The sequence below is a fragment of the Clostridium tanneri genome (assembly GCF_033659955.1).
Lineage (GTDB): Bacteria > Bacillota > Clostridia > Clostridiales > Clostridiaceae > Clostridium_AM > Clostridium_AM tanneri.
On the sequence record NZ_JARUJP010000010.1, the window covers coordinates 1 to 57,671 of the forward strand.

Annotated in this window: 51 protein-coding genes, 2 other RNA genes and 1 pseudogene (1 of these 54 running past the window's edge); 41 read left to right on the top strand and 13 right to left on the bottom strand. The window is 33.2% G+C overall.

Features of this window, described 5'->3' with window-relative positions; all coding sequences use genetic code 11:
* A partial coding sequence (locus P8V03_RS09875) for a transposase domain-containing protein (RefSeq protein WP_318798042.1) occupies nt 1-257 on the top strand: 257 nt, incomplete at its 5' end.
* 83 nt (nt 258-340) lie between these two features.
* On the top strand, nt 341-544 hold the full coding sequence (locus P8V03_RS19195) for an HNH endonuclease family protein (RefSeq protein WP_428978974.1): 204 nt from the start codon (nt 341-343) through the stop codon (nt 542-544).
* Between the two features lie 305 nt (nt 545-849).
* On the opposite strand, the gene P8V03_RS09880 is transcribed toward P8V03_RS19195, so the two are convergent.
* From P8V03_RS09880 to dndB, 5 genes are all read right to left on the bottom strand, one after another.
* The gene (locus tag P8V03_RS09880) at nt 850-2,049 is read right to left on the bottom strand and encodes a cysteine desulfurase family protein (protein ID WP_318798043.1); all 1,200 of its coding nucleotides are present in this window, start codon (nt 2,047-2,049) and stop codon (nt 850-852) included.
* Nucleotides 2,046-2,432 carry a DndE family protein gene (locus P8V03_RS09885; protein WP_318798044.1) on the bottom strand — a complete coding sequence of 129 codons (387 nt, stop codon included), beginning with the start codon at nt 2,430-2,432 and terminating at the stop codon, nt 2,046-2,048. Before P8V03_RS09885 ends, P8V03_RS09880 begins: the two co-directional genes overlap by 4 nt.
* Nucleotides 2,433-2,434: 2 nt before the next feature.
* The gene (locus P8V03_RS09890) at nt 2,435-4,597 is read right to left on the bottom strand and encodes an AAA family ATPase (RefSeq protein WP_318798045.1); all 2,163 of its coding nucleotides are present in this window, start codon (nt 4,595-4,597) and stop codon (nt 2,435-2,437) included.
* Nucleotides 4,587-6,266 (bottom strand): DNA phosphorothioation system sulfurtransferase DndC, encoded by a 1,680-nt coding sequence (gene dndC / locus P8V03_RS09895; protein WP_318798046.1) that lies wholly within the window; start codon nt 6,264-6,266, stop codon nt 4,587-4,589. Before dndC ends, P8V03_RS09890 begins: the two co-directional genes overlap by 11 nt.
* 61 nt (nt 6,267-6,327) lie before the next feature.
* Nucleotides 6,328-7,404, bottom strand: a complete 1,077-nt coding sequence (gene dndB / locus P8V03_RS09900; RefSeq protein ID WP_318798047.1) for a DNA sulfur modification protein DndB — start codon at nt 7,402-7,404, stop codon at nt 6,328-6,330.
* A gap of 386 nt (nt 7,405-7,790) precedes the next feature.
* Between dndB and P8V03_RS09905 the strand changes: the two genes are divergently transcribed.
* The 4 genes from P8V03_RS09905 to P8V03_RS09920 all read left to right on the top strand — a co-directional run bounded on the left by P8V03_RS09905 (nt 7,791) and on the right by P8V03_RS09920 (nt 10,439).
* Nucleotides 7,791-9,281, top strand: a complete 1,491-nt coding sequence (locus P8V03_RS09905; RefSeq protein WP_318798048.1) for a caspase family protein — start codon at nt 7,791-7,793, stop codon at nt 9,279-9,281.
* A gap of 241 nt (nt 9,282-9,522) precedes the next feature.
* Complete coding sequence (locus P8V03_RS09910) at nt 9,523-9,747, top strand: DUF1659 domain-containing protein (protein ID WP_318798049.1); 225 nt, start codon at nt 9,523-9,525, stop codon at nt 9,745-9,747.
* Between the two features lie 164 nt (nt 9,748-9,911).
* Complete coding sequence (locus P8V03_RS09915; protein ID WP_261672638.1) at nt 9,912-10,130, top strand: DUF2922 domain-containing protein; 219 nt, start codon at nt 9,912-9,914, stop codon at nt 10,128-10,130.
* Between the two features lie 165 nt (nt 10,131-10,295).
* Nucleotides 10,296-10,439 carry a YvrJ family protein gene (locus P8V03_RS09920; protein WP_261672639.1) on the top strand — a complete coding sequence of 48 codons (144 nt, stop codon included), beginning with the start codon at nt 10,296-10,298 and terminating at the stop codon, nt 10,437-10,439.
* A 50-nt stretch (nt 10,440-10,489) separates the two neighbouring features.
* Here P8V03_RS09920 and P8V03_RS09925 read toward each other — a convergent pair whose 3' ends face one another.
* The gene (locus P8V03_RS09925; protein WP_318798050.1) at nt 10,490-11,131 is read right to left on the bottom strand and encodes a helix-turn-helix domain-containing protein; all 642 of its coding nucleotides are present in this window, start codon (nt 11,129-11,131) and stop codon (nt 10,490-10,492) included.
* A gap of 352 nt (nt 11,132-11,483) precedes the next feature.
* Here P8V03_RS09925 and P8V03_RS09930 point away from each other — a divergent pair, with 352 nt between their 5' ends.
* The 7 genes and pseudogenes from P8V03_RS09930 (at nt 11,484) to P8V03_RS09960 (ending at nt 16,187) form a co-directional block, all read left to right on the top strand.
* Nucleotides 11,484-11,954 (top strand): hypothetical protein, encoded by a 471-nt coding sequence (locus tag P8V03_RS09930; protein WP_318798051.1) that lies wholly within the window; start codon nt 11,484-11,486, stop codon nt 11,952-11,954.
* Nucleotides 11,955-12,311: 357 nt separating this feature from the next.
* Nucleotides 12,312-12,872, top strand: a complete 561-nt coding sequence (locus P8V03_RS09935; RefSeq protein ID WP_318798052.1) for a sigma-70 family RNA polymerase sigma factor — start codon at nt 12,312-12,314, stop codon at nt 12,870-12,872.
* Between the two features lie 68 nt (nt 12,873-12,940).
* A complete protein-coding gene (locus tag P8V03_RS09940; RefSeq protein ID WP_318798053.1) occupies nt 12,941-13,894 on the top strand; it encodes a DnaD domain-containing protein in 954 nt (317 codons plus the stop codon).
* The gene (locus P8V03_RS09945; protein ID WP_428978973.1) at nt 13,875-14,600 is read left to right on the top strand and encodes an ATP-binding protein; all 726 of its coding nucleotides are present in this window, start codon (nt 13,875-13,877) and stop codon (nt 14,598-14,600) included. The genes P8V03_RS09940 and P8V03_RS09945 overlap by 20 nt, the downstream gene beginning before the upstream one ends.
* A 9-nt stretch (nt 14,601-14,609) precedes the next feature.
* Nucleotides 14,610-14,858 (top strand): annotated as a pseudogene (locus P8V03_RS09950) (WYL domain-containing protein); the annotation flags it as partial.
* Between the two features lie 133 nt (nt 14,859-14,991).
* Nucleotides 14,992-15,543: a Uma2 family endonuclease gene (locus tag P8V03_RS09955; protein WP_318798054.1), complete on the top strand. Its 552-nt coding sequence runs from the start codon at nt 14,992-14,994 to the stop codon at nt 15,541-15,543.
* Between the two features lie 122 nt (nt 15,544-15,665).
* Nucleotides 15,666-16,187, top strand: a complete 522-nt coding sequence (locus tag P8V03_RS09960) for a GNAT family N-acetyltransferase (protein ID WP_318798055.1) — start codon at nt 15,666-15,668, stop codon at nt 16,185-16,187.
* Between the two features lie 94 nt (nt 16,188-16,281).
* Here P8V03_RS09960 and ssrS read toward each other — a convergent pair.
* Nucleotides 16,282-16,473, bottom strand: a non-coding RNA gene (gene ssrS, locus P8V03_RS09965) — 6S RNA.
* A 13-nt stretch (nt 16,474-16,486) separates the two neighbouring features.
* Nucleotides 16,487-16,751, bottom strand: an RNA gene (gene ffs / locus P8V03_RS09970) — signal recognition particle sRNA large type.
* A gap of 143 nt (nt 16,752-16,894) precedes the next feature.
* Here ffs and P8V03_RS09975 point away from each other — a divergent pair.
* A complete protein-coding gene (locus P8V03_RS09975) occupies nt 16,895-17,641 on the top strand; it encodes a DUF166 domain-containing protein (RefSeq protein WP_318798056.1) in 747 nt (248 codons plus the stop codon).
* Nucleotides 17,642-17,791: 150 nt separating this feature from the next.
* Nucleotides 17,792-19,672, top strand: coding sequence for a nuclease-related domain-containing DEAD/DEAH box helicase (locus tag P8V03_RS09980; RefSeq protein WP_318798057.1), 1,881 nt, complete (start codon nt 17,792-17,794; stop codon nt 19,670-19,672).
* Between the two features lie 138 nt (nt 19,673-19,810).
* Here P8V03_RS09980 and P8V03_RS09985 read toward each other — a convergent pair whose 3' ends face one another.
* On the bottom strand, nt 19,811-20,260 hold the full coding sequence (locus P8V03_RS09985; protein WP_318798058.1) for an LbetaH domain-containing protein: 450 nt from the start codon (nt 20,258-20,260) through the stop codon (nt 19,811-19,813).
* 666 nt (nt 20,261-20,926) lie between these two features.
* Here P8V03_RS09985 and P8V03_RS09990 point away from each other — a divergent pair.
* From P8V03_RS09990 to P8V03_RS10010, 5 genes are all read left to right on the top strand, one after another.
* A complete protein-coding gene (locus tag P8V03_RS09990; protein ID WP_318798059.1) occupies nt 20,927-21,682 on the top strand; it encodes a LamB/YcsF family protein in 756 nt (251 codons plus the stop codon).
* A 78-nt stretch (nt 21,683-21,760) separates the two neighbouring features.
* Entirely contained in the window at nt 21,761-22,471 is a 711-nt protein-coding gene (locus P8V03_RS09995; protein ID WP_318798060.1) for a DUF969 domain-containing protein, read from the top strand.
* Nucleotide 22,472: 1 nt separating this feature from the next.
* Nucleotides 22,473-23,426: a DUF979 domain-containing protein gene (locus P8V03_RS10000; RefSeq protein ID WP_261672654.1), complete on the top strand. Its 954-nt coding sequence runs from the start codon at nt 22,473-22,475 to the stop codon at nt 23,424-23,426.
* Nucleotides 23,427-23,511: 85 nt separating this feature from the next.
* Nucleotides 23,512-24,249 (top strand): 5-oxoprolinase subunit PxpB, encoded by a 738-nt coding sequence (gene pxpB / locus P8V03_RS10005; protein WP_318798061.1) that lies wholly within the window; start codon nt 23,512-23,514, stop codon nt 24,247-24,249.
* The gene (locus P8V03_RS10010; protein WP_318798062.1) at nt 24,246-25,247 is read left to right on the top strand and encodes a 5-oxoprolinase subunit C family protein; all 1,002 of its coding nucleotides are present in this window, start codon (nt 24,246-24,248) and stop codon (nt 25,245-25,247) included. The genes pxpB and P8V03_RS10010 overlap by 4 nt, the downstream gene beginning before the upstream one ends.
* 155 nt (nt 25,248-25,402) lie before the next feature.
* Here P8V03_RS10010 and P8V03_RS10015 read toward each other — a convergent pair whose 3' ends face one another.
* Nucleotides 25,403-25,582, bottom strand: a complete 180-nt coding sequence (locus P8V03_RS10015; RefSeq protein WP_261672656.1) for an H-type small acid-soluble spore protein — start codon at nt 25,580-25,582, stop codon at nt 25,403-25,405.
* A 72-nt stretch (nt 25,583-25,654) separates the two neighbouring features.
* Nucleotides 25,655-26,194 (bottom strand): TetR/AcrR family transcriptional regulator, encoded by a 540-nt coding sequence (locus P8V03_RS10020; protein ID WP_318798063.1) that lies wholly within the window; start codon nt 26,192-26,194, stop codon nt 25,655-25,657.
* Between the two features lie 201 nt (nt 26,195-26,395).
* Between P8V03_RS10020 and ftsH the strand changes: the two genes are divergently transcribed.
* The 7 genes from ftsH to P8V03_RS10055 all read left to right on the top strand — a co-directional run bounded on the left by ftsH (nt 26,396) and on the right by P8V03_RS10055 (nt 36,222).
* Complete coding sequence (ftsH, locus tag P8V03_RS10025; RefSeq protein WP_318798064.1) at nt 26,396-28,219, top strand: ATP-dependent zinc metalloprotease FtsH; 1,824 nt, start codon at nt 26,396-26,398, stop codon at nt 28,217-28,219.
* A 148-nt stretch (nt 28,220-28,367) separates the two neighbouring features.
* On the top strand, nt 28,368-29,057 hold the full coding sequence (locus P8V03_RS10030; RefSeq protein ID WP_318798065.1) for a LysM peptidoglycan-binding domain-containing protein: 690 nt from the start codon (nt 28,368-28,370) through the stop codon (nt 29,055-29,057).
* A 379-nt stretch (nt 29,058-29,436) separates the two neighbouring features.
* Nucleotides 29,437-30,045 (top strand): TetR/AcrR family transcriptional regulator, encoded by a 609-nt coding sequence (locus tag P8V03_RS10035; RefSeq protein WP_318798066.1) that lies wholly within the window; start codon nt 29,437-29,439, stop codon nt 30,043-30,045.
* Between the two features lie 2 nt (nt 30,046-30,047).
* Nucleotides 30,048-32,672: a phosphoenolpyruvate synthase gene (ppsA, locus tag P8V03_RS10040; RefSeq protein ID WP_318798067.1), complete on the top strand. Its 2,625-nt coding sequence runs from the start codon at nt 30,048-30,050 to the stop codon at nt 32,670-32,672.
* 84 nt (nt 32,673-32,756) lie between these two features.
* Nucleotides 32,757-34,013, top strand: coding sequence for an MFS transporter (locus P8V03_RS10045; RefSeq protein WP_318798068.1), 1,257 nt, complete (start codon nt 32,757-32,759; stop codon nt 34,011-34,013).
* A gap of 428 nt (nt 34,014-34,441) precedes the next feature.
* Nucleotides 34,442-35,263 carry a methyltransferase domain-containing protein gene (locus P8V03_RS10050; RefSeq protein ID WP_318798069.1) on the top strand — a complete coding sequence of 274 codons (822 nt, stop codon included), beginning with the start codon at nt 34,442-34,444 and terminating at the stop codon, nt 35,261-35,263.
* 149 nt (nt 35,264-35,412) lie between these two features.
* On the top strand, nt 35,413-36,222 hold the full coding sequence (locus P8V03_RS10055) for an oxalate:formate antiporter (protein ID WP_318798070.1): 810 nt from the start codon (nt 35,413-35,415) through the stop codon (nt 36,220-36,222).
* A gap of 105 nt (nt 36,223-36,327) precedes the next feature.
* On the opposite strand, the gene P8V03_RS10060 is transcribed toward P8V03_RS10055, so the two are convergent.
* The gene (locus P8V03_RS10060; protein ID WP_318798071.1) at nt 36,328-37,041 is read right to left on the bottom strand and encodes a YjgB family protein; all 714 of its coding nucleotides are present in this window, start codon (nt 37,039-37,041) and stop codon (nt 36,328-36,330) included.
* A 221-nt stretch (nt 37,042-37,262) separates the two neighbouring features.
* Between P8V03_RS10060 and P8V03_RS10065 the strand changes: the two genes are divergently transcribed.
* The 7 genes from P8V03_RS10065 to rarD all read left to right on the top strand — a co-directional run bounded on the left by P8V03_RS10065 (nt 37,263) and on the right by rarD (nt 47,203).
* Nucleotides 37,263-37,838 carry a hypothetical protein gene (locus P8V03_RS10065; RefSeq protein ID WP_318798072.1) on the top strand — a complete coding sequence of 192 codons (576 nt, stop codon included), beginning with the start codon at nt 37,263-37,265 and terminating at the stop codon, nt 37,836-37,838.
* Between the two features lie 176 nt (nt 37,839-38,014).
* Nucleotides 38,015-40,486 carry a GxGYxYP domain-containing protein gene (locus tag P8V03_RS10070; protein WP_396125141.1) on the top strand — a complete coding sequence of 824 codons (2,472 nt, stop codon included), beginning with the start codon at nt 38,015-38,017 and terminating at the stop codon, nt 40,484-40,486.
* Between the two features lie 287 nt (nt 40,487-40,773).
* Nucleotides 40,774-41,619, top strand: a complete 846-nt coding sequence (locus P8V03_RS10075; RefSeq protein ID WP_315903174.1) for a methyl-accepting chemotaxis protein — start codon at nt 40,774-40,776, stop codon at nt 41,617-41,619.
* Between the two features lie 335 nt (nt 41,620-41,954).
* Nucleotides 41,955-44,096 (top strand): catalase, encoded by a 2,142-nt coding sequence (locus P8V03_RS10080; RefSeq protein ID WP_318798073.1) that lies wholly within the window; start codon nt 41,955-41,957, stop codon nt 44,094-44,096.
* 156 nt (nt 44,097-44,252) lie between these two features.
* Nucleotides 44,253-45,353, top strand: a complete 1,101-nt coding sequence (locus P8V03_RS10085) for a PQQ-dependent sugar dehydrogenase (RefSeq protein WP_318798074.1) — start codon at nt 44,253-44,255, stop codon at nt 45,351-45,353.
* Nucleotides 45,354-45,527: 174 nt separating this feature from the next.
* On the top strand, nt 45,528-45,866 hold the full coding sequence (locus P8V03_RS10090) for a CGGC domain-containing protein (RefSeq protein WP_261672665.1): 339 nt from the start codon (nt 45,528-45,530) through the stop codon (nt 45,864-45,866).
* 434 nt (nt 45,867-46,300) lie between these two features.
* Nucleotides 46,301-47,203: an EamA family transporter RarD gene (gene rarD, locus P8V03_RS10095; protein ID WP_318798075.1), complete on the top strand. Its 903-nt coding sequence runs from the start codon at nt 46,301-46,303 to the stop codon at nt 47,201-47,203.
* Nucleotides 47,204-47,317: 114 nt separating this feature from the next.
* Here the strand turns inward: rarD and P8V03_RS10100 are convergent, their stop codons facing one another.
* The gene (locus P8V03_RS10100; protein ID WP_318798076.1) at nt 47,318-49,156 is read right to left on the bottom strand and encodes a cell wall-binding repeat-containing protein; all 1,839 of its coding nucleotides are present in this window, start codon (nt 49,154-49,156) and stop codon (nt 47,318-47,320) included.
* 277 nt (nt 49,157-49,433) lie between these two features.
* Between P8V03_RS10100 and P8V03_RS10105 the strand changes: the two genes are divergently transcribed.
* The 7 genes from P8V03_RS10105 to mtnA form a co-directional block, all read left to right on the top strand.
* On the top strand, nt 49,434-51,365 hold the full coding sequence (locus P8V03_RS10105; RefSeq protein ID WP_318798077.1) for a cell wall-binding repeat-containing protein: 1,932 nt from the start codon (nt 49,434-49,436) through the stop codon (nt 51,363-51,365).
* A gap of 58 nt (nt 51,366-51,423) precedes the next feature.
* A complete protein-coding gene (locus P8V03_RS10110) occupies nt 51,424-52,089 on the top strand; it encodes a class II aldolase/adducin family protein (RefSeq protein ID WP_318798078.1) in 666 nt (221 codons plus the stop codon).
* Between the two features lie 177 nt (nt 52,090-52,266).
* Nucleotides 52,267-53,412 (top strand): sugar ABC transporter substrate-binding protein, encoded by a 1,146-nt coding sequence (locus tag P8V03_RS10115; protein ID WP_261672669.1) that lies wholly within the window; start codon nt 52,267-52,269, stop codon nt 53,410-53,412.
* A gap of 49 nt (nt 53,413-53,461) precedes the next feature.
* Entirely contained in the window at nt 53,462-54,997 is a 1,536-nt protein-coding gene (locus P8V03_RS10120) for a sugar ABC transporter ATP-binding protein (RefSeq protein WP_318798079.1), read from the top strand.
* A complete protein-coding gene (locus P8V03_RS10125; protein WP_261672671.1) occupies nt 54,978-55,994 on the top strand; it encodes an ABC transporter permease in 1,017 nt (338 codons plus the stop codon). The genes P8V03_RS10120 and P8V03_RS10125 overlap by 20 nt, the downstream gene beginning before the upstream one ends.
* 41 nt (nt 55,995-56,035) lie before the next feature.
* Nucleotides 56,036-57,262: an S-methyl-5-thioribose kinase gene (gene mtnK, locus P8V03_RS10130; protein ID WP_318798080.1), complete on the top strand. Its 1,227-nt coding sequence runs from the start codon at nt 56,036-56,038 to the stop codon at nt 57,260-57,262.
* A gap of 42 nt (nt 57,263-57,304) precedes the next feature.
* On the top strand, nt 57,305-57,671 hold the start of the coding sequence (gene mtnA, locus P8V03_RS10135; RefSeq protein WP_318798081.1) for an S-methyl-5-thioribose-1-phosphate isomerase. Its footprint extends 719 nt past the window's final position; only the first 367 of its 1,086 coding nucleotides appear in the window; its start codon is at nt 57,305-57,307; its stop codon lies beyond the right edge, outside the window.

The window sequence follows — 57,671 nt, forward strand, 5'->3', positions numbered from 1 at the left end:
CGGAAAACAGCATACGCCCTTTTACTATTGGTCGTAAGAACTGGCTCTTCAATGGAAGTCCAAAAGGAGCTAGCGCAAGTGCAACAGTCTACAGTATAATTGAGACTTCAAAGGCCAACGGCTTGGATCCGTATAGTTACCTTCAGTTTTTGTTTAAACAACTTCCAGGGGTTCAGTTCGAAGCAAATCCAGAATTCTTAGAGGAATTCCTGCCTTGGGATTCATGGGTACAGGATTCCTGTAAAAAGAATAATTAAATCGAAAAATACGGCCACCTTATCGGATGGCCGTTTCTATTTAGCCCTACACTAGGTAATTTATCGCTTACGAAGAATATACAATAGAACACATATTGCCAGAATCACCTAATGATCAATGGAAAAGTATTTTCAATAATGATTGTGATTATTATAAATATCGGATAGTAAACTATACATTACTAGAGAAGCAAATCAATAATGAGGTAGGAAATGAAACTTTTAATAGTAAGATAGAAGCTTATAGAAGCAGTTCATTCAGGATGACAAAAAAATTAGTGGTTTAAATGAATGGAATATAGCACCAATTGAAAAAAGACAGAAAAGTATGGCGAGTGCAATTGGAAACATATGGAACCTATAATTTGAGAATGTAATGTATTCCAAAAGAATTAAGATTTAGAAGAAATTAATTAATATAATAACACATAAATATTTATGTGTTATTATATTATAAGTTTACTAATGTTAAATATTGATTGTTTAAATATTGGATTAATTGTAGAAATTTTTATTTATTACAACACTTAAAAACATGATTTAGTTATCGGAAAGGTTTGATAATTCATTGTAACACAAACAGTAACTTTAGCTATAACAAATCTATAATATTGCAGATTTCTTTAGAAGATATTTCAGCATTTAAAGATATTCTGATAAAATTATTAGAAAAAATCTTTTTCCCAATAGCCTCAATGACATAAGAAGGTTCCCCAATACTACAAGCAGAACCAGAAGAAATAGCTACATCATTACTTAATTTTTCAATAAGCATTTCATTTATAATCTCAGGAAGTATAACAGGTATCACCCCAGGTATATGATTTTTAGGGTCTCCCAAGAATTCTACATTAGGAAACTTTGCTTTTAACAGCTTTCTTGTTTCTAGCTCAAGTTCAATAATTTTGCTATTATATTCTTTCATCTCACGCTTTGCTATTTCAGCAGCCTTTCCGAAACCAACAATATTATGTACAGCATGAGTTCCAGCTCTATAACCGCCTTCTTGTAATCCGCCGTGAATCAAAGCAGTCATATCTATATTTGGAGTATCTTTCATCTTATTTCTTATATAACATGCTCCAATTCCTTTAGGTCCATAAATTTTATGTGCTGAAAAGGAGAGAAAGTCTACAGGAACTTGCTTAACATCTATGTGTATTTTGCCTAACACTTGTGTGGCATCAGAATGAAAGCGAATATTTTTTTCTCTTGTCAGACTTGAAAGAGATTTTATATCATTTAAGCTTCCTACCTCATTATTGCCCCACATAATAGAAACAAGTATAGTAGTATCTTTTATAGCCTCATCTAAAGACTTATTCTCAACTTGACCGTATTCATTTACATCAAGAAAGGTAACGTCATAACCTCTATCAACTTTTACACTTTTAACTTTTCGTGGCACATATGACTTAGGTTTGTTTTTTTCTTTATTAAGATAAACCTCACCGCTTAAAAATTTACAAGTTTGAAGGATAGATTTGTGTTCAACTTTAGAGGTTATTATATGATTCCCACTATTTTCGTAGTATTTTTTGTAGTCAGCCACACCTTTTATTACAAAATTATTGCTTTCAGATGCACCACTAGTAAATATAAGCTCATCAGGCTTTGAATTAATAAGGGAAGCAAGATTTTCTCTTGCTTCTTCTACAGCTCTTTCAGCATTTTTAGCTAGTGTATAATGTCTGCTAGAAGGGTTTCCAAACTCTTCTTTTAGATAAGGCATCATTGCATCTAAAACCTCTGGATCAATGGGTGTGGTTGCACTGTTATCTAAATATATCATAGAGAAACATCTCCTTTATTAATCAACTTATTTAGGAACTTTTCTAGATTGCCTCCTGCGTACTCATAATTTGAAGCTAGTAATTTTGCACCGCGGTCTATATGTTTTTTTGTATGATTAGGAAAATACTCATCATCGGATAAATGTTTTTCAGCATAGGATTCCATTAAACATTTATAAAGAGCATCCAAATCACCAGTTACAGTAGCGCGTTGAAGTTCCATACCGTTATTGTCACTTTTAAATTCATCAATATCTCCATTTTCTTGTAAGGACAAGGATATAGCAATCTTACATAAAGCAAAAGGCTTTAAGTTACTACTTCCACCTATTTCATCAAATATATCTTTTGTTTTTTTAGAAGTTTTAAGTCTAAATCCCATGTTTACACCTCAAAAAAGTATCCGTCATGTACTTTTGTTTTTCTTTCTTTATCTAAAAATTGTAATAAATATTCATTACATATATAGTTCCTCATTGTAGAATACAATTTCTTATCAATTTCTTCATTAGTAGATAATATAATTACTTGATTACTTACCTTTGGTAAATATTTTGTAGTTAACAAGTCTCTATGAGTTTCATCAATTCTTGCATAAGGAGTGTCTATAACAAAAGGTATTTGAACTCCAGATGATTTGATAAGTGCCCATACAAGACAAAGAATGTAAATTTGCTTTTCACCCTTTGAAAAATCATTTATATTAAACTTGGTTCTTAAAATCAATAATTCAAATCTAAATTTATTTTCAACATTATACAATAACTCTTTTTTATTTTCAGAAGGATAGAATTGTTTTAAGTCTTCAAGGAATCTACTACCATATTTTTTTTCAACATCATCAATACCTAAGTTCTTAAGAAGATTTAGTACTTCTATTGAACTGTATTCTTTGTTAATGTATAGAGTAGTATCAAAGTTAGTTTGTATTTCAATACTATCAATATAGTTATCTTTCCTTATCAATTCCTTAAAAATATAAATAAAGTTATCTTCTATTTCATGTATTTTTTCTTTAGTTAACTCAAATATTATTTCATCTAAAGTTTCTACTAGGTTATTCGTCAGTTTTAATGTTTCACTTCCTTGCAGAGAATGAAGGTAAGCATTTTTAGCTCTTTTCAATTTATATTCAGATGAATTTATCTCTTCTTTTAAATTTTCGATTTCTGATGTTATCTTTTGAATTTGAGACTTTATTTGGCTTATTTTTTCATTTAGTTTTAAATTAGCATCAAGATATTCTTTCAATACATTCTCACTAACGGAAGAACTAATTTTCTCCCTAATAACTTTTAGTTCTTCAGTAATTTCATTTGATCTAGAATATTTCTCATTAATTATATTGCTTAAAGATTTTTTATTATTTAATATATCATCTATTTTTGATAGCACACTTTGTTTATCATCATTTGATAGGTTATGTATAGTTTTAACATTATTCAATCTTCCTGTGTTAAACAATTTGCTAAGTATCAACGATGGTACATTAGATAAATCTAAAGTAGGATCTTTAATAACGTCAGCTTCAATTAGTGAAGATCTTATTATATTTTCATCCAATCTGTTTTTAAAGCTTTTGTAGGTATGAAGAGAATCTTCATCTAAAATTTGATTCTTAATTTTAACTAGTAATTTTTCACTTAAAAGTAAGGGTAGAGTGTCATTACAAAAATCCCTAATAAATTGATATATATTTGTTCTCTCATTTTCTAATGAATTTTGTTTAGAAACCAGTAAATCTCTTTCGCTCTCAAGTAATCCTCCCGAATTTCTAAAGTCTTCATCCAGTTTTGACTTTTGTAAAGTTGTATTTTCTAGATCAGCTTTTGCTTCTTCAAGGTTAAACTCTAAGGATTTAAGTGTACTTTTATTATTAGAAAGTTCTTCATTTGCTAAATTATATTCCATTTCTAAGTCCTTTAGTTTTTCAGAGCTAAGAGATGTACTTCTTTGATATTGTAGCAAATGTCTTTTTAGTATATCTAAAGTATCATAATTACTTAATTTAAGTATTGATTCTTTAAGATGGCTACTAGCACTTCTTCCAATAAAAGCATCAGATAAGTCTTCACCATCAAAAAAGAAGAAGTCAAATAAATTTGGTGGTATAAGCGAAGTTAAGTAATTTTCAAAGTAGTTCTCAGCTTCACCAGTTAATACATTACCATTTTTCTTTACTTCATATGTTTCAACAAGTCTTTTATCTTTAAGGGTCCAATGCCTTATTAGTTCATAAACATTCTCATTAGTTCCTTCAGTTAAAATTATAGTTATACCAACATAAGCGTTCATTGTAGCTTCTTTATAAGCGTTATGATTTATATTGGATTTGATTTTTGCAATGTAGTTTGAATTGTGTCCTTGGTAGCCATAGGTTATGGGGCCATAAATACATAATTTAATAGCTTCAAATAAAGTAGATTTTCCAGCTCCATTTTCGCCACCAATTAGCACAATATTTTTTTCTCCAGAAGGGGAAAATACAAATTTAGTTTCATCTTCATAGGATCTAAAATTCTTAAGTTTAACTTCTTTAATTATCATATTCTACCGCCTCATATATATCTTTATATAAATGTTTTTGATTTAATGTTTTATCAATAGCCTTAATTAAATTTGATTTGTTTGAATAGAATTTTTGCTTATCTGTCTCAACTAATAACTTTACTAATAGATCCTTTGAAATTCCTTTACGTTCACAGATACTATTTATCTTATCTATAGCAACTTCCTCTAAAAGTGGTTTTTTGAAATCATGCCAAGGAAGTTTCTCACTATAAACATCAAAATAAATTTTTGTTAATGTATTTCTTGATAGGTCTTCTTCATCTTCCCATATATCATCAATTGCTTTAAGTTCTTCTTTTGTAATTAGGTCAAATTCAATTCCCTCTTGTTCTTTCATTTCTTTTTCAAGTTCTAGTAATCTTCTTAGAATTATTTGCCTAGCTTGAAAAGTAAAAGGACCATAACCTAGAACATTCACGTATTCACCTTTATCATCTTTAAGAATTTTATTAGTATCTAGCTTATTTAAACCAGGTTCAAGTGGTAATAATTCTAAATATAATTTAAATTTTTCTTTATCTACGAATCTGCCATTTTCATCAAAATATAAACTATCACTTAATATAGGGAAATTTGGGTCTTTATATTTAAAGTTAATAAACTTTTTATTGTCGTTATCAGTATAGATGCTTTCTTGAATAATATTTTTTCTCTCATCAACAGGAATATTGTCTAGATAAACTTTTCTATAATAATGATTTCCATCTCTTCTATATTGAGCTCTATATTCATGTCTATTTCTAATGTTTAAAAGCCATTCTTTAAAATTTAAAAGAGGTTGTAACCAAGTTTCACCTGATTCAATAAATCCAGTTAAAGATTTATCTTTTTGTACAACAGTACAAATCCAGCACCCAAATCGAGAGTTTCCGCAAGAAGGAGTATCAATTTCTCCTTTATTTGATGTTACTGTGAATGGACATTCTCCGCCATCAGAGCCCATATATAGGCTAAATAACTCGTTGTTATTGCCACCCCAAGGACTGACTCCATTATTACGAAGCAGTATACTCCACACTTCATCAGTTGATAAATCTACAATTGGATTATATACATAGGTATTATTAATCGTTGCATGAGGAGTTAACAAGTATCCATCTATTTGTCTGTTTTCTATCCTTATTCTTCTAGCAATACTTTCTGCTTTGCGAACTCCTAGAAGTACGATAACTTCTCCGTTTTCATCTACTTTTTCTTCTATAAATTTATTAGAAGGTTTAATTTTTAATTTTTCAGTACACCATCTAAACCTAATAGAAGTTGGAGTAGGTAGTCCTTTTCCAATAATATTTGCCCAAAAGGAGTTATCATAGTCTGGATGTACCATTTGAGCTTTTATCCTAAGGTTTAAATGTTCTTCGCCGCCCATTTTCGTTATTGAATCAGAATTCATTTTCAAAAATCCTAACATTATTGGATTTTCTATTAAGGTGTCTGATGAAACAACATACACATCTTTATTTATTTGATCTTTAGGTAACCTTTGTAACATCATAAATGCAAGTTGAACAACAGCAGTACTGTCCTTACCACCACTATAGCCTATAACCCAAGGGCGTTTATCATTTTTATATACCATTTCCATCTCATCTAGAATGAGCTGAACTTTTTCATCTAAAGTTAACTTTTCTTCATTATTATTCATAGATTATTTCTCTCTTTCAGTAAATTTGCTACAAAAAATACAAAAAACAATTTAAAAATCGCTATTTAAATTCTAACTCTAATTTCTCTTCATCTTTACTCAATGGAAGGCCAATTTGGGTTTTTATGAGATTGCTAGTTAGCCTTACTCCACGAGAACTCTTAATTATACGTCCACTTTTGCCTATAACACGGTCTTCCCAGTTTTTTAGATTAGATCTGTTCCAGTCAATATCATTAAGCTTTATTAAGTAATTTTCCCAATCGATGATATTGTTTTTTAATAGATAGTTTCCTACAATTCCAAGAGCTTCTAATACTACACCGTTAGAACTGACATAAGTATTTCTGAAAATGTGAGGACTGATTTCCTTATTAAAAACAAATTGCCAGTCTTTCAGATTTTCGCATAGAAAGTTCCAAAAATCATAAACAAAATTTTTATTATTCTCATCATTTGCATTTAACTTAGATAATAGTTTTTTATTCGTTTCGTTCACACTGCTAAGTATAAAAAGTTTAGGGGAGAATTTGGGCAAAGATGTATTCTCCATATCAGTATAATTTTTCAATAAAGCATTAGATTCTATCAAATGTTTTGTAATTAATGCTATTGGATCTCTGGAATCATAAAGGACGCCAAGAGATTTAGAAACATTAATTGCATGTTTATTTAAATCAGCAAAAATTTGTTGACTTCTTTTTAAGTTTTCATCAATAAATAGAACAACTGATATTGTCTCATCACCAAGTTCGGGAGCAGCCTTTAGGGCTTCTTCGATTGCTGCCCTCCTGTGTTGACCGTCATTTATCAACAGCTTACTATCCATAGATATTTTAAGAATACCAATTTCCTTAGTTTTATCATCAGGAAAAGGAGTAAATTCGAAGTTTCCATCTACAGATGAAGTCAGAGATGAAAAAACATAATCTTTTGGGTTACTGATTACATAATTAGCAATTTCTGGAATCCTGCTTCTATTTAGTGTTCTCTGAGCCCTATATTCTGCAGGGAGTTCTTCTTCGTTAAATATAAACAATTTTGAAAGTACACCTAAAGGGCACATTATAACAAAATAATCCCTTTGAGCCTGTTTCCCTTTAATAGCAGGAAAGGTGTAATAAAAGTTTTTTTTCATATGTATCATCCTTACGTGTGTAAAATATAGTTTTATTATATCATTTTACGTGCGTATATACAATGATAAGGGCAGAAACCCAATTAGTATTATAGCATAATAGAACACAAATTCGCAGATGATCTGAAATTTAATTTTATTATTTGTGTTTTATGGATAAATTCTACAGTTAACGAATAATTTGAGAAAATAGTATTTACATTACGCACGTAATGATGTATGATTTGAGTATAACCTATTACGTACGTAATTATTCACTTGTATTAGATAGATATATTATAAATGTCTATAATTATGTATTAAGCATAATAAAGTTATGTTTACTAACTAGAAGCATAAAACAAAAGTTAAATAAATTCGAACGAAGTTAAAAATATAGGCAGGCGGTGATTATTATTTATAAAGCACTTTTAATTGGCATAAATAAATATTTAGACAAAGGAATTAAACCTTTAAACAATGTTGTTAACGATGTTCTAGGAATAGGTAGGGTATTGGGAGTTTCATCAGTAGATTATGGTCAAAGTAATTTAATTGGAACTCAAGCTACAAAGGTCAATGTTATAAAATCATTAAAAGATTTCTTTGGGAATTGTAGCAAAGATGATACTCTTTTTCTTTACTGGGCAGGGCACGGTTCTACAAGCGGAAACGGATGTTTTATAACTTATGATACTAAAATTTATAACATACTTAATACTTCTATTGAAATGGATTATGTAAAAGAACTTATTGAAAATACTAATGCGAAAGCTGTAGTCGTAATGTTTGATTGTTGTTATAGTGGTAACGTTGCTAGAGAGGCTTCAGCCGTTAGGGATACAATGGAAAGAGCATTAAAGGTTAGCGGTAAGGGGAAAGTAGTAATTGCAGCTTGTGATTACTATCAAAAAGCTTATGAACTTGATAAAGAAGCTCATGGAAGATTTACATATCATGTTTTACAGGGACTTGAAGGAAAAGCAGCTGATGAAAAAGGTAATGTTGATATATTTAATCTCTATAAATATATATCAATTGAAATGGAAAAGTATGAAGATGTACAAACTCCAGTTTTTAACGGTATTGTTACATCACCGATTATTTTGAATGTTATTGAAGAGAGAGACTCTGAAAAAACTCATAATATAAATAACTATAAGGAAAATTTAACAGGTGAAGAAGTAATTCAAGATAGTGGAAAGTGGTGTTTATTTAATATTGAAGCCATAAAATATGACAAAGTTATTGAGAAGGATGATTTAATAGAAGTAAGCATAGTAAATCCATTACCAGGGCAAGTTGCTATAATAAGAAATCTCGACACTGTAAATCCCTGGGGCAATAATAATATTAGTTTTACCTTTAAAGAATTGTGTGAGTATGTTAAGGTAGAAAACATTGAGATAAATCATGATAATGATGAGATATATACTATAAAATTGAGAAAAAATAAAAAAGGTTCAAGTTATGGAACCGAATTATCTGTTGGTTTAGGAGGATTTGGAAAATCTATTAGTGCAAAAGAATTAGCAGAGTTAAGAGCAAGACGAATTTTGCTTGGAGAAGAAAAAAATCCAGAGTTTTCCCGTTCTGAATGGAATATGATAAATATGTTTGTATCAAAGAATGGATCAACAGGATTTGAAATTAGCAAACCAATTCTAAGAGACGTTATTAATAAATTCTTAAATAAATCAGTTGAAGATTGGAAACTTATAAGACTATATATGATTTATTATCTTATAATGTCCTATACAGTAGAGTATATTGAAGATTTAAAGCTTTTTGTTTATAGTGGTATCATTAGTAAAGTTGAATTTACAGGTATTAGACACAGAATATATTCAAATGTTGATCCCGAAAAGGTTATAGTAAATGACAGAACTGTCTTCTAGGACAAGTTACTATTGATCACTTATTATTTCCAGTATTCTATCCCTTAAAAGTTTATTATAAATCTTCATCATAAACAATTCCTAATCGCATGTTGTGGTAAACTTCATTTGTTTTGTAATTAATGCTATTTACCCTAATAATAGTATAGCATTTATAACTTTTAGAAGCAAAAATTTATTAATTAATTTTGCCTATATCACCCCTAACTGTATATATACTAAGTGAAAGGGGTTGATAAATATGGCTGCAACAGCAACAAAGCTACAGACTACACTAATAGTAAAATATATAGATGGTGTAGATCCAAAGGGAAAGGAAATAATTAAAAGTCAGAGGTTTTCAAAGGTGAAAACCAATGCTACAGAACAGGCCATTTTCGATGTGGCAAAAGAGGTAGAAAAGCTTATAGGAAAAACCTTAGATGAAATAATAAGGGAAGATGAAAGCGGCATCACAAATGTCTAAGGTTAAAGAGCAGAAAAGGTAGGGAACTGAAATTACAGGACTTCTTCTACTTTAGAAGGAGTCCAAGCTAGGAAACTAAATTATTTTCACGAACTATTCCACCTACAAAGAAGTGAGAGGGTTTATGTCTATTACTATAAATTTTATTAAAAGGGGGAAAAACTATGGCTAAAACACTAGTTATGAATTTTTTAAATGAAGAGGGAAAGAAAACTGCTATAAGAGTTAACAACATAAGAGAAGATATCACAGATCTTGAGGTAAGTGCTGCTATGGACGTAATAATTCAAAAGAACATTTTTTCATCCACTGGTGGAGACTTAAAGTTTAAGGACTCTGCATCAATTACAGACAAAACTTCTTCAGAGTTATCTGTAAAATAGCGGTGAACTACACTACTTATATAAGTTGGTGGTGATCCGGTAAATACTCAAAATTAGAAAGTTAAAGAATGATAAGGCACAGGCTAATTTACAAAAACTGGAATTGGTTTTAAGTAAACTACTGTGCTTTTTTTATACACTACATTAGTAAAGAAGGTGGGTTAAATGAGTAGTGAGTTGTTAAATCTTATAGCAAATGTTGGTTTTCCCATAGCGGTATCTATATATTTGCTAGTTAGGTTGGAAGCAAAGCTGGAAGTTTTAACAGTGAGTATAAATAATTTATCTAACGCTATTAAAAGTAATTAGATGAGAAAAAAATAGAGTTTCTTTGACTTTAAAAAAGAGGAAGTAATATGCTAATTTTCGCAGAGAACTTCCTCTTTTATTATTTCAAGGCTATTTAAATCAATTAACATTACATAAAGATTAGCATTAAGAGATTTAGGTTTATTATTAAGTACCACATTATATTCTTTTTGTGAAGTAACAACAACTGTTATTTTCTCATTTGTTTTAAAAGAATTAAGGGTAAGATGTCCTAAAAAATTCAAAAAAATGTTTTTATTGACTGCCTCCATAAATGCTACATACCATCTGCGGTATGAACCATCCTTAAAATCAACTATTAAGGTGAAAAGGCCTAAGTTCTTACCAGGAGGAGTAATTGACTTTACATTTTCTAGTGAAAATAAATAGGGAGTAAGGGTTTGATGAAACTTTTTTTCTATACTTAGGTTTTTATTGCTGATCTGATCTTTGTTTTCTATGTCATTAATATGGCCAGCAGCTATCATAAAATCCTTATAGGTTACACCATTATGGGCTAGTTGAGATAATTTAGCTATAGTAGCTGGTGAAGGAGGGGTATCTAGTAATTTACGTAATAATCGAGATATGTGGGCAGGACTTAAGCCAACTTCAGAAGCATATCTTGTTATTGACCTATCACCTCTTGCCTTTTCTAATAAATCTGCAAACTCTTGTTTATTAAAAGTCATATTACCACCTTACCTTTATTCCTTATATAAAAAGTTGTCAATTACATTACTATAATTAAATATCTACAATTATCTATAATTATCTATAATTGTAGATAATTATAATTTATTATATCAAGTACATTGCCTGTAGTCAAAGAATGTTCAAATTATAACCTAACAAAAAGTCATTTATAATGAAACTATTTATAATATGGTATTGTTTTGCTAAAAACAGATTGCGTTACATATAGTCAACAAAAACTTGATAAATAAGAAATAATAATATTGACTAAAATTAATAAAAATAATATAATGTTATTGTAATAATATGACATATTTAATCTAATATGGGAGATACGGGAGGGAGTCAATGGAAATGAGAGAGTATATCATATATTTACTGGAGAACTATAATAAAATTTCTTGCGACATAAAACAATTGCAATTCGAGCTAGAAACCTTTCAGAATTTACTTCCAGAAGAAATGATTGAGTCAATGAGCTTTTCATCAAATTTTGAGAGAAAAGCTCATTCCTGTTCATTATCAGATAAAACCAGTACAATTGCTATCATATATGAAAAATTATCTCAAAGAGTAAATAAAGAAGCTGAGGAAGAAATCATAAAAAAAATAAAAGCCTCTAAGTATGAACTAGGAAAACTTGATTACTGTATTGATAGATTAGATCCTAAAATCAAAGATGTTATAAAAGGGTATTACTTAGATAAAAAATCCTGGGGACACTTAAAAGGTGAGTTGTTTATGAGTGATAGTGTACTAAATAGAAATAGAAAAAAAGGTATAGATAAACTTGCAGAGATGTACAGCATAGGGATTTAATTTGCCTGGTAAATATAGTGTTAAAAGTTATCAGGGAACTATTATACATAAGGTTTCGCTAGGGGTGGTACATCTACTCCTTTTTTTAAGTTAAAGGTGAGTAGAAAGGTAGTAAAAGGTTAGTAAGTAGATAGAATTTTAGTTGAAAATTGGTAGTACAACAGGAAAAAAACTATGTTATAATTAAAATGTAAATAGTTTACATAAATTTCAAATAAAGTAATAAATGGTTAGTAAAAACTTAAATATTATCTATAGCTTCTCAAAAATTTTGAGGGCTTTTTTTATTTTTAAGTTTTAGAAAGAGTTTTAGTTAATAAAATTGCTGAATAGATGGGGGGTTTTACAATTAGTGAAATGAGGCTCATAGAAAAAATTCTTTTAGCTAAAACAGGAGACAAAAAAGCTATGGAAGAGATAATAAAAAGCTATACTCCTTTTGTTGTAAAGTCTGCAAGATGTACCTTTGTGAAAGGGTATGATATAGAAGACTTAATTCAAATTGGACAAGTAGCCATAATTAAAGCTGTGAATATGTTTGATGTGACAAAAAGTAGTGCCTTTACTGGATATGTTACCAATGCTATTGCTAGAAGCTTCTACGGTTTAATAAGGGACAACATAAAGGAAAACAGCTGCTGTAGCCTAAATAGTGCAAATGAGGATGGTAACCAATTTATAGTTGCTATACCTGCAGAGGAAAATATAGAAGAGGAACTTTTAAAAAAAGAAGAAAAGCTGCTGCTAGGAAAGGCTTTAGATAAGTTGCCAAAAGAGGATTTAGAGTTAATTAATTGGTTTTATTATGAAAATAAGACTTTGGAAAAGTATGCACAGTTTAAAGGTATATGTTACAGAACTGCTATAAATAGAAAAAGAAAAGTATTAAAAAGACTAAGGTTGAGTTTTAAAGATTAAAAGCTACTATAATTATTAATTTTTACAACAAAACCAATGTGATTGAAATAGTTTTGGGGGGATAAGTATTGAACAGATCGCTTGTAGAGGACAATACGGTAATAATTTTCAATCCTAAATTAGCAAAGCTTATAGGGATGAATGAAGCTATAATCTTAAGCCAAATAAATTATTGGTTAGAAAAAAGTACCAATCTTATTGAAGGCAGAAGGTGGGTATATAATACTTATGAAAATTGGCAGGAACAAATTTATGTTTTATCAGTAAGTAGTATAAGGAAGGCAATAAAAAATCTTGAGTCTATGGGTATTGTGATTTCAGGTAACTTTAATAAGTGCAAGATGGATAAAACAAAGTGGTATACTATAGATTTTGCTTTGATTCAGCAGTTGTATCATAAAGCTTATGGTAATTGTAATAACTCCAGTGTTACAAAAGAGCAGAAGGACTGCTTAAATTTAGTACAGGAAGAGTTAAGTTCTAACAAAGCAATACCAGAGATTACTACAGATAGTATAGAAGAAGAGGAAGAAGGGGTTAAGCAGCCTGAGAAAGTCAGGCCTAGAGGGGAAGATGAAAACAGAATCTTATGTGAAGGCAGAAAAGAGAACTCAGAAGCCTTTAAAAAAGTAGTTGACTACTACAGTGCTAATATAAGGTTTCCTGGTTCTTATGATTTAGAAAAAATACAGTTTCTCTGTGATGAGTTTAAGAATCCAGAGCTTATTATTCTTGCCATAAAGGAATCAGTGGAAAGCAACGTAAGAAATTTAAGGTATGTAGAAAAGATATTATATAACTGGCAGGATAAGGGGGTAAAAACTTTGAGGGAGGCGGAATTAGTTATTAACAACTATAAAAAGAGAAAGGGGGATAAGAAAAATGAAGGACTTAAAGGAATCAATGGGGAAAATAGAGGGGGTAATTCAAAGAGTCCGAAAACAAATAAGGGAAAATGGACAGGCTATAAACCACCAGAACCAAGAATCTTATCAGACACAAATGAAGATGAGCTTATCTAATCATTCTGATATTAACAAAGAGGAATGTCCAGCTTGTGGGGGAGCAGGTTTTGTTATAAAGAAAAGTTCCAAGTATCAAGATACTATAGTTTTTTGCCAGTGTAGAGAAATGGACAAAGCTCTTCTGATATGGAAAAATTCCGGGCTTCAAATGGAGAAAAATACATTGACCTTTGCTAATTATAAGCCCTATAATGAAGTCACAAAAAAAGCAAAAAACACTGCTATTGAGTACTTTAAGCAGTTTAATAGCATTAGAAACACTAGAAAAAACAGCATAGCTTTTCTAGGACAAGTTGGAAGTGGTAAATCCCACTTGACTGTGGCCTTAGGGGTAAATCTCTTATCGAAGGGAATTAAGGTTGTTTATATGTCCTATAGAGATGAAATTTTAAAAATAAAACAAAATATCCTAGATGAAGATTACTATGCCCGTTTTATAGGAAGATACAAAAACTGTGAGGTACTATTGATTGATGATTTGTATAAGGGAAAAATAAATGAGTCAGATATTAACATAATCTTTGAAATAATTAATTATAGGTATATGAATAAATTGCCTATTATTATATCATCGGAATTTAATGCAGAAAGTCTTTTATCCTTTGATGAAGGCGTAGGCAGCAGAATTATTGAGATGTGTAAGAATTATATTGTGCAGATTGAGGGAAAGGAAAATAATTATAGAATATCAAGCTCCATGTGAAAATTATATTGGATTGGCAATAAGAATTTGCAACCCAACCTTGAAAAAATTAAAAAAGCACTGAATGATAGGAAACTTCTATCTTTTAATTATTCTAACCGTGGTGGGCAAAAAAGTAGTCGGAAGGTTGAACCCTATCGGCTGGTGTTAAAAGAATCACACTGGTATTTACAAGGCTACTGCGTTTCCAAGCAGGATTATCGTGTCTTTAAACTTTCTCGTATTTCAACCTTTGAAATTCTTGATGAAATATTTATCCTTGGAGAATTGATAAATATTAGTAATTCATTGCAACACAAAGTCTACTTGTTTGATACCTGATAAAGAGTGATTTCCTTTATTGTATGTATTTTGTTATAATTACGGTAAAGGTAAAGAAAGGTGAATCGGTATGTATGCTAAGAATATACACTACGCAGAAGAAGATTTTGAAAATATTCAGGCTAATTATAATGGTAAAGCTGAATATAGTAACGGATATATTGTATTATCAGCTAATACTTCCATTCAACATAATAAAATAATATCAAGGCTAAATTTTAAACTAATGACGTTTCTTGATAAAAGTAAGTGTGATGTATACACGGAATCTATTGAAGTGATTTTTAGAAATAATGAAGAAGTGTATAAGTTTAAGCCAGATGTATTTGTAATGTGTGAAAAATCTGCTAGGCAAGGTGAAAGTTTCACATCAGCTCCAAAGATTGTATTTGAAGTTATTTCAAAAAGTACCGCAACTCATGACTATATAACAAAGTTAGATGTTTATCAAAGATTTGGTGTCCTTGAATGTAATCTGGTTGAACAAGAAGGGTATATAGTACAATATTCATTAATAGATAATCAATATAAAATAACAAATGTTTTTAAGAACAATGATAACTATATCAGCACGGTTTTTCCAGATATGTCTATAAACCTAGAAGATATATTTAAGTTCTAGGATTGCCTCTTCGCTATAAAATAGGAAGTTGATTCGCTATTTTCCAAGGGTAAAAGATATTTTGTGAAAGATTATAAGGATAAGCTATTTGATATGGAGTATTAAATGGAAGGAGCATAAAAATGAATATAGTTATAAGACAAGAACAAGAAAAAGACATAAGCACTATTTACAGTGTAGTAAAATTAGCCTTTGAAAAGGTAGAACATTCTGACGGTGACGAGCAAAACCTGGTTAACCGTCTCAGAAACAGTGAAGCGTTCATTCCGGAACTTTCACTTGTGGCAGAGTTGGATGGCGAAATTGTGGGGCATATACTCTTTACAAAAATTAAAATTTGTGAAAATATTTCTCTGGCTCTTGGGCCTTTGTCTGTTGTTCCTGAGTTGCATGGCAAAGGGATTGGAGGCAAGCTTATTATAAAGGGACATGAAATTGCAAAAAACTTGGGGTTTGGTTCTGTAATTGTACTTGGACACCCGGCTTATTATCCTCGTTTTGGATATGTCCCTGCAAGTAATTGGGGCATAAAGGCTCCCTTTGAAGTGCCGGATGAGTGTTTTATGGCGATGGAGCTGATCGAGGGGAGTTTAAAAAGTGTAAGTGGTATAGTTCAATATGCTAAAGAATTTTTTGAGAGGTAATCAGGAAAGTGTATTTTTTCTAATGATAATTATGTAAAAATAATCTAAAAGCCAATGCTTAATAATACTAAGCATTGGCTGAAAATTTCTAAATATAAACTCCAAAATACCGGTGCTCCAATTTTGACACCTATCTCTCGATAGGTGGGTGTCCTCACAGATGTCTCAATCGCCTTCAATGCCATAAAAGGACTCACAAGAAGGTACATTTCCTCATCTAAATATTGGACTCCCGAAGTTTAAATGTAGGTTCAAAATAGGAGCTTAGCGAATATTTCAGAAAAAATAATCTATGTACATCGTGCACCCACCGTTGACAATTAATCTACTAGCGTTACTAATCCAGTTAGCTCAAATCAGGTTTATCCACGGCACTCAGAAGTGATCACTTACCGCTGCTTCCTTCCGGACCTGACGGACTTCATGAGCTTCTGCTGCATGGGACCCAATTCTCAATACCACTTAGATCAGTCGACCCAACAGATTAAAGTCTAAAGTGGGAATTCAATCCTGCTGTAGCGGATTGCAGGTTACAGGGCACCGCTGACTCCCCATCTAGCACGAATTCTATCTTTAATTAAGTTGTTTCCTCGTTGCTAGATTATAATAACATAACTAAAGTTCTTATTCAAGGGATATATGTTTGGTAATTTAAACCTAATATTTATATATTTTTATAACAGCTTTAATTGAAAGGAGAGTTTCCAATGAAGATTCTTATTATTTGTTCTAAAACTGGAAGTAAGTTTTTACAAACTGAAAATTCTATAAAAACAGATGGATTAATTGCAAATGAGAGGATTATTCCACTGTTAAAGGAGCTTGGATACATGGATAACGTAGTTCAGATATTAGAACTTCCTAATACTTATCCAATCCTTATAGATGACCCCTTGGAGTATCTGCCAGACAAATTAGAAAAACATGATATAGCTATTGCCATAGGTATACATGAAGATATATTAATGGAGCTGCCTAGACTTATAAGTTTAAGCGAAGGAAAGGCGCTTTTGGTACCATTAGAAAGTAAGGACTGGCTGTCAAAGTGGGTGAGAGATAAAACCATAGAAGAATGCAAAAAGTATAAGCTTGAGTATGCCTTCCCTAAGCCTTTTTGCGCCCTTGAATATGGCGAATTTAAAGTAATAAACCGGTTTATAGAAAAGTTTAAGATAGGTAAGCCAAAGTACAGGCTGTATGTTGACAAAAACAACAAAATAACAAAGGCAGAGATTCTGATTACCACTCCCTGTGGAAATCTGTATAATATAGCAAAGAAACTAGAAGGTAGTATAATAGATACAGAATCTAAGGATATAGCAGCTAGGTACTGGCATGGTTTTTCTTGTCTTGGAGATGTTTATAGGGACGCTGAATTAGGTGATACTGTAGTGCATGTAGCAGGACACATACATTATAATGCTATAGATGAGGCTGAAATAGTAGAAGAGTAGCAAGAATAGGTTTGTAGAAAGATACTATGAGCCATTAGGTAATCTAAAAGAGATTTTAAATATATGAAATCTAGTAATTAATGCCTATATTTTAGTTTATATATAGTATAGAGTTATAAAATAAAATTGTATATATTTGAGGTGAGAAATATGCCAGGGGAAATCTTTGAGGGGTTTAATCCTAATGATCCAAGAACAGATGGTGAAACATATTTATTAAATGTATTTAGGAGCAGTCCACGTTTTCATGGGTGGGGAATATTTGAGCAGCCCCATATAAATTCCATGAAGCCAGATTTCATTTTACTTCATCCTGAACGTGGAATTATTATTATAGAGGTTAAGGACTGGAATTTGAATTTAGATGTTTATGAAAATGGTGGATATATTCGGGGAACAGATGGACAAGCACATAAAAAGAATCCAATCAATCAAGTAGAAAACTATAAAAAAAGTATTCTAAAAGCAGAATTGAATAATAGTGTTTATCTTGCTGAGAACTTTGAAAATTACTATGGTTGTATAGAAACTGTAGTATATTTTCATAGAGCATCTAAAGCACAGGTATTAGCTTTCTGTGGGTATGGAAATAAGTATACAAAAATTTGGACAATGGAAGATATTGAATACATTAAAAATGCACAAAACAAATTAACAGCAATAAAACATACCTATGCATTGGCTATGGAGCATTCAAAATATAATAATAATGGTTTATTGCAGCATTTAGTAGAAGAGTTAGCCAAGCATTTACAGTATTCAGACTATAATCATGAGCGTAAGCAACCGTATATTTTAAAGGGAGCACAAAAAGATTTGGCGGATCTTAATCCCGGAACTATTCGTAGATGGAGCGGCGTAGCAGGATCAGGAAAATCATTGATTTTAGCAGAAAAAGGTGTAAAAGCATTAAAGGAAAATAACCGTGTACTTATTTTAACCTTTAATATTACTTTACGTCACTATTTAAGAGATTTATGCAGCCAGCAATTTGGAACAGAGAAATATGATGGAGAACGGAAAAAATTACGAAGAGATTTGACCATTATACATTTCCATGAATTATTGAAAGTCATAATGACAGAACATGAAATTGAAGTAGACTTTGATGATAATAGAAAAGAGTTCACAGAAAGATGGATGGGTGCTATTAATGAATATTTAGCTAAAAATCCTAAAAAGGATCAGTTTAATTACGATTATATACTAATTGATGAGGGACAAGACTTTAAAGGGGAATGGATTCGATTTCTAAAACAATTTTTCACTGGGAAAGGGGAACTCTTTATTGTTTACGACAAAGCTCAAGATTTATTTGAGCACGGCGTGTGGATTGAGGACTCTGAGCAGATTAAGAATATTGGATTTAAGGGGAGACCGGGCAATTTAAAATATACATATCGTTTACCACAGGGGATTGTCCAAAAAATACATGTAGTTCGTCAGCAATTACATATTGATGGAGAAGATATTTTAGTACCACGTGATAAACAACAGATTTCTTTATTACAAACAGCCTTCTGGTTTAATTATAGGGCCAATTATAATGTTGAAAAATTGTATCAGCTTGAGCATCATATAAAAGCTTTATGCCAAAGCAATGATTGGGAAGATATTACGATTCTCACAACTAATGAAAATACAGGTGCAGAAATTGTAGAGTATTTTGAGAATAAAGGTATTCGTACATCTCATGTATATGATTTACAGAGACATAGAGATATTGAACGCCGCCGCTCTGAAAAGTGGAGATTTCGTGGAGGTACTGGAAGGCTTAAAGTTAGTTCTTATCACAGCTATAAAGGATGGCAAACACCTAATGTTGTATTAGTTTTAGATTCACCTTCTACAAGGTATGTAAATGGGGAAATTTACTGCGATGTACCAAATTCTCAATCAATAAAAGATGCGGTATTTATTAGTATGTCCCGTGTTAAAGAAAAAGCAACAACAGGAGAGTACTCCTTTATTTGCCTTAATTACTTGCCAGAATATGACCACTTAATGTCATCCTTTGATAATCTATTCTAAAAGATATTCATACAAATAAGGGAGAGGTGTTCATCTTGAAAAAACAATTTCAATGACTAGCTTAGAATAGGCACCTTATATAACTTAAAAAAGACAAGTTAGTTAATGTAATTTTACATCTAACCGACTTGTCTTTTTCTATACATCCTTCAGTAAGTTATTAAAAGTACTACGATCACAACAAAGACCACAAATACATCTGATATCACCAAATTTTAGAGAGTATGCTTGTGAAAGTTCCGTATTTGATTTAACTACATTTTTAGCAAAATCCTCATCAGCTTCTGATACCTTATTTAGAGCATTAGCTTTCTCTTGAGTATCTATTACAGCTCCAACTGGAACGTAACTCTTAGCAGGGATTCGTACTCCATTTGTTACTATAGCTCCCAAATCAATGTAACAGCCATCTTCCACAATAGAATTAAAAACAATAGCATTAAATCCCACAAAAGTATTACTTCCAACAATACATGGACCGTGAATTAGAGCTCCATGAGCAACACTAACTTCATTTCCTATATAGATAGAATATTGTTTGTTATTTATTGTAAATTTTATGTTTTTTAAGCTATGAAAAATTACCACATCTTATATCTCCTAACATTTTATTACTCTATGTAATATTGTAAAGTCAGGTTATCAATATTCTTATTGGTTAAATAGCACTAATGTATTCTATGAAAAAATATTGATTATGTTACAGAATTTATCCGGTGACTAACCACTCTAATACTTCCTTGCACGGTGTGAAAGTGATTCACACAAAATCAAAGATTTTGGTTCTCTACTTTTCTCCAAGGGAAACATTAAAGCAGTTCCGTCCCTGGAATTGTGAAAGATTGACTGTATATGGAAGTGGACACTTGGTGCCAACCATACCGAGTCCATTTTTAACTTGGATTAGTCCATTGTTATAAAATCAACTTTTATAGATATTGTTGGTATCACAGTGGTTTTGTAATATTAATTATAAAAATCAAAAAAGTATAAATAAACCAAAATTGACTGAATAGAGTGGATAATGAAATTTATTATTTATATCTTGAATTTATTGTAATTATTTATTTAAATATGATAAATAAAAGCATTATTATACTAATAATACGTTAATTATTTTAATAAACTATTGATTTTTTACCATAAAAGTGAATATAATGAATTTATGATTATATAGAATTGGAATGGTGAGAAATGAAATTGGAACGGTAGATGAAAGAAAAGTTATTTTCATAGGAAAGAGAGAGGGTTAAAGTGTATAAGGTAGATTTAAACTGTGATTTGGGAGAGAGTTTTGGTCCCTATAAAATAGGAATGGACGAGGATATATTGAAATTTATTACCTCTGCAAACATTGCCTGTGGATTTCATGCAGGAGATCCAGCTGTGATGAGGAAAACTGTAAAGCTTGCTCTGGAAAATAAAGCTGCAATAGGGGCACATCCAGGACTGCCTGATTTAGTTGGTTTTGGAAGAAGAAACATGAGTGTTTCGCCCCAGGATGTTTATGATATGGTAGTTTATCAAGTTGGTGCTTTAAGTGCATTTGTCAAAGCAGAAGGGGGAAAAATGCAGCATGTAAAGCCTCACGGAGCGCTATATAATATGGCCGCTAAGGATCAAGGATTATCTCAGGCAATAGCTAAGGCTATTTACAAGGTAGATTCACAGCTAATATTATTTGGTCTTTCAGGCAGTGAACTTATAAAGGCAGGGGAAGATATGGGGCTTCGTACCGCTAGTGAAGTTTTTGCAGATAGAACTTACCAAAAGGATGGTTCTCTCACCCCAAGAACTAGAGAAGATGCTCTTATTACAAATAGCGAAGCTGCTATTTCACAGGTAATAAAGATGGTTATAGAAGGAAAAGTACATTGTCAGCAAGGTTTTGATATTCCAATAAAAGCAGATACTATTTGTATTCATGGAGATGGTGTACATGCTTTAACTTTTGCTCAAGAAATTAATAAGCAGTTAAAAGCCTATAATATTGACGTTAAAAACTTTTAAGAAAGTTAGTAAAGTAATTAATTTTAAATTTACATACAGTTATCAGAATATAATTTATTGTTTGAAAGGAGAAAAAATATGTTTACGTTAATTGGTGTTGTAATTGTTGTTGTTGGTTTCGCACTGCGCTTTAATCCTCTTTTAGTTGTAACTGTTGCTGGGGTTGCTACAGGATTTGCAGGGAACCTTCCTATAGCAAAGATTCTCACAATTTTTGGAGAATCTTTTGTGAAAAATAGATATCTATCATTATTCATCCTTACCCTACCTGTAATTGGATTGTTGGAAAGAAGTGGTTTAAAGGAACAGTCCCAGATACTAATTGGCAAGATAAAAGCAGCTACTTCTGGACGTATTTTGCTTTTGTATCTTTTTATAAGGGAGGCAACAGCTGCTTTAGGGCTGACAAGTTTTGGTGGACATGCACAAATGGTACGTCCTTTAGTGTCTCCAATGGCTGAAGCTGCAGCGGAAAACAAATTTGGTCAGTTGCCAGAGAAAACTCGTAATAAAATTAAGGCCTTTGCTGCATCTGCGGATAATGTTGGTGTATTCTTTGGAGAAGACATATTTATAGCTTTTGGGGCTATTTTACTTATAAAAGGTTTCTATGATCAAAATGGTATTAATTTAGAGCCTATACATATAGCACTTTGGGGTATTCCAACTGCAATTGCTGCCTTCTTAATTCATGGTACTAGGCTTATATTACTAGATAGAAAAATTAAAAAAGAAATAGAGGTCTATGAGCTTGAGAATGAAAATAAGGAAGTAAAGGAGTTGAGCTAGCATGATTATAAGTCTTGAGTACATTTATTACATAGCAGGAATTTTCCTAGCTTTAATTACTGTTTTAACACTAAAGGATAAAAAGAATCCTAAACGAATTAGTTCTGCTACATTTTGGGGGCTCTATTCATTGACTTTCCTATTTGGAAAGGTTATTCCACCAATGTACATGGGAGTTATTGTAATATTAATAGCTGTTATTGCAGGAGCTAACGGCGTTGGAATAGGTTCTTTTAAAGAGTCAACTGAAAAACAGCGAAAAGAATCTGCTAGAAAACTTGGAAATTCATTATTTTTACCTGCACTTTTAATTCCTATTGTTACAATAGTAGGAACTTTGTGGGTAAAAAATATAAAAATAGGTGGATTATTTTTATTAGATAATAGTAACGTTACTATTGTTAGTTTAGGATTGGCTTGCTTAGCTGCTTTATTTGTAGCTTTGATATTAACAAAAGAAAAGGGAATGCAGGCTATTAAAGAGAGTAGAAGATTAATAGATACTATAGGCTGGGCTGCTATTCTTCCTCAAATGTTAGCTGCATTAGGCGGACTTTTTACAGTAGCTGGAGTTGGTACAGCTGTTACGAAGCTAGTTAGTGGTGCTATTCCAGTGGATAACAAATTTTTAGTTGTGGTGGCTTATGCAGTGGGTATGGCTTTATTTACAATGGTTATGGGAAACGCCTTTGCAGCATTTCCTGTTATTACAGGAGGTATAGGTCTACCTTTAGTGGTACATATGCATGGAGGTAATCCAGCTGTCCTTGCTGCAATTGGAATGTTCTCTGGTTATTGTGGAACACTGATGACACCTATGGCCGCTAATTATAATATTGTACCGGCAGCATTACTAGATCTACCAGATAAGAATGGTGTTATTAAAGCACAAGTACCAACGGCTTTATTGTTATTAACAGTAAATATATTTTTAATGTACTTTCTTGTTTATTAAGAATTCTACTAAAGATTTTCATAGTGGTTAACAGCAAAAAGTCATGTTCATATGCCTGTTACCACTAATACATAGAGGTGACAAGATGATGAAAAATGAACTAAGAGCTGAGATGTTTCCACTTGGTGAATCAGGAATCCTCATTGAATTTGGAAAAGAGATTCATCCTGATATACATAGAAAAATAAAAACATTAGCAAAGTACCTTGATGAATATCCCTTTACGGGAATGACAGAATATGTGCTATCCTTTACAAGTATTACAGTGTTTTACAATCCAATTGAAGTTAGAAAGATAAAAAGAGATTCTGAAAAAGGTAAGCTTTCCTATGAAATTGTTGAAGGTATTTTAGAGGGAATTTTATCTAAACTTAATGATTCTGGAAATACTAGAGCTAGAGTGGTGGAGATACCAGTTTGTTATGGAGGGGACTTTGGACCGGATTTAGAATATGTGGCAGAATATAATAAAATTACTGTAGATGAGGTAATCAAGATACATTCAAGTGCTGAATACCTTGTTTATATGATAGGTTTTGCTCCTGGCTTTCCTTATTTAGGTGGAATGTCTGAAAAAATTGAAACGCCCAGAAGAAAGACTCCCCGTACTTTGATACCACCGGGAACTGTAGGAATTGCAGGTATGCAGACAGGCGTTTATCCTATAGGCACTCCAGGCGGTTGGCAGCTTATTGGAAGCACACCCTTAGAGTTATTTAGACCTAATGAATGTCCTCCAAGCCTTCTTCAATCAGGGGATATTATAAGGTTTTGTCCAATTTCTTTCAGTGAATATGAGCAGTATAGGAGGGAGCAACAGTGAGCATAAGAGTTATTAGTCCAGGTCTTCTTACAACAGTTCAAGACTTAGGAAGATATGGGTATCAGAAATATGGAGTTATAGTTAGTGGGGCTATGGATTCTTATTCTCTTAGAGCAGCGAATATTCTAGTAGGAAATAAAGAGGATGAAGGGGCACTGGAAATTACATTAATGGGTCCTTCTTTAAGCATAGATAAAGGCACTCTTTTTTCTATTACAGGTGGGGATTTATCACCAACCATTAATGGAGAACCTGTTCCTATGTGGAGACCAGTTTACTTGAAAGAAAACAGTGTGCTGAAATTTGGAGCTTGTAAGTCTGGCTGTCGTGCATATTTGGCTGTGGCAGGCGGTTTTAATCTTCCGGAAGTTATGGGAAGCAAAAGTACTTATCAAAGGGCAGAAATCGGTGGTTATAAAGGAAGGATGCTAAAAAAGGATGATGTACTACAGTTTGGTTATCCTTCAGAGGAAGCTTCTGATATTATAAAAAAGCTAATAGAAAAAAGTTACTCTAATTCTTTTGCAGCAGCGAACTGGTATTTAGAAGGGGAACTTATAAAGAAGAATTTTGATTATATCACTGTTAGAGTTATGCAGGGCAGGGAATTTGATAAATTTACCTTAGACAGTAAAAATAAATTTTTTAATTCTGAGTTTAGTATTACAGCTCAGTCGGATAGAATGGGCTATCGTTTGTCTGGAACAACTTTAAATTTAGAAAAGCCTTTAGAAATGATTTCTGAAGCTGTTTCTCTTGGAACAATTCAGGTGCCACCAGATGGGAATCCAATTATACTTTTAGCAGATAGACAAACTACTGGAGGATATCCTAAGATCGGACAGGTAGCTTCTGTAGACATTTCAAGGATTGCACAGCTTAAGCCAGGAGATAAGATTATGTTTAAAGAAATCTCCCTAGGGGAAGCGGAAGAACTGTATATTGAAAGAGAAAAATATATTACAAGTTTGAAAATAGGGATTAACTTAAGGATATGAATAAAAACTCCTTCACAATAAAATTAGTAGTAAATTTGCTGCACTCATTGGGCAAATAAATTCTTTGAAATTTGTTTTGATGTGGATAAAGTATATATTACAATAGATGGCAAGCCTTATGCTAAAGGATTAGAATAAGGCTTGCCATTTATTGTTTAGTATTCTACTAGAGAATCTACAGGCACCTCTTGTAGTTTATCAGGCTGGTTAAGAGGATATATATAAGCCATTTTTTTGCCTTGGTTTACGTTTTGAATGTAAACTGGCGCTCCGTCATAAGTTACATTAGCCATATCTGGTGAAGAAACGATTTCATTTGCACGTTCTATATCCATATTAACAATCTCCTTTAGTGTTTTTTTATCAAGTATATCTTTTACACTAAATTAGTGAAATATTCTTTATTATTAATAACATTCCTTTGATAAATCAATGAGCTTTTCCATAAGTTTAACTTTTGTCTCTTCTGGGAACACTTCTAAGCCTAAAAGATTAGAAAACGCTATGCCGTCACAGGCAAAACTTATTACTAGTGCCATAGTAGGATCTTTACATTCATTGATTTTTTCAAACCACTCTTTACGTTTTTCCAGTACAGGATGAAGAAGATTTTGATTTGAGGCAACTGCAGCAAGGATACCGTACATAATGTTTATGTCAAGTTTGCACTGATTGAACTGTTCATAAATAAAAGGCATCAGCCGATTACAGGGAGAAGTATCGGATAGGGTTTTTTCTCTTTCAGAAACCTTAGATTGAAAGAAGTCAATATAATTCTCCACAAGTCCTTTGATTAATTTATCCTTGCTTGGATAATGATGGAGGAGTCCTCCTTTACTTACCCCAGCTTCTTTTGCAACTTCATCTAAGGTGAAACAATTTAGACCTTTTTCCCCAATAACTTTATTTGCTGCATCAAGAATTCTTTCTTTAGTTGAACTGTTCATAATATTAACCTCTCCTTTCAAAAAAATTAACAATTTCCCGTCTTTAATAAGGCTATAATTTATGTTATATTATAATCATTAACTAATACCGTCTGGACGGTATGTTAATCTTATCAAACTAAAAAATCCTTGTCAAGGAAGTTAGTGAGATAAAGTGGATAAGATGGATAAAAGCAACAAATGAGTTTTAAGGAGGAAAGTATGTTTAAAAATAAAAAGCAATTAGCAAGTTTTTTTGTAGTCACTTTAATTATTACGTTAATGATAAATATGGCAATAACTTGGTACTCTAGATCTGCTTCAAAAGAAATAGACTATGGTACGTTTCTTACTATGATTCAAAATAAGAAGGTAGAATCAGTAAAGATTGAAAATAATAGACTTTTAATAACTCCAAAAATTGATGAGAAATCTTCAGTTAGTGATAAGAAAATTTACTACACAGGGGCTTTAAATGATCCTGAGCTTGTAAACAGGCTTCAGGCTGCTGGAGTAAAATTCTCAACACCAGTTAAAGATGTACAGTCACCTATTATGACCTTTATACTTTCATGGATATTACCTTTTGCTATGTTCTATTTCCTAGGAACACTGATAACAAAATCTTTAGGCAAAAAAATGGGTGGCGGCGGTGCTATGTCCTTTGGAAAAAGTAATGCAAAGGTATATATTGAGAAAAAGACTGGTGTTACTTTTAATGATGTAGCTGGACAAGAAGAAGCAAAGGAATCACTAAATGAAATAGTGGATTTTCTTCATAAACCATCAAAATATACTGAGATTGGAGCAAAGCTGCCTAAAGGAGCATTACTAGTGGGTCCACCAGGTACCGGTAAGACATTGCTTGCCAAAGCAGTAGCAGGAGAAGCCAATGTACCATTCTTTTCTTTATCCGGTTCAGGTTTTGTAGAGATGTTTGTAGGGGTTGGTGCTTCTAGAGTCAGAGATCTATTTCAACAAGCGGAGAAAAATGCTCCTTGTATCGTCTTCATCGATGAAATTGACGCAATAGGAAAAAGTCGTGATAGTCAGCTTGGTGGAAATGATGAACGTGAACAAACCTTAAATCAGCTTTTAGCGGAAATGGATGGATTTGATTCTTCAAAAGGTGTTGTAATACTTGCCGCAACTAATAGACCGGAGATACTAGATAAAGCTCTTTTAAGACCGGGAAGGTTTGATAGAAGAGTTATTGTGGATAAGCCTGACCTTAAAGGCAGAGAAGAAATACTTAAGGTTCACGGAAAGAATGTTAAGCTTGACAATAGAGTGAATTTAGGAGAAATAGCATTAGCTACAGCAGGTGCTGTAGGAGCAGATCTTGCTAATATGGTAAACGAAGCGGCTTTAAGGGCTGTAAGAATGGGTAGAGATGAGGTTAGGCAAGATGACCTATTCGAAGCTGTGGAGACTGTTATTGCTGGTAAGGAAAAGAAAGACAGGATTATGACAGAGGAAGAAAAAAGCTTAGTTGCTTTCCATGAAGTAGGACACGCACTTGCAGCAGCACTACAAAAGGAAACACAACCGGTGCACAAGATTACCATCATTCCTAGGACAATGGGAGCGCTAGGTTATACAATGCAGATGCCAGATAAGGAAAAGTTTCTTCACTCTAAGGATGAGCTAGTGGAGCAAATAGTAGTTCTTTTAGCTGGTAGAGCGGCGGAGGAAGTTGTCTTTAACAAAATAACTACAGGAGCTTCAAATGATATTGAAAGAGCTACAGACCTTGCAAGAAAGATGGTAACTATGTATGGTATGTCAGACAAATTTGGTATGATGGGACTAGAATCTATTCAAAATACTTATCTAGATGGAAGAGCAGTTCAGACTTGTTCTACTGAAACTTCCACAGAAGTTGATAGAGAGGTTCTTCAAATTATAGGTAGTTGTTATGAAAAGGCAGTAAATCTTTTAAAAGCTAACATGGAGGCACTTTGTAAGATTTCAGCTTATCTTATTCATAAAGAAACTATAATGGGTGATGAGTTTACGAATATATTAAAATCCATACCTAGATAAATATAAGAGGCCTCACAGAATGCACATGTATGCATCTTGTGAGGCCTCTTTTTCTTCTTTGGATAAATTAGTGATGGCTTTATTACAATGCTTCTGAAATATGGTAACAACAGCTGATTTTATAACATAGGATGTATATAGAGAAATAATGAAAGGAAAAATTCACATGCTATATAATTATTATAGGCAATGTCCTGCAAATCATTATCCTTACATCATACAACCGGGTGATACTTTAAATATTATTGCATACAGACTGGAAGTTAGCGTTTCAAGAATAATCGCTGCAAATCCTGGAATAAATCCATATAATCTAAGAATAGGACAAATTCTATGCATACCGGCCTGTCCACCAAATCATGTTCCCAAAATAATTCAACCAGGGGATACCCTATATAAAATTGCACAAACATATAATGTTACAATTGATAGTATTTTAGAAGCAAATCCTGGTATTGATCCTAATTATCTTAGAGTAGGTCAGCGTATATGCATACCGTCAGCTTGTGCTTTAGAGTCTTCAAATTATAAGGAAACTATAGCAGCTATGCAGGCAGACATTAATATGTTGAAGGAGGATAGTAGTGTTCAGAAAGCTGAGGAATCAAATTATGGAAGCTCAACGAGAACGACCCGTGCATTAAAAGTAACAGATGGAGAACTTCAGTTTGACGCTGCACCTGTAACTTTTTCTGAGAATTATAAAGGACACTATACAGTTGGAAAAAACTATCCTTATTATACTGATGCAGCAATGGGAGGTCAAAGAGGTATAACTGTGAAAGATAATTTCGGAGTATGGCATACTTTCGGGTACCGTGTGACTTTACCTGAGTAAAATATCGTGGATATATCGAGGGTTATATAAAAGTATAGTTTTACCATAGTTGCAGGTACCAACCACTGTACGAAATTGGAAAACTATAAATAAGCTTGGTGAATTAGCGAAAGCTATAGGAAATCTGTAGTATAGGATGATTAGCAATAAGATAAAATAATTTTATTGCAAGTCGTCCTATGTTTTTTGAAGTAACTATCTAAAAAGCTCTATCCAATATCTTTGAACTATTTCGCCATTTCTTAATATATCTTTTCATTTCCATCAACTTTGAGGGTTAAAATTATTATTAAAAATGCTATTGACCGAATCGGTTTATAGGAATATAATTAAATCAACATAAACCGATTCGGTTTACAAAACTTAAGAGGTGAGTTTTATGGAAAAATTTTTTAATTTACCTGAAGATAAACAAAAGACAATTATTGATGCTGCACTTAAGTCCTTTGGTACAAATGGATATAAAAAGACCTCAGTAAGCGATATTGCTGCTGAGGCGGGAATTTCAAAGGCAATGGTGTTTCATTACTTTGGTACAAAAAAAGCGCTATATCTTTATTTAATTGAGCTATGCGGCGACATTATTATGAAGGAAGTTTATGAAAAGTTTGATTATACCGTTACTGACTTCTTTGAAAGAATTAGGCTTTCATCCAATATTGAAATTTCAATTATGAAGCAGCATCCTGCCATGAGATCTTTTTTAATAAGTGTATATTTTGAAAGTGATGAGGAAGTAAAAGAAGACATAAAAACTCTTTTAGCAAAAGGAGAAGGCTTTAGAAATAAAATTGCTTTTGACGGAATGGACTACTCAAAATTTAAGGAAGGTATTGATCCAAAGCTGGTTATGAAAATGCTTCTTTGGCTTACTGATGGGTATATGAATCAAATGTCAAGAGAAACAGAAGTTGACTATGAGGCCTTTTTCAAGGAATTTGAGGAATGCATGGACTTACTTAGAAACAATTTCTATAGGGAGGAATAATTATGAGTTCATATGTGTTAGGCTTTCAACAGATTGATAAATCAAAGCTTCCAGTAGTAGGTGGTAAAGGTGCTAACCTTGGGGAACTATCTAAAATTGAGGGGATATCTGTTCCAGAGGGCTTTTGCATAACTACTGAAGCATATAAAAGAATTGTTGAGAGCAATGAAGAATTTAATACATTAGTTGATAAATTATCTCTCTTAAAGGTGGATGATAGAGAAACCGTTGCTGAACTTAGTAAAAAAATTCGTGAAAACATCGAAGAAATATCCATTTCAAAGGATATTGTAGAAGAAGTATCGAAATATGTTTCAAAGCTTGGTGAAAAAAATGCCTATGCCGTACGTTCAAGTGCTACAGCAGAGGATTTGCCACTGGCTTCCTTTGCAGGACAGCAGGATACCTATCTAAATATTATGGGAAAGGATGAGATACTCAAGCATATTAGAAAATGCTGGGCGTCACTGTACACAGACAGAGCAGTAATTTACCGAATACAGAATAAATTTGACCATCATAAGGTCTATTTATCTGTGGTAATACAAAAGATGGTTTTCCCAGAGGCTTCAGGAATAATGTTTACTGCTGATCCTATTACTTCAAACAGAAAGGTTACATCCATCGATGCCAGCTTTGGTCTTGGTGAAGCTCTTGTATCTGGTTTAGTTAACCCGGATATCTATAAAGTCAGAGAAGGCAGGATAATAGACAAAAAGATATCAACTAAAAAACTAGCCATCTATGCACTGGAGAAGGGCGGTACAGAAGAAAGGGAGATTGAGGCTGGAAAACAGAATAAACAGACCCTTTTGGATGAGAAAATTATACAGTTAGCTGGCATGGGCAGAAAGATTGAAGCCTACTTTGGTTGTCCACAAGACATAGAATGGTGCCTTTATGAAGATAACTTTTATATTGTTCAGAGCAGACCTATCACTACACTTTATCCTATACCACCAGAAACTAAAGATGGAAAGAATCATGTGTATATATCCTTTGGACACAGACAGATGATGACTGAGGCTATGAAACCATTAGGAATGTCCTTCTTCCAGACTTTATTCAAAGAGATGGTAAGCTCTACCATGAGTGAGATGGGTGGAAGGTTGTATATAGATGCATCTAGTGACATTTCTTCGCCTTTTGGAAGAATAACTTTTATAAAAGGTCTTGATACGGTAGATGTTCTAATGAAGAATGCCCTAATTAATCTTACAAAACAAAAAGATTTTATCAAAACACTGCACAAAGGAAAAACAGCCATGGGTGATAAATCAATGTGGTTAAAGTGGATAAATCTTACCATAAAAGACTATAGAGCAAACGACCCCGCTATAGTTGAAGACCTAATGAGTACTAATAAGGCGTTGATGCTTGAACTGGAGCAAAGTATTATCAAGTTTTCTGGAGACGAATTGTTTGAGTTCATTCATAAGAGTTTAAAGCAAATAAAGAATACTATTTTTCATAGCTATGGAGTAGTTTTTGCGGGAACCTACGCCTCTTACTGGTTAAATAAAAATATTGAGAAATGGCTAGGTGAAAAGAATGTAGCTGATACCCTTGCTCAGTCTGTATCTAATAATGTCACATCTGAAATGGGCCTTGAGCTTTTGGATGTTGCTGATGTTGTAAGGCAGTATCCTGCTGTGATTGAATATTTTCAGCAGCCAAAGGAAGAGACTTTTTTTGAAGATTTGGCAAAGATAAAAGGTGGATTAGATGTTACTGATTCAATTAAAGCATTTCTCAAGAAGTATGGTATGCGCTGTTCTGCAGAAATTGATATAACTAGGACGAGGTGGAATGAAAAACCAACTATACTTGTTCCAGCTATCCTAAGTAATATCAAAGCCTTTGGACCAAATGCACACAGTATAAAATTTGAACAGGGACTTAAAGACGCAAAGCAAAAGGAGAAGGAAATCTTAGGTAGTCTAGAAAAATTGTCTGGCGGAAAAAGAAAGGCCAGGAAGGCAAAGAAAGCAATAAGTGTTTTACGTAATTATGCTGGTTATCGTGAATTCAACAAGTACATCCTCATATGGTTTGAATGGATCATAAAACAGGCATTTATGAGAGAAGCTGATGTTTTAGTTAAGAAAGGAATAATACGTGATAGAGAGGATGTTTACTACCTAACTTTTGATGAACTTAGAGATGTTGTTAAGACAAATATATTAGATTACAATATCATAACTAAAAGAAAAGAGGACTATGAAGTTTTCGAAAAGCTTACACCTCCTCGTGTAATAACCTCCGAGGGAGAGATTATACCTGGTGAGTATAATACTGATAATATACCTGAGGGTGCTTTAGCAGGAGTACCAGTTTCATCAGGTGTTGTTGAAGGACGAGCAAGGGTTGTTTTGAAAATGGAAGATGCCAATATAGAGGAAGGGGATATTTTGGTTACAACCTTTACTGACCCTAGTTGGACTCCACTCTTTGTATCAATTAAAGGCTTGGTTACTGAAGTAGGTGGGATGATGACCCATGGGGCCGTTGTTGCAAGAGAATACGGACTACCTGCAGTGGTAAGTGTTGAGAATGCTACAAAATTGATTAAAGATGGACAGAGGATAAGGATTAATGGGAAAGAAGGGTACGTAGAAATCCTGTAATGGACAAGTTGAAAATATGCAATTATGAAAGAGCGACTGAGCCGAGTCGCTCTATAATGTTAAAAAGACTGGAGGCGGTAGGCTATGAAAAGGGATAAGAAAGCTTTGAATAAGAATCTCATATTGCTTATGTTTGGAAGGATGATATCCGATACGGGAACTGGAATTCAAATGGTAATTATGCCCTTGTACATTATCGATTCGGGAGGATCCTCAGCTACTATGGGGTTGTTCTCTTTCCTATGTCTAGTGCCAGCTCTCCTAATCTACCCCTTTGCTGGAGTACTTGCAGACAGGCTTAATAGAAAAATGATCACAGTAGCAACTGACTTAGTCAGTGCAGCGGCAATAATGAGTTTGGCCCTTGGTGCATATTCGGGCAGGATGAGCCTGACTTTGTTGCTATGGATGCAGGTTATAGTATCTTTTTTGTATGGCCTATTTGATCCAGCTACTAAAGGAATGCTGCCTCAATTGGTGGAGGAGGATGAACTTACAAAAGCAAATTCTAATCTTGCAACGCTTAGGATCTTAGGTAGCCTATTAGGTCCAGTAATTGGAGCCACATTGTATGCAAAAGTGGGAATTACAGTGGTATTCTTTATCAATGGAATATCATTTTTGGTGTCGGCAGGCAGCTCGCTGCTGATTAGGTACAAGCACACAAAACGAAAGTCAGACACTAATATGCCAGGATTTACAGCGGATTTCTCTGATGGCATTAAATTTATTCTGGCTAATCCAGTAATCCTTAAACTGTGTGTTTTTTTTCTGGTAATATACGCCGTTATACAGCCAATATTTTCAGTTATATTACCTTTGTTTTTTAGAACCCAGTTGGAGTATTCTGACACACAATACGGTTATCTACAGATGATAATTATACTAGGAGCACTGCTAGGCAGCGTTCTGGTAAACCTGCTATTTAGTAAAGAGAAAGAGATAGCCAAATCACTTGTAAGTGGCAGCAGTTTGCTAATGTTTTCAATATTGACTTTTTCATTTCTATTGTTTCCACATAGCTTATTTGTATTAGGGAGAGGTAGTATTTTATACTTTAGCTTACTGGCTGGAGTTCTTGGGCTGTTAAGCGTTGCTATTATGTTCATAAATGTTCCTGTGCAGACCTTTATACAAAAAGCAACTCCCAACGAATACATGTCTCGAATGTTTTCTATTGTTGGAATGATTACAAAAGGGGGCATGCCTTTAGGTGCGCTAGTATATGGAATCATTCTTGATAGGGTGCCTGTACATTGGACCGTAATAACAGCCACCTTGCTCATGATGTTAGTTTTGGTTGCATTTATGATTCCAGTATTGAAGAAGCATGAACTTTAATAAGATTGGAATATGTTTGTAAAGGTTATTGATAACTAATAAAGTTTATGATACTATTTAATAGAAATTAAAAAGGATGAGGTGTTAAAGGTGTTAAGAGTAGGAATATTCTTTATAAGATTCCGTAATTTAGTTTAATTTAATTAACTAAATAAGAGATAAGGTAAAAAATACCTATTTGGTTAGGTTTATTTGTTGTACCTTATTTTAGGATTCTTGTGAAGAACATCATACTTGCCTTTTATACGACTATTTCATCATATACATTAGGGATATTATTAACGTAAGGTATATTTTGATTTGTATACTTTAAAATGGTATATAAAGGCTGCAGGTGAATTGAGTTCATTTGCAGCCTTTCTGTATTAACTTGGGATGTTCATTTTCAAGAATTCACAGCAGATTATTAGATGAGGTGAATTTGAGATATGTATACTAATAAAGTTAAGAAAAAGGATAGAGCAGCAGAAATTATAAGAGAAAATCAGAAAAGATTTAGATGTCCTATATGCAGTGGAGATATGACTATAAAAGGTTTTTATAGTTTAGTTTGTGGTTCAAATCACAGCTTTGATATATCAAGGAAGGGGTATTTAAATATGTTAACTTCCCCATGTAACATTGTATATCCCAAGGAATTATTTGAAGCCAGACATAAGGTTTGTGAAGAGGGGTTCTATGATCAACTGATTGATAAAATTATCAATACAATTGAAAAATATAAAAAATCACAAGAGGATAAAAAAGAATTGACTATTTTAGACGCAGGATGTGGTGAAGGGTCTCACCTCTATAGAATGTCCCAAAGGATTAAGAAAGATTTAAAATATAACCTGTTTGGAGTTGATATATCAAAGGAAGGAATTAATATTGCCTCAAACAATAGCAGTGATGTTATCTGGACTGTGGCTGATTTAACAAGGTTGCCCTTTCAGAATAGAAGTTTTGATGTGGTATTAAATATACTTTCTCCTGCTAATTATTTAGAATTTGATAGGATATTAAATGGTGAGGGAATTATTATAAAGGTAGTTCCAGGGCAGTTATATCTCCAGGAATTAAGACAAGCAATTTATAAAAATAAAAAGTATTCAAATGACAAGGTAGTAGATTACTTTACAAGTAAATTAGAAGTTGTTCATGTTGAAAATATAAGTTATAAATTTAGTATTGATGATGAACTTTTGCCTATCCTAATAAAAATGACACCATTAACATGGGGGAGAATGTTGAAGGAAGGGACAATTTGAGTAAGTTAGATGTTTCAGCTATAACGGTGGATTTGACCATACTTGTTGGAAAGAAGAAAAGTAATACTGATAATTTGGATAGAGAGGAAATTAAAATATAATTGACATTATGTTTAATAAATTTGGGTTGAGCAAAGGAGAGGATAAATTTGATACCAAAAATTCATCAAGATTTCATAGACAAAACAATTCAACTATTAAAGTATGATTGTAGAATTCTAGGTGTTGCAGCAGGAGGTTCATATATTACAAATAGTTTAGATGAATTTTCTGATATTGATCTTATAATTGCTGTGGAATCTAGTTGTTATGAACAGATAATGAAAGAAAGAAAAGAAATCGCTGGTAAGCTTGGGAATCTTCTTTCTGCATTTACTGGTGAACATGTAGGTGAGCCAAGGCTGCTTATATGCCTATACGGACCGCCATTGCTGCATGTGGACTTGAAATTCGTTGCTTTAGCGGATATTGGCAAAAGAGTAGAAGATCCAGTAATTTTATGGGAAAGAGATAATGCAATAACGGATGCATTAAAGTTAGGGGAAGCTAAGTTTCCAGCTCCTGACTTACAGTGGATTGAAGATAGGTTTTGGGTTTGGATTCATTATGGTACAGTAAAGATTGGAAGAGGTGAAATTTTCGAAGCAATAGAATTTATTTCATTTATGAGACAGACAGTCATTGGTCCATTATTACTAATGAAAAATGGGAAACTTCCTCGTGGTGTGAGGAAAATTGAAACTGATGCGCCTAATGATTTGTTCATGCTTAAGGAAACTATTGCCACATATGATGCTAAAAGCTGTGTTAGAGCAATACAGGGGATAATAAGGCTTTATGTGGATTTACGTGATCAGCTTTCAGATAATGAGCTTATAAGGCGCTCTGAAGCAGAAAAATACACAAAAGATTATTTAAATGAGATTAGAAACCGGCTTACGATACATTTAAGGAATTAATACAAGAGCTAGGCGTTTAAACAAAATAACAGTCATAAGACATATAAATGGTAGATAATGTCTTATGACTGTTTTTGCACATATGAAATATACTGAAAAATTAAATCACCATTCTCTTCCGGGATCATCTGCCATAAGGTTAACAGTTCCTTTTGGATATAACACAGAATAATGGCTTAATAAAGGGTTTGGGTTTTTGCTTGTAGGCTCTGGAAATACAAGCAGTATTTTAAAATTATTATTTACTACATAACCAATTATTTCTTCACCCTTTACTTTAACATCATAGGAAGGCTTACCGAAGACTTCTTTTACTTTAGAAAGGGATACTTTCTTTATTTTATCATCAAAGGACCTAACTTCGAATATTTGAGAGCCTTTGTTAAACCCAAAAGCTAAATTATGCTTTGTATATGTGGCATAAGTTCCTTTAGCAGCAGAAACCCAATCTGATTTGTCAGGTTTTCCCCACTTTTTCTCTATGTCATCAATAACAGTAGTCTTAGCCGGAAACTGGCAGTTAACAACTTTTCCTTCCTTAGCTAATTCCATAATATTTAATAAAATAGTTTTTGAAGAATCATCTTGAGCAGGGGATTCTTTAGAAGCATTATTGGAATTAGGGGATGAGGTATTAGTATCTGAAGCAGAGTCGCTAATATCGGATGACTGATTAATATCCGTACCGTTATTATTAGGAGTGTTTCCTGTGGCATTTTCTGTTTGTTTAGTAAACTTAGAACATCCTGTCATTAGAGTAATAAATACAATAGATGCAATTATCAATTTTATAGAAAAACCTTTTTTCCATAAAAACATAATATAGCCCTCCTTGTGAACTTAATGTTAAAGATAACCAGCAACATTAATAGTATCACTTAATTAGACGAAAGTATAAGCGCTTTTGTTTCACAGAAATATTTTTTTGTTTTCGAAATTTGATCTTTGCTTATTCACTTAGAAGGAAGTAGCACTTATGGGAATGTCTCATATACTAATATGATGAGATTTATAATCACAGCAATATAAAGGAGTATTACATGTATAATAAGCAATTTTTCTCTTGTCCTTACTACAGGAATCAAGCTGCTTACCCTTTCTTTAATGCACAGTGGAGAGCTAATGCACAAAAGTTTGCAGCTGTTAGTGGTACCGTTACGAGAATTGAGGATTTTAACTTAGGTCAAGATGGTGCATCAGCAGGTTGCTATAAATTAATGTCGCTAGAAAGTAAGGATGTGGGTCCTGTAAATTTTGTGATATCCACGGAAACTTACTTTGTAGATCATAAAGTGGTTGATGTAGGAGACGAGGTAACTGGATTTTATGATGCAAATGCACCTGCCATTCTTATTTATCCTCCTCAATATCCTGCAATTGTTATAGCAAAAGACACAGAATATGAAAAAGTTGCGGTAGACTATTTTGATAATCAACTTATAAGCAGCGATGGAAACTTGAAACTAAATATAGCGCCATCTACTGAGATAATTCTCACAAATGACCAGCCCTTTAACAGATACCCTGGAAATAGAAATCTAATTGTTGTCTATGGACCTACAACCAAGAGCATACCTGCTCAAACTACTCCATATAAAATTATTGTTCTTTGCTAAATTAAGATATGCTAAGTGAAAAACTATCTTAATGCTGCTTATACACTTATCACAGACCAAATTCCTATAAAAGAGCAAAATAAAACCTTAAAGATATTCCGTATAGAAATGATTTTGATAACTTATAATAATTCTAGAAAATTTAAATTTCACTCTATACGGAAGAAGGGGTTAAATTGCACAAAAAACCGAAAGTAGTCAGGTCTATTTTATTCACACTGTTGTTAACCTTTATTTCATCTTTGCTATTATTAAATAAAGGTGTTCTAGCTGAAGATTCTAGCGGTAATACTGTAAATCTTGTGCTAGATGCAATAAATTACAACGACATACTACCAAAAAACTTTCGAAAGACTACAGACCTAAAAGTCTTAGAAAGTAAGAAGGATCTAAACTTAAAAGGATTAGATAAGTTGAATATTTCTGGAAGTCAACAATTTTCAGGAAACAATCTTCCTCTTTTAGTTAAGGCCATTGGAACTTCAATGCCTATAACTGTAATGGATTTAAGGCAGGAGTCCCATGGATTTATCAATGGATATGCAGTTAGCTGGGCTGATGCGAGAAACAATGCTAACGTAGGTTTAACAAAGGAACAGGTTCTATCAGATGAAGCTAATAAACTAAAAAGTATTAAATTAAATGAGCCTATTAGTTTTTATAATCATCCAAAGGTAACAATAACTCCAACAAAGGTTCAAGATGAAAAACAGCTTGTTACATCCAATTCTCTATCCTATAATAGAATAACCGTTAGAGATGGTGGAATACCTACAGATGACATGGTTGATTATTTCATTGAATCTGTAAAAACTCTACCTAAAGATTCTTGGTTACACTTCCATTGTAAGCAGGGCATAGGAAGAACTAGTACTTTTATGATTATGTATGATATGACTAGAAACTATAAAGAAGTTAATGCGGATAATATTATAAAAAGACAAATAGCATTGGCAAACTATAAAGAAAGCACTGAAGAATCTTTTTATAGTGATGAAAGAATGAATTTTTTACAAAAGTTTTATGAGTACTGCCAAAAAAATGGAGATTCCTTTAATGTAAAATGGAGCCAGTGGAAAAAGTCTTCCAGTACTAGCAGCACAGCGGCTTTTTCTGCTAGTCCTACCTTAGAAAATACTTCTAGCTATATAAAAAATTCAATAACTCCTACGTCTTTGTATGTTGTTTCTCAAGATTCAATGACACCTAGTGAAAGAACAATGGTAACTACCCTTCAAGGGGTAGTTAATAACCATTGTTCTTCTCAAATATATACACTTAATTCTTCCCAGCCTGATTATAAGATATGGCTTCAGGACTTAAAAGATAATTATAAGGTTTCTTATAAAATCCTTTCAGATCCCTGGGAATTACTAACCATATATAAAGATTACATAGATGGATATGTGCTTTATAGTAAAAAAGCACAAAAGGATCCCTCAATAAATAATGCCTGTTCTCTTGCTTCGTTAAATAAAGCTATAGCTATTGATGAATCTATAGAATCTAAAGTAAGGCAAAAGGGCATTACAAAAATTATTGGAGATTGTAGAAATACAGGTGAGAGTTGGGCTTATGATAACCTATGGAACAAAGGATTAAATCATTCACTGGTAATTCAGCTTTCTCCTGATAAAGCTAGTCCATTAAGAGATTATGCTGTAATGACAAAGTCCTTGGTATTTTATGAGGATAGTATAAAAGATACAGCTCTAAGAGATAGGATATTTTCTTCTATGAAGGATAATGCTATATGTTTAGGTTGGGGTCCCGATGAATTTACTAATGTAAGCACAGCATCGAAACATGGTGTAAGTGTAGTTGCTGCAGATTGGTCATATAACTTAACTACATTAAGTGCTTTTCCCTCATTACCTGTCACTAAAAAAACTTCATTAACAATTCCTAAAGAAGATAATGTTCATTATGTAACTTTCATCATGTCTGATGGAGATAATCAGCAGTGGAATCTTGGAATTAACTATGGTTCTTCTAAATGGTTTGGCTTTCCTAATAAAGATAAGCTCAATTTAGGATGGTCTATGAGTCCTTCTTTATATTACCTGTCTCCTACTGTTTTCAACCTATACTATAAAGCCATAAATACTAAAAAGACTAACAATAACTTTATTGTTTCACCTTCTGGAAATGGATATATGTATCCAAGTAAATTTAACAGTAATAAATTAAACAGTTATATTAATACATTAAATGATTATATGGAAAAATTGCAGGAAAAGTATGTAGCAATTATAGACGATTCAGCTTTTAATAAAATTGACCTTTGGGATAAGTTTACTGAAAAATCAAATATCCAAGGATTATTTTATCTGGATTACCACAGGCACGATAACTATCATGGAAAAATTTTATGGTCTAATAATAAGCCTTTAGTTTCCTGTAGGGATTTGCTTTGGAGTGGTATTCAAAATGAAGATGAATTAGTAAGAAAAATTAATGATAGGGTTAATTTAGGACAAATTGATGTTACTAGTCCGGAGGCTTATAGCTTTGTTTATGTTCATGTTTGGAGCAAAGGTGTTAGTAATGTAGAAGAAGTGGTAAAAAAGTTAGAACAAAATCCTACAGTAAGAGTAGTTACTCCTGAAATATTTATGAAATTGATAAAAGAGAATGTTAAGCACTAGGATTTCTGAAAGGAGTATCAATTCCATAACTTTAAAAAATTTTAAGCCAATGCTTAATAACACTAAGTATTGGCTTAAAATTTTTTAATTATGTTATACCAAAATTGGTGTTATTTATTGGCAAATGTTGTTCGTTAATTTATAATCATATATGGAGAAAATGTTAAAGGCAACAACAATATTGTCATTTATTTTTAAAGTATTAACAATTTGCGGGGTAATGGATATACTAAAACAAATATATGTTGCAAAAATAAAAAGTTTATAAGACTTAGGGGGGGCCTATCATGATTGAAAATGAAATATTAAGAAGGTACTGTGATGAAATTGCACCTGTGTTTATAGCAATGTTGCCTAGAGACAATCTAGTGTTCTGTATAACAGATGAAGAAACAGTTTGTATTTACGAATACCAAGGCAAAAACTCTGCTAATCAACAAGTAAAAGGCAAAGCTATGAGAGAAGTTATGCCGCCGTATATAGCTCAAAGTTTTGAAAAGGCACTGAAAGGAAATGTTATATCAGAGACAATAGACAAAAGCATAATGGGCATGTCATTTAGAAATTATATATCACCTATAAAAGATGGGGAAAAGGTGATAGGATTATGCATAATATGTCTTGTAGTTGAAAATGTAAATGTATTGCATAATATTAGTGATAATTTAGTATCTACATCAGAAGAAATAGTAGCAACATCAGAGGAAATAGCTAACTCAGCAAATGAATTGTCAAAATCTATAGAAGACCTAAGAGGATATAGTGACGATGTGACAGAACAAATAGGAAAGACTAATAATATTTTACAGTTCATAGAAGAAGTAGCATCCCAATCAAATTTATTAGGTTTAAATGCTGCTATTGAGGCGGCTCGTGCAGGGGAGCATGGTCGTGGTTTTTCTGTTGTAGCTGAAGAAATAAGAAAGATGGCAACTAACAGTAAATCATCTGTTACAAAAATAACGGATATACTGCAATCAATAAAGCAGCAAAACGATAGAATGTCTGATAAGATAAATGACATAACTGAATTATCCAGCCAGCAGGCAGCTTCAACAGAAGAAATAACAGCTTCAATGTCTAGTCTGACAAAGTCAGCTGAAGACTTAAATAATATAGCAAATACACTGTAGAATATATATTCAGTCAGTGTTAAATTGAAAGTTAAAAAAGTAATAATAGTAAATAAAAATTTTTGGAGATGTCTTAAAATGCACATATATGTATTTTGAGACATCTCCTTTTTTCATACCTAAAAACAAAGAATGCTGTCGCACTTAGAAATTTTCTAATTATGGGAGGGCCTCTTATGATTTCCAAAAAACCCTACTTACTAAGCAAGTAGAAGAAAAAAGGTTTAATAAAATATAAATTGTAAAATGCATAGACTATACCAATATAAACAAATAATAGATAAATAGATTTATATTAAATTATCTTTGCTAAAACATATGAAAGGATTGGTAAGATGGATTCTATGCAAAAGTATAATCAGACGAAGATATATGAAGGTGCTAAGAATGATCAGCTACAGACTTTTCGTTCAAACCACACCGATCAAAAACTTACAACAAATCAAGCAGTAAAGGTAATAAATACTGATGATTCACTAAAGGCTGGAAGTAGAGGGCCTACACTGATAGAGGACTTTCATTTTCGTGAGAAACTAACTCATTTTGACCATGAGAGGATACCAGAGCGGGTTGTCCATGCACGTGGCTTTGGAGTCCATGGATATTTTCAGGCTTATGAGTCCATGGCACAATATACTAAAGCTAAGTTTTTACAAGATCCATCAGTTAAAACACCGGTATTTGTAAGATTTTCAACTGTCGTAGGATCCCGGGGGTCAGCAGATACCGTTCGTGATGTTCGAGGTTTTGCCACAAAGTTTTATACTGAGGATGGAAACTATGATTTAGTAGGAAATAATATGCCAGTATTTTTTATTCAGGATGCTATAAAGTTCCCAGATATGGTTCATGCTATTAAACCGGAACCCCATAATGAAATACCACAGGCTTCATCGGCACATGATACCTTCTGGGATTTTGTCGTAAATACTCCTGAAACCGCACATATGATAATGTGGTTATTATCAGATAGAGCTATACCTAGAAGCTTTCGTATGATGGAGGGTTTTGGAGTTAATACATTTAGATTTATTAACGCTGAAGGTAAAGGTCGTTTTGTAAAATTTCATTGGAAGCCTTTGCTTGGTGTACACTCATTAGTGTGGGATGAAGCACAAAAACTGGCAGGTAAAGACCCAGACTATAATAGAAGAGATATTTGGGATGCCATTAATATGGGAGAATTTCCAGAGTATGAATTGGGAGTACAAATGATTGATGAGGAAGACGAGTTTAAATTTGGCTTTGACATATTAGATGCAACGAAAATATGGCCTGAAGAAACAATTCCAGTAAAAATAATTGGTAAAATGACACTAAATCGTAATGTAGATAATTTTTTTGCAGAGACAGAACAAGTGGCTTTTTGCGCTGGAAATGTTGTACCAGGAATAGATTTTACCAATGATCCTCTACTACAAGGCAGATTATTTTCATATTTAGATACTCAGCTTATTAGATTGGGAGGGCCTAATTTTCATGAAATACCTATTAATAGGCCAATAGCTCCTGTACATAACAATCAACGTGATGGTTATCATAGAATGACAATAGATCAAGGAACTGTAAGCTATCATCCCAATTCAATTCAAAAGAATACACCTGAATCTGCTTCAGATGCTGATAATGGTTATTTACACTATGCAGAGAAAGTTGATGGAAAGAAAATAAGAGAGCGTAGCGAATCCTTCAGGGATAACTACAGTCAGGCTACTCTTTTCTGGAATAGTATGTCTGAGCCTGAAAAGCAGCATATTATTGACGCATTCCATTTCGAGGTTGGTTCAGTAAATGATAAATATATTAGACAGCGTGTAGTTGATATGTTTAATAATGTTGATGGTCAATTGGCAACTGAGATTGCAAAGGGAATTGGGGCAACGCCACCAAAAACCGCAGGAAAAGCAGGAGTTACAGCTTCTTCACCAGCTGTTAGTCAAGCAAATACTATTAAGACTGCCAAGACTAGAAAAGTAGCAATTCTTGTTGATAACGGATTTAATTACACGGAGTTGATGCAGTTTATGGATGCAATGAAAAATGCAGGGGTAAATACAGAGATAGTTAGTAAAAATTTAGGTATGATTACAAGTGAGGATGGCAAACAAATAGAAGTTGGTAAGAACTTTCTTAAGGCTGCTTCTGTTATGTATGATGCGGTGTATGTCACTGGTGGCAGACAAAGTGCAGATAGCTTACTAAAACAAGGAGATGCTCTGCACTTTGTTAATGAAGCCTTTAAGCACGCTAAAGCAGTTGGTGCCACTAATGAAGGTGTTGATTTGCTAGCAGCTTCTCAAATACAAGGAGTTGCTACTGCAGGGACTGAGAACAATGGAGAGCTAGTAACAGAACTTGGTGTGGTAACAGTAAGAAATGCTACGGACCTTAATCCTTTTAATGGAGAGTTTATTAAGGCTATTGCTGAGCATCGACATTGGGCAAGAAAAAATCAAAAGGATATAGTACCTGCTTAATTAGTAATAAAACAAGATAAGATGGTACGGTTAACCTCATATGTGAATAATATGGTAATTAGATAAATAATAAAGATAAGAAGTAACAAATTTAGTAACCTAAACCTGTAACTTTTTATTAAGCCATGTAATCATTGAAGTTTGGGGGATAACAGTATGAAAAAAACAATTTATAATATCTTCTCTAATATGATATTTCGTGGTCGTAATGAAGCTAATATCAAAGTAAAAGCAATTACATCAAGGCAATTTCCCTATAAAATTGAAGTTATCGCTGAAAATTTATATGTACCTTGGGCTTTAGCGATGAACTATGAAGGTAAGCTATATTTTACAGAGCGCTCTGGGGCAATTAGGATTATTGAAGGTGGCAAACTTTATCCGCAGCCACTCATAACATTTAGTGCACCCTTTGTAAGTCAGGGAGAAGGCGGGTTGATGGGCATTGCTCTAGATCCAAATTATTCACAAAACCATTATATATATGTTATGCATTCATATGCAGAGGGTAATCGAATCTATAATCGAGTTGTCAGATTGATTGAAAGCAACAATAGAGCATCTATTGACCGAGTTCTTCTCGATAAAATTCCTGGGGGCCAAATTCACAATGGAGGAAGGCTAAAGATAGGTCCGGATCAGAAATTATATATAACAACAGGAGATGCAGGGAATTCTGCATTGGCACAAAACCCAACAAGTACAGCTGGGAAAATACTGCGAATAGAATTAGACGGCAGGATTCCTAAAGATAATCCAATTATTAATTCACCTGTTTATAGCCTAGGTCATCGAAACCCACAAGGTTTGGCCTGGAATTCAAAAAATGTCTTGTATGCATCAGAGCATGGGCAGTCAGCACATGATGAGATAAACATAATACAACCAGGAGCCAATTATGGCTGGCCTCTCGTTCAAGGATCTGAAGACTCTAAGGAAGTTATTATACAAAAACCCTTGATACACAGTGGAGAAGATACATGGGCACCCTCTGGTATTGCCTTCGTAAATCAAGGACCATGGCAAGGAAAATTACTGGTTGCTACTTTGCGTGGACAGCAACTACTAGCTATCTCGTTGAATGAAAAAGGAACGGTAGTGAAGAAGGTAGAATCATGGCTCCGGAATGAGTATGGGCGTTTACGTGAGGTTATTCAAGGGAAAGATGGATCACTTTATCTGACAACAAGTAATAGGGATGGCAGAGGGAATCCTGATATAGCTGATGATAAAGTTATCCAGCTCATTCCGAAATAAAGCTATATTTATAGGACACACTCATTTATTTGAACAACAATAAAATCCGTTAAAGTATAGAAAAATAGTAGGTAGGCATTAGGAGTCCTTTTCTGTTTTTCGTGACCAGTGTCACGGCATTGGAAGCATTTTCATGATAGAATGAATGAAAAAAAGAAAATGTGCGAGGAAACTATGAAAAAGAAAGTTGGAATTATAAACTGTTTTGAAGTATCTACAAGATGTTCCGGTTCTGGCTGCTTTAAGGCTTTTAATAATAAAGGAGATTCATTTGAAAATTATGATGGTGAAGCAGAATTAGTAAGTTTTGTGCATTGTAATGGTTGTAGTGAGGATTCAGTGGAGCAGGTGGTGGCAAGGGCACAAAGGATGAAAAAGGTTGGGGTAACCACAATACACTTATCATCCTGTGTAAGATCTAAATGCTCTTTTTATAAAGAATTTATAGACGCTTTATCAAAAGACTTTGAAGTCATTGGTTATACTCATGGCAGTGCAAAGAAAAAAACTTAGTTAGAAACTAAATGCCGAAGTTTTGGAATTCTTTTGAGCTAAGCTAAAGAAGGCACAACTGCAGCAATTTCTATATTAGTCCCTTCAGTATAAATATAAGCTGAAGGGACTTTTAGCAGCTTGCAATAGTTTTGTTATATTATCGCCATCTAAGCAAATTATGAGATACCATTGAAAGTTATCTGTGTATTTTGGATAAAATTGATATTACATTATAGGTATGCATAAATTATTCTATTAGACAATACATTTTGGAATGACATGGATGAAACTGGGTGTTTAGTATATAATAATTATATAGCTGTATTGTACTTGGTTGGCATTATTTATATAATGGAAAAGGAAAGATAAAAGGTCCGCTGCTAGAAATAAACAATAAGATAGTACAAGCATCTTTAAAAGCAAAAGATAAATATAAAAGAGGGGGAAGATAAATGCATAACGAAAAGACTGCTGGTGTAATATATACAGCTGCTGCATATATATTGTGGGGTATTCTGCCTATATACTGGAAATTAATAGATAGCGTATTTCCAATAGAGATTTTATCTAACAGAATTCTATGGGCCTTTGTATTTACAGTTATAATTATTGCAGCAACGAAACAATGGGAAGAGTTAAAGCGTATAATAAAGGATAAGAAACAAATGTTCTACATATTTATTGCATCAATTCTTATCGCCTTTAACTGGGGGTTGTATATTTGGGCTGTTAATTCAGGCAGGATTGTGGATGCCAGTCTGGGGTATTATATTAACCCATTATTCTCAGTGGCTTTGGGAATGGTGTTTTTTAATGAAAAACTGACTTATTGGCAGAAGGCTGCTCTTTCTATTGCTGCTGCTGGTGTTATAATTAAAACTCTGCAATATGGCAGAATTCCGTGGATTTCTTTAGGACTAGCTGTTTCCTTTGGACTATACGGTGCAATGAAGAAGTCTGTTAAGGCTAGCTCTATAGTTGGCTTAACTCTTGAAACAACTATGCTTACTCCCATTGCTGCAGCATATATAGCATCAAGGCATTTTAGTGGAGTAGGTGCTTTTGATAAGGGAGGCACGGTAGTAATCCTTTTACTCATAGGTTCTGGGGTAGTTACAGCTATTCCACTGCTGCTTTTTGCAAGTGGAGCAAAGAGACTACCTATGTCACTACTTGGCTTTATTCAATATATCTCACCAACAATTAGCTTGATTATTGGAGTTTTTCTCTATCATGAAGCTTTTACAGTAGTTGATATGATAAGTTTTGGGTTTATATGGGCAGCATTAGCTATATATTCTGTTCCTCAAATGGGGTTGATTAAAAAACATAAGAATATAGAACCAGTTGGCTAAATGAATTTGGCCTTAAACCGATAATTATACTTAAAGCTAAAAGCCAATGCTTAACATACCAAGCATTGGCTTTTAGTCTGTCTAATTCTGTAAGTTAGATAGACAGTGAAATAGCTACTCTATTAATTCCTTTTGAGAACCGTCAAGATGCATTCTATAAAAAGAGTTAACAGTATAGGAGCTAGAATCCATTGTGTAATAATAAATCCATTCATCATCTACACTTATTCCAATTGCATTATCATCGCTTAATTTAATATTTTCAGAGCCATCTACCTTAATTTTGTATAAATGGCTGTCCTGCTTGTCTACATAGTAGACCCAGCCATTTGATATATTGTAGTACCAAGTTTCTATATTACCGATACTGGTCTTTTCACTACCATCATTTTTCATTTTATATAATTTATTATTTGATGTGAAATAAACCCATTCACTGTCAACAATATAACTATGATTGTCAACATATTCATCACTTACTTTTGTCTTTCCTGACCCATCTAAGTTCATTTTATATAAAGTATTTAGTTCCGCTGTATTTTGATAATAAATATAGTTTCCTGATACAGCTGCAGAATAGATACTGTCTTTACCTAAAGCAACTTTATTGGAGCCATCTGTATTCATTCTAAATAAAGTACCATAATTATAGTTTGTAACATAATAAATTTTATCACCGACTACCGTTAAATAGCTACAAATATCATCATTATTAAGTCTTGTTTCTTCTGTTCCGTTGATTCTTATTTTATAAATACCATTTGGACCATCATGACTAGCATACCTGGAAAAATAAATCCAATCACCAACTACATTTATATACTTTCCAAATTTGTTACTTAGTTTTATTTTTGAAGTACCATCTTTTTTATATGCATATATGCTGTCAGATTTTTCTCCAGCATAGGATATGCCAAATGAATAATAAAGCCAGTCTTCTTGTTCAGCTACTGATCCGCCATTTTTAATATTACCGGAAGTATTTCCACGGGTTCTTAAGACATTTGCAACTCTTTCATTTGAAAGGACTCCCCTTCCGCCTAATATTGTAGTCTGAGATATTGATGAGAATTTTGAAGCTATAAAATCCTCAGTTGCCTGTCCAGAATAATCACTAACCATCACAACGCAGGATGAATTCTTTGCAGCTAGCACTGAACCAGCTAAGGCATCAGGAAAATTTTCACCGTTAGCTATATAGATTTTACTAAAGTTCAGTTCATTTTCAAACTTCTTTAATACTGCAATATTAGTATCATATCTGCTGTCCCCATATAGTCTTTCAGCATTAGGGAGGGTATCAAAAATATTATCACTTACAACATCATTTCCGCCAATTACATAGGTTTTGGTGATATTCCCCTTATTTATGTATTTACTTATAGAATCAGGCAGCTTATCTGTAGGAGTAAGTATTATAGGTATAGATTTTTGAGCTGCGATTGGTGCCATAGACATTGCATCAGGAAAGTTTTCACCATTGGCTACTGTTAATTCTCCCTTAAAATCAAGTTGTTCTGCAACCTTAAGTGAAGTTTCATACCTATCTTGTCCAAAAAGACGTGTGATTTCAATATTTAGTTGAGAAAGTCTTTTTTCTACATCACTTGGTATAACACCAGTACCACCTATAATAAATATTTGCTTTACATTTAGTCTTCTTAACTCATCTTCAACTCTGTTGTCTAAAGTTGTACCAGGATTTAACAGTATAGGTGCATTATATTTTTTAGCAAGTGGAGCTGCACTAAGGGCGTCAGGAAAATTTTCGCCGTTAGCTAATACAGCATACTCTGAACCACCAGCCCATCCATTTTTAGAGATTTCAATGGCAGTATCATATCTGTCGCTACCCCAAATGCGCTGAGTGTTGTTTGATGCCAGTGCTTTAGTTGACATAGAAAAGGCTATGCCAATAGTACATAGCACAAGTGCTAACTTGTTATTGAACATTTTATTTCCTCCAATGTTAGTAAATTTTTTAAAATATTGTTAACCTTATTATAATATAAAAAGGCATAACATAAAAAGATTTAATTAGGTGCAGGGTTGGTGTAATGGAACTGATATAAAGATAAGATTAAAATAAGCGCAAGATATTCTTTTTAAAACATCATAGCAAGTACTGATTTATTGCATGGCTTTGGAGGGTATTATCCCATTTGCATAGAATTAGTAATATTGGAATATTGTATAAGAGTATCTAAAGTTTGCAAGGGGGATGTATGCTATGTATAAAAAGACATCAATTTTTATTTGCGGATTAATATTAACATTGGGGGTTTCTACTACTTCAAATGTTAAAGCTGCTTCCGCTATAGAAACTAAAAGACTATGGGGAATTGACAGATATGTAACTTGTTCTGAAGTTGTAAAAGAAGGCTGGAAAACTTCGAATTATGCAGTAATAGTTAATGGGGAAAATTTCCCTGATGCTTTAAGTGCATCAACTTTAGCTAAAAAGTATAATGCACCTATTTTACTTACTCAGTCTAACTCACTGGATTCCAATTCACTAGAAGAGCTAAAAAGGTTAAATGTGAAAGAGGTTTTTATAGTTGGTGGTGACTTTGTAGTAAGTACAACTGTTGAAAATTATATAAATGACTTAGGAATACAGACTACAAGGTATAGTGGACTGGATAGAAATGAAACCTCAGTAAAAGTAGCAGAGCAAATAGGAACTGATAACGGAATTATTGTAGCTATTGACAGTGACTTTACAGATGCACTTTCGGCAGCTCCTATTGCAGCTAAATTAAATATGCCTATTATATTAGTTCCTAGAGATGAAGTTCCTGATTCCGTTAAAAGTTTTATTTCAGCCAACACTATTCCAAAAACATATGTACTTGGCAGCAGCGATATAATCAGTGATGCCGTAGCTTCTAAATTTCCAAAGGTGCAAAGGATAGTTGGAGCAGATAAGTATGAAAGAAACATAAATATTATAAACACTTTTAAAGATAAAATAAGCTTAGACAATGGATGTGTGGCTTACTCTGAAAAGTTTGCTGATGCTTTAAGTGGATCCGCTTTAGCCGCTCTAAATGGCAATCCTGTAATTCTAATAGGTGATAAGCCTACAGCAGTTACTAAAGAGTTCATAAAAGCCAATAACTTCATTAAATTAAACATCTTAGGAGGGGAAGCTGGAATTACCCAGTCAACTTTAGCTGATTTAACGGATTCTACCATAAATGATGATGACAGTAGTACAACAAACAATAAAATTGTTTTTAAAGACCAGTATTTTGAAGAAGAAGTAAGACGTCTTGTAGGTAAATTTGGTATAGATCTTTACAAGGAGGATGTTAAGAACATTACAAGTCTAAAATATAACCTTGAAGTAAATACAGAGGATTATAAGAAAATAAGAGATATTACCGGTATTGAAAATTTAACTAATCTAGAAGAGCTGGAGCTTATTAATAATGAAGTAAATACAAGCAGTTTAAAAAATTTAACTAAATTAAAATCTCTTAACCTACTTAGTAATCAAATAAGTGACATAAGCTTTTTAGAAGGACTAACTAACTTAAATAACCTTGATTTAAGCTGTAACAAAATTACTGATATAAGTGCATTAAATGGATTAACTAATTTGAATAGGCTTAGCTTAGAATTTAATACTGTTAACGATATAAGCACGCTGAAAGGCTTGACTAATTTAAAAGAGCTTAAATTAAGCAGCAATAAAATTAATGACATAACTTCGTTAAGGGGATTGTCTAATTTAGAATATCTTTACTTAAGTAACAATAGCATTAGCGACATAAGTTCACTAAAAGAATTAACTAGTTTAAAGAGCATTGGACTAGGTACTAATAAAATTAGCGATATAAGCGGATTAGAGCAGTTAACCAATTTAAGTGCAATTGATTTAGATGAAAATAACATTAGTGATATAAATGCACTGAAAGGGCTGACTAACTTATCCAACGTTTATTTGAACAACAATAAAATAAAGGATATAAGTCCATTAAAAGAATTGACTAATGTAACTGTTCTTGATTTGACAAACAATAACATTAGTGATGTAAGCCCATTAAAGGGATTAAATAATTTGACTAAGGTATATCTAAAAGGAAATCCAATTAGTGATTCTGATAAAGAAGCTTTAAAAAAAGCATTACCTTATTGCAGAATTATCTTTGAATAAATTGTAGGATTTTTGTGTTAGGTAGTAAAATCACAAAAACTATTATGAGGTGGTATAAATGATTATTGAAGGTGTTAGCTATCCTTCTGATTCTGAAGCTAAGAAAACATTGGTAGATATTGGTTTAAGAATATACCAAAAAGGCTTTGTAGCAGCAAATGATGGAAATATTAGCTGTAAAGTTGGTCCCAATACTATATGGATAACTCCCACCGGAGTTTCTAAAGGTTTTATGACTGAGGACATGATGATAAAGATGAATTTAGATGGAACAATAATTGAGGGAAAACTAAAACCATCTTCTGAATATAAAATGCATTTCCGTGTTTATGAAGAAAACCCAGCTGTTATGGCAGTGGTGCATGCCCATCCACCTATCGCCACTTCCTTTGCTATTGCAGGAATTAGTTTAGATAAGCCGATTCTTCCAGAGGCGATTGTTCAGCTTGGTTCAGTGCCAGTAGCTAAGTATGCAACTCCTGGCTCACAAGGAGTTCCAGATTCAATTGCACCTTACTGTAAAAGTCATAATGGTGTACTTTTAGCCAATCATGGTGCATTAAGCTGGGGTAAAGATATATATCAAGCTTTCTATAGAATGGAGTCAATCGAATATTATGCTGGCGTGCTTATGTATACAGGTTATGTTATTGGAAAGCAAAATGAATTGTCCGCTAGTGAAGTTGAAGAACTATTGGTTATCAAAGATAACTTAAATAATTAATGATTCAAAAAACTGTAGATGAATTTGTATAAAACTAATTTATCTACAGTTTTTTAGCCATAAAGCTTAAGTAAAAGCATTATTGTTTCTGTAATATTATGTAGGGTATATTAATATACATTAAATTAGGTAAATAATGCATAAATAATGTATATAAGAAAAGGGGGATAAAATTCTATGAAAAAGCTATTAGCTTTGGTACTAACAGCGGTAATGTGTGCATCCTTATCTGCATGTGGCGGCACAAAAACTGCAGATACATCCTCATCAGATTCTGCGCCAAAGGCAGGGGACACAGCTTCCTATGCTAAGGCTCTAAAGGGCAAAAGAGTTGCAGTTGTTCGTAACCTTGCAGCAGGTGATCATACTCAACAATTTTTAGATGGCTGCGTATCAGAGGGTAAGGCACTTGGTTTTGCAGTTGATACCTTCGTAACAGATGGTGATGATGCCAAAGCTCAAGAAGTTACAGCTCAATGTATTCAAAAAGGATATGACGGAATTATAGTTTCCCATGCTCAACTATCCTATGCCTATAATATGTTAAAACCTGCCATAGATAAAGGAATGAAAGTAGTTACCTTCGATAGTATGCCATTTAAAGATGGTGATGCAAAAGGTCAATTACTTGAAGGTGTAACTTCAACAGCACAGGATGATAGTGCTTTAGCAAGCTTATCACTGGGATTTATGATGGAAGAGTTTGAAAAGAACGGTGGAAAGTATCCTATGAAAGTGTTAAAGACCTTTATGGGACCTGGAATACCTCCTCTAGATAGACGTAATGTTGTTTATACAAAATTAGAACAGGAAGGCAAAATTAAAACCGTAGAAGTTATTGCTCCATCAGATACAGCAAATGCTCGTGGTGATATGACTAACAAAACTGCTGCTATTTTACCTAAGTATCCAAAAGGATCTGTAGATGCTATTTGGGGCTGCTATGATGAGCTGGCAAAAGGTGTATTACAGGCATTAAACGATGCTAAGAGAACAGATATCCCTATGTATACAATTGATATATCCAATGATGATATTCAATTAATGCTTAAAAATAAAGAAGTATGGAAATCTACAGCTGCTGTTGACCCTAAATTAATTGGTATCGTTGACACTAGATTATTAGCTATGAAATTCTTAAATCTAGAAACTCCACAGTATTTTAACTTAAATGCAAATTTAGTTAAAACCACACAGTTATCTTCAGAGGTTAATATGACAAATCTTAAAACAGTTATTAATGGATGGGGAGATCCTAATTCAAAAGAAGGTGCGCTTAAAGAGACTTGGATAGACGAAGTAAAAAAAGCAAATGGTAACTAAATTGTAAAAGTGAAAACCATTACTTAATTTATATGTGAGGGTGAAGCAAATGGATAAAATTAAACTGGAAATGAAGGATGTTTCTATTGAATTTCCAGGAGTTAAAGCTTTGTCTAATGTTAACTTCAACCTTGAGGGAGGAACAATCCATGCACTGATTGGTGCCAATGGTGCAGGCAAGTCAACTTTAATGAAAGTACTAGCCGGTGCCAATTCAAATTATACAGGAGAGATTTTTATAGATGGGGGACCGGTTGAAATCCGATCCCCTAAAGATGCAAAGAATCTCGGTGTTGAGATTGTGTTCCAAGAGGTAGATACAGCTTTGATTCCCTATCTTACTGTTGCAGAGAATGTTATGTTTGATTCTATTGTAAACAAAATGGATAAAAAACATCTAGTTGATTGGAAAAAAATACGGGCAACAGCTAAAGAGACTTTAAAAAAGTTAAATGTGAACCTTGATGTTAGACGGTTAACTTCAGACTTGACCTTGTCAGAAAAACAGATGGTGCTTATTGCTAGGTGTGTAGTAGAAAAATGCAGAGTGTTGATTTTGGACGAGCCTACCGCTCCTTTATCCGATTCAGAAACAAAGGAACTTTTTAGAATTGTTCGTCAGTTAGCAAAAGAAGGTGTATCTGTAGTATTTATATCCCATAGAATTAGTGAATTGTTTGAGATCTGCGATTCAATCACCATAATGCGTGATGGTCAAGTGATTAGCAGTATGCCTATTACAGAAGAATTAGAGCAGAGTAAAGTAGTTGAGTTAATGCTGGGGCAAAAGCTTACAGACCAATATATAAAAAAGCAGGTTCAAATTGGGCCTGTATTATTAGAAGTGAAAAATCTTACAGAGGTAAATAATCTGGTTAAAAACATAAACTTAACAATCAATAAGGGAGAAATAGTTGGAATAGCAGGGTTAGTTGGCGCTGGAAAAACGGAGCTTTGTAAAACACTATTTGGTGCCTTAAAGCAAAAAAGCGGTACTGTAAAGTTAAATGGAAAAGAAGTTAGATATAAAGATCCTAGTGGAGCAGTAAAATGCGGCTTTGCCCTTGTACTGGAGGAAAGGCGAAAGGAAGGAGTATTAATTACTGATCCTATATATCGAAACATCAGCATTGCAGCCATAAAGAAATATGCTAAAGCTTTTTCTGTAGTTGATAAAAACAAGGAAAAAAAGGATGCCCGTACGATGATTAGCAATCTAGGAATTAAAACCCCATCGGAGAATCAAATAGTTGCATTACTGTCTGGAGGCAATCAGCAGAAGGTGGTCTTAGGAAAATGGCTGAATTCTCAGTCGGAAATTTATATTTTTGATGAGCCTACAAAGGGTATCGACGTGGGGGCAAAACGGGAAATGTATGAACTGATTGAAAGGTTGGCGGCACAGGGAAAAGGCATATTATATGCAACCTGTGAGTTTCAAGAAATACTATCCATCGCAGACAGAGTGTATGTAATGTTTGATGGGGAGATTATTAAGGAATTGGACAACATTTCAGATGCCGATGAGAAGGAGCTGTTATATTATTCAATGGGAGGACAATCAAATGAAAGAAGAAATAGTTGAAGATAAGAAGAAAAGCAAATCCTTGATGAAGTTTATTACTAAATGGGGTACTTTTATAACAATAATAATACTATTTATATTCTTTACCTTTGCCAACTGGAACAGTGCTAAAAATTCAAGTATTTTCTTAACCTATGATAATATGATAACCATTGTAAGAAGCATATCAATCACAGCCATAATTGCAATAGGCTTGACTTATTCATTAACTGTCAATGGAATGGACCTGTCAATTGGTGCTAATGCAAACTTTGCAGATTTCTTAGTTATGTCAATGTTTGTTTGGTACAGCATGAGTATAACCACCTCTATTATTCTTTCTATAGTAATTTGTCTAGTTATCGGATTAATTAACAGTTTTCTAATAGTAAAAATGAAGATACCAGATATGGTTGCAGCCCTATCTACAATGTTTATGTTTCAAGGGGTAGCAATGACCTATTCAAATGGCGGTGCTATTACTGAACGTATGATGATGAAAAGCGGCCAGGCTGCTTTAGGGTTGGTGCCACCTGCCTTTAGAGCTTTAGGTAAGGAGCCTTGGATTATTGTAATTATGTTTATAGTAGTGTTATTTGCACATTTCTTTTTAAACTATACCAAGTATGGAAGATATATGTACGCAGTTGGAGGAAATCCGGAAGCAGCAAGATTATCCGGTATTCCTGTTAATAAATATAGAATACTAGCATACTTATTGTCTGCAACCTTTGCAGCCCTTGGAGGTATATTGATTGCTGCAAGAGTTGGTACTGCTCAGGTTAACGCCGGTGCTGCTTATTTAATGCCTTCAGTTGCAGCAGCCTATATTGGTTTCTCCGTTGCCGGAGCTGGTAAGCCTAATGCATTAGGTACCTTGGCAGGGGCGGTACTAGTGGGTATGCTGGAAAATGGATTAATTATGATGTCCGTTCCATATTATGCTATGGATATTATAAAGGGTGCAGTACTGGCAATAGCTTTAGCACTTACTTATGCCACTAAGAAAGATAACTAGAAAAAAATTTAATATACCTAAGAAAGGAAAGGTGAAAGATTATGTCTCGATTTGATGCTTATTTTTTAATGAAAACTGAGGATGTAGGAGAATATGTTCAGGAAAAGCTTCATTATTTTGAGGATGATGCCAAATTAGAGGCTAAGGAGATAGGCGATGGCAATATAAATTATGTGTTCAGAGTAAAGGATACTAAATCCGGCAAATCCATTGTTGTAAAACAGGCAGCAGAACAGCTTAGAATATCAAAGGAAATGAAGCTTTCTACGGATAGGGGCAGAATAGAGGCAAAAATACTGCAGCTGCAGGAAAGCTATGCTCCAGGCCTTGTTCCCAAAGTATATCTTTATGATGAGGTAATGTGTGCAATTATTATGGAAGATATGGTTGGATATACTATGATGCGTACTGGATTAGTAAACCACGAAATATATCCAAAGTTTGCAGAAGATATAACAACCTTTATGGTAAATACCTTGCTGCCTACAACAGACGTGGTTATGAACCATAAAGAAAAGAAGGAATTAGTTAAGGAATTTATTAATCCTGACCTTTGTGAGATTACGGAGGATCTAGTATATAGTGAACCATATATTGATTACAATCATAGAAATAATGTATTCCCGCCGGTGGCAGAGTTCGTTCAAAGGGAATTGTATGAAGATAAAAAGCTTCACCTTGAAGCAGCTAAACTAAAATTTGATTTTATGAACAATGCTCAAGCTTTAATTCATGGAGATTTACACACAGGCTCTATATTTATAAATAAGGAACATACCTTTATCTTTGATCCTGAGTTTGCCTTCTTTGGACCTATAGGATATGATGTAGGCAATGTTATTGCTAATATGTTCTTTACTTGGTGTAATGGAGATGCAACTATTGATAACAAAGAGGAAAAGGAAAAATTCTGCCGCTGGGTTCTTGATACTATAGAAGAGATTGTAGATAAGTTTGTAGCTAAGTTTAGAGCCAAGTTTGAAGAGAGCGTAACGGAAATAATGGCTAAAAGAGAGGGCTTCCTGGATTGGTATTTAGACACTGTTTTAGCAGACACTGCAGGAGTTGCAGGACTTGAATCTATAAGAAGAACTGTAGGTATGGCAAATGTTAAGGATATTACTACCATTCCGGATGAAGGTAAAAGAGCTAGGGCAGAGAAGATGGTAATTACCTTGGCTAAGAATTATATAATTAATAGAGATAAATTCAAAACTGGAGCGGATTACAGAAGGGCTATTAATGAAGTTATTCAAATGTATAGATAAAAGCCTTGCTGCTATAACTTATATAAAGGAAGGAATAATAATATGGATAAGGAAAAACTAATTACAGAGTACGATACAGTGGCTTTAGATGATGAAAATAATGCCTTAGTCATTATTGATCAAACAAAGCTTCCTGGAAAAACAGAAATACTAAAACTTACAGATATAAAAGATATATGGGATGCTATCTATTTACTTAAAGTTAGAGGAGCACCGGCTATAGGTGTTGCTGCTGCCATTGGTGTATACCTTGCCGCTGAGAAGATTGATACAAGTAATTATGATAATTTCTATAAACAGTTTAGTGAAGCAAAAAGTTATCTAGCATCTTCAAGGCCCACAGCAGTTAACTTATTTTGGGCACTAGACCGTATGGATAAGGTTGTGAAAGGAAATAAAGATAAGTCTA

Bases quoted from the DNA above. Each gene is read 5' to 3' on its own strand.
- P8V03_RS09880 (WP_318798043.1), bottom strand. From the start codon at position 2,049: ATGATATATTTAGATAACAGTGCAACCACACCCATTGATCCAGAGGTT.
- P8V03_RS09885 (WP_318798044.1), bottom strand. From the start codon at position 2,432: ATGGGATTTAGACTTAAAACTTCTAAAAAAACAAAAGATATATTTGAT.
- P8V03_RS09890 (WP_318798045.1), bottom strand. From the start codon at position 4,597: ATGATAATTAAAGAAGTTAAACTTAAGAATTTTAGATCCTATGAAGAT.
- dndC (WP_318798046.1), bottom strand. From the start codon at position 6,266: ATGAATAATAATGAAGAAAAGTTAACTTTAGATGAAAAAGTTCAGCTC.
- dndB (WP_318798047.1), bottom strand. From the start codon at position 7,404: ATGAAAAAAAACTTTTATTACACCTTTCCTGCTATTAAAGGGAAACAG.
- P8V03_RS09910 (WP_318798049.1), top strand. From the start codon at position 9,523: ATGGCTGCAACAGCAACAAAGCTACAGACTACACTAATAGTAAAATAT.
- P8V03_RS09915 (WP_261672638.1), top strand. From the start codon at position 9,912: ATGGCTAAAACACTAGTTATGAATTTTTTAAATGAAGAGGGAAAGAAA.
- P8V03_RS09920 (WP_261672639.1), top strand. From the start codon at position 10,296: ATGAGTAGTGAGTTGTTAAATCTTATAGCAAATGTTGGTTTTCCCATA.
- P8V03_RS09925 (WP_318798050.1), bottom strand. From the start codon at position 11,131: ATGACTTTTAATAAACAAGAGTTTGCAGATTTATTAGAAAAGGCAAGA.
- P8V03_RS09930 (WP_318798051.1), top strand. From the start codon at position 11,484: ATGGAAATGAGAGAGTATATCATATATTTACTGGAGAACTATAATAAA.
- P8V03_RS09935 (WP_318798052.1), top strand. From the start codon at position 12,312: ATGAGGCTCATAGAAAAAATTCTTTTAGCTAAAACAGGAGACAAAAAA.
- P8V03_RS09945 (WP_428978973.1), top strand. From the start codon at position 13,875: ATGAAGATGAGCTTATCTAATCATTCTGATATTAACAAAGAGGAATGT.
- P8V03_RS09955 (WP_318798054.1), top strand. From the start codon at position 14,992: ATGTATGCTAAGAATATACACTACGCAGAAGAAGATTTTGAAAATATT.
- P8V03_RS09960 (WP_318798055.1), top strand. From the start codon at position 15,666: ATGAATATAGTTATAAGACAAGAACAAGAAAAAGACATAAGCACTATT.
- P8V03_RS09975 (WP_318798056.1), top strand. From the start codon at position 16,895: ATGAAGATTCTTATTATTTGTTCTAAAACTGGAAGTAAGTTTTTACAA.
- P8V03_RS09980 (WP_318798057.1), top strand. From the start codon at position 17,792: ATGCCAGGGGAAATCTTTGAGGGGTTTAATCCTAATGATCCAAGAACA.
- P8V03_RS09995 (WP_318798060.1), top strand. From the start codon at position 21,761: ATGTTTACGTTAATTGGTGTTGTAATTGTTGTTGTTGGTTTCGCACTG.
- P8V03_RS10000 (WP_261672654.1), top strand. From the start codon at position 22,473: ATGATTATAAGTCTTGAGTACATTTATTACATAGCAGGAATTTTCCTA.
- pxpB (WP_318798061.1), top strand. From the start codon at position 23,512: ATGATGAAAAATGAACTAAGAGCTGAGATGTTTCCACTTGGTGAATCA.
- P8V03_RS10015 (WP_261672656.1), bottom strand. From the start codon at position 25,582: ATGGATATAGAACGTGCAAATGAAATCGTTTCTTCACCAGATATGGCT.
- P8V03_RS10020 (WP_318798063.1), bottom strand. From the start codon at position 26,194: ATGAACAGTTCAACTAAAGAAAGAATTCTTGATGCAGCAAATAAAGTT.
- ftsH (WP_318798064.1), top strand. From the start codon at position 26,396: ATGTTTAAAAATAAAAAGCAATTAGCAAGTTTTTTTGTAGTCACTTTA.
- P8V03_RS10030 (WP_318798065.1), top strand. From the start codon at position 28,368: ATGAAAGGAAAAATTCACATGCTATATAATTATTATAGGCAATGTCCT.
- P8V03_RS10035 (WP_318798066.1), top strand. From the start codon at position 29,437: ATGGAAAAATTTTTTAATTTACCTGAAGATAAACAAAAGACAATTATT.
- ppsA (WP_318798067.1), top strand. From the start codon at position 30,048: ATGAGTTCATATGTGTTAGGCTTTCAACAGATTGATAAATCAAAGCTT.
- P8V03_RS10045 (WP_318798068.1), top strand. From the start codon at position 32,757: ATGAAAAGGGATAAGAAAGCTTTGAATAAGAATCTCATATTGCTTATG.
- P8V03_RS10050 (WP_318798069.1), top strand. From the start codon at position 34,442: ATGTATACTAATAAAGTTAAGAAAAAGGATAGAGCAGCAGAAATTATA.
- P8V03_RS10060 (WP_318798071.1), bottom strand. From the start codon at position 37,041: ATGTTTTTATGGAAAAAAGGTTTTTCTATAAAATTGATAATTGCATCT.
- P8V03_RS10065 (WP_318798072.1), top strand. From the start codon at position 37,263: ATGTATAATAAGCAATTTTTCTCTTGTCCTTACTACAGGAATCAAGCT.
- P8V03_RS10075 (WP_315903174.1), top strand. From the start codon at position 40,774: ATGATTGAAAATGAAATATTAAGAAGGTACTGTGATGAAATTGCACCT.
- P8V03_RS10080 (WP_318798073.1), top strand. From the start codon at position 41,955: ATGGATTCTATGCAAAAGTATAATCAGACGAAGATATATGAAGGTGCT.
- P8V03_RS10085 (WP_318798074.1), top strand. From the start codon at position 44,253: ATGAAAAAAACAATTTATAATATCTTCTCTAATATGATATTTCGTGGT.
- P8V03_RS10090 (WP_261672665.1), top strand. From the start codon at position 45,528: ATGAAAAAGAAAGTTGGAATTATAAACTGTTTTGAAGTATCTACAAGA.
- rarD (WP_318798075.1), top strand. From the start codon at position 46,301: ATGCATAACGAAAAGACTGCTGGTGTAATATATACAGCTGCTGCATAT.
- P8V03_RS10100 (WP_318798076.1), bottom strand. From the start codon at position 49,156: ATGTTCAATAACAAGTTAGCACTTGTGCTATGTACTATTGGCATAGCC.
- P8V03_RS10105 (WP_318798077.1), top strand. From the start codon at position 49,434: ATGTATAAAAAGACATCAATTTTTATTTGCGGATTAATATTAACATTG.
- P8V03_RS10110 (WP_318798078.1), top strand. From the start codon at position 51,424: ATGATTATTGAAGGTGTTAGCTATCCTTCTGATTCTGAAGCTAAGAAA.
- P8V03_RS10115 (WP_261672669.1), top strand. From the start codon at position 52,267: ATGAAAAAGCTATTAGCTTTGGTACTAACAGCGGTAATGTGTGCATCC.
- P8V03_RS10120 (WP_318798079.1), top strand. From the start codon at position 53,462: ATGGATAAAATTAAACTGGAAATGAAGGATGTTTCTATTGAATTTCCA.
- P8V03_RS10125 (WP_261672671.1), top strand. From the start codon at position 54,978: ATGAAAGAAGAAATAGTTGAAGATAAGAAGAAAAGCAAATCCTTGATG.
- mtnK (WP_318798080.1), top strand. From the start codon at position 56,036: ATGTCTCGATTTGATGCTTATTTTTTAATGAAAACTGAGGATGTAGGA.